This is a genomic window from Paramagnetospirillum magnetotacticum MS-1 (assembly GCF_000829825.1).
GTDB classification, from domain to species: Bacteria; Pseudomonadota; Alphaproteobacteria; order Rhodospirillales; family Magnetospirillaceae; genus Phaeospirillum; species Phaeospirillum magnetotacticum.
In genome coordinates, this window is the sequence record NZ_JXSL01000027.1 from 457,080 (window position 1) to 513,131 (window position 56,052).

Sequence of the window (56,052 nt, forward strand, 5' to 3'; positions counted from 1 at the left end):
GGCAGGCGAGCGTGGCATATATAGCCCTTCCCGCCCCCCGCTCCAATTGGAAGGCCGAACGCCTTGTCCCTCCCCGCCGCCAGCAAGACAGCCTCCCAGGAAAACTTCCCGGTGGCCTCGCTGCTGCTGCCTGCCGCCAGACGCGTCACGATCATGGCCTATTACCACTTCGCACGGCATGCCGACGATATCGGGGATTCGCCCAGCCTTTCCCCAGAGGAAAAGGTCGCCGGGCTCGACGCCCTGGATCGCGCCCTGCACGGCCAGGAAACAGGTCCTGCCCTGGTCATGGCCGAGGAATATCGCCGCGCGGTGAATGGCGACGAGACGATGATCGAGCATGCCTCCCAGTTGCTCCATGCCTTTCGCCGCGATTCCGTCCGCGATTACTGCGCCGACTGGGCCGACCTGATGGAATATTGCCGTTTTTCCGCCGCCCCCGTTGGGCGCTTCCTGCTCGATCTCAGTGGTGAGAACCACGATACCTTCGCGCCCTCCGACGCGCTATGCGCCGCTCTTCAGGTGCTGAACCACCTCCAGGATTGCGGCAAGGATTATCACGAACTGAAGCGGGTCTATCTCCCCCAGGACTGGATGGCCGCCCAAGGGCTTTCCGTGGACGTGCTGGCAGGCAGCAGCAGCCCCGCCGCACTTCGCCGGGTTATCGACCAGACCCTGGACGCCACCGACGGCCTGATCGCCCTGGCCCAGCCCCTGCCCGGTCTGGTCAAGGATTGGCGCATGCGCCTGCAATCGGCCATCACCGTACGGGTGGCGGAACAGCTTTCGGCCAAACTGCGCCGGGGCGACCCCCTGGCCGAACGGGTCAAGCTCAGTAAACTCGACTATGCCGGGGTGTTCCTGGTGGGCCTGTGGCGGGGTCTGACGGCGTGAGCAGCGCGGGCACTCTGCATGTGGTGGGAGCCGGTCTGGCTGGTCTGGCCGCCGCAGTCGCCGCCGCCAAGGCAGGCCAGCGCGTCGTCGTCCACGAGGCGGCGGGCCATGCGGGCGGACGCTGCCGCTCTTTCATGGATGAGCGCCTGGGCCGGGTCATCGACAATGGCAGCCATCTGGTGCTGGGCGCCAACCGCACGGCACTCGCCTATGCGCGGGCCACGGGCGGCATCGAGGCCATGGAGGCGGCCCAGCCCGCCTTTCCCTTCATCGATCTGGCTTCGGCCAAATCCTGGACGGTAACGCCGTCTCGTCCGCCTGCCGGAATTGGCGAGATCCTCAGGGCCCTGGGCCTGCCCTGGACCGGAAAATCCGAGACCGTGGGAAGTCGTCTGGGTCATACAGCCTCCTTCACCCGTTTCTGGTTGCCCATGTGCGAGGCGATCATGAACACCGCGCCCCACGAGGCCTCGGCCCGTATGTTCACCTGGACCATGCGCAAGGCGCTGTTGGGCGGCGCCCCGGCCCTGACTCCCTGGATCTTTCCCGGCGGTCTGTCGGCGGCCCTGGTGGCGCCCGCCTTGGCCACACTGTCGCTGTTCGGAGCCGAGATCCATTTTCGCCGCCGCCTTAAGGCGGTGAATTCCCAAGCGCTCAGCTTTGATGATACCGAGGTGGCGCTGGGTGCCGCCGACCGGGTCATCCTGGCCCTGCCCCCCTGGGTACTGGCTCCGCTGCTGCCGGGCACTATTCCCGACATGCCGACCCGGCCCATCGTCAATGCCCATTTCCGTTGCGCCCAGCCCATTGACCTGCCCCATGGCAGCCATTTCCTCGGTCTGGTCAACGCCTCGGGCCATTGGCTGTTCACCCGTGGCGACGTGCTGTCCGTGACCGTGTCAGCTGCCGGTTCTCTGGTGGATCTGGACAACGATTCCATCGCGGAACGGCTGTGGGAGGAAATCCGGAGGGCGCTGAACCTGCCGCCCATCCCGCCGCCGCCCTATCGCATCATGAAGGAAAAGCGGGCGACCCTGGCCCATGACAACCAGACGACGGCCAGCCGTCCGGGGCCGGTTACCGGAATCGAGGGGATCTTTCTCGCGGGCGACTGGATCGCCTCTCCCTGGCCCTGTACCATCGAAGCGGCCATTTCCAGCGGGCTGTCCGCGGCGCGTCTTGCGCTATCGAGGCCCGGTTTGACATTTTAACGGGGCAATATCCGACAAAGGTGCTTCACAATCGCGCCCGGAGTTCCTATCTTTGGCTCATCGTTTAGACGATTTCCAATTCAATGCAGAACCCCTTGACGAGATAGAGGTGAATTATGGCTTTTGAGCTTCCGCCGCTCCCCTTCGCCAACGACGCGCTGGAGCCCCACATTTCCGCCCGCACCTTCGAATTCCATCACGGCAAGCATCACGCGGCCTATGTGACCAACCTCAATAACCTGACCAAGGACACCGACCTGGCGTCCAAGTCCCTGGAAGAGGTGATCAAGGTGGCCGCGGCCGATCTGCCTGCCAAGCAGGGCATTTTCAACAATGCCGCCCAGGTGTGGAACCACACTTTCTTCTGGAACTGCCTGAAGAAGGGTGGCGGCGGCAAGCCTGGGCCTAAGCTGCTGGCCAAGATCGAGTCCGATCTGGGCGGTTTCGACAAGTTCAAGGAAGACTTCAAGGCCGCCGCCGTTGGCCAGTTCGGCTCGGGCTGGGCCTGGCTGGTGCTGGACGGGGGCAAGCTGAAGATCACCAAGACCGCCAATGCCGACCTGCCCCTGGCCCATGGTCAGAAGGCCCTGCTCACCGTCGATGTGTGGGAGCACGCCTATTACCTGGACTGGCAGAACCGCCGCCCCGATTTCGTCCAGTGCTTCCTGGACAATCTGGTGAACTGGGACTTCGTGGAAGCCAATCTGGGCTGACACGGCAAGGAATAAGGAAAAGCCCCCTTCCCTTCGCGGATGGGGGCTTTTTTCATGTCCAATCCATTACGGGGCTCCCGCCCCGCACCCTGGTTGGAGGAAAACCTCCAAACCTCCTTTTGCATCTGAAAATAAAATGGGGTTTGGGGCCTATGGCCCCGAGCGGGTGTGGGCGGCGGCCCACTTTCAAGACATCACACCGCGATCAGCGCCGCCGCCACGGAGCGGTCTTCCGAGACCAGCACATTGAAGGTGCGGCAGGCGCCGCCCGTATCCATCAGTTCCAGGGTGATGCCAGCAGCCCGCAAGGCGGCACGCAGGCTGGCGGGAACTGGCGCCATGCGCTTTCCGCAGCCCAACAGCAGAACCCTGGGCTTTTCAGTCAGAGCCAGCAATGGCGATAGGCTGTCCTCGGTCACGCCGCCCAGATCGGTGACGGACCAGGACTGGGTGCGATCGGGCAGGACCAGGACCGATCCCTCCCAGCGCAGCCCGGCGATGGTGAAGCCGCCATCGCCGTATCCCTTGACGATCTGCTTGCCGGTGGGGATGAGGGGCGTGATGTCCATGGATCAGGGCGTGGCGGGGCCACCCTCTGCGCTTTCCGCCGTTTCAGCCTCTTCGGCCGCCTTGCCGGTGCGCAGATTGAAGTAGATCAGCATGGGCATGGCCACGTAGATCGACGAGAAGGTGCCGATGATCAGGCCCCACAACATGGCGATGGAGAAGCCGCGCAGCACCTCGCCGCCCACAAACAGCAGGGCCAACACGGTGACGAAGACGGTGGACACGGTGAGAATGGTGCGCGCCAGGGTCTCGTTGACCGCCAGATTGAGCAGGTCATAGAGCGACATGCTCTTGAACTTGCGCAGATTCTCGCGCACCCGGTCGTACTCCACCACCGTGTCGTTCACCGAATAACCGGCGATGGTGAGAATGGCCGCCACGGTGGTCAGGTTGAATTCCAGGCCGGTGATGGAAAACAGGCCGAATGTGGTGATGACGTCGTGGAAGGTGGACACCAGGGCGCCCACGCCGAACTGCCATTCGAACCGGAACCAGACATACATGGCGATGGCGGCCAGGGCCAGAACCACCGCCCAGACGCCGTCGCGCACCAGTTCGCCGCCCACCTTGGGGCCGACGATCTCGACGCGGCGATAGGTATAGCCCTCGCCCAGCGAGGCCTTGACCTTGGTGAGCGCCGACATCTGCGCCTTTTCATCGCCGTCCTGGCGCTGGACGCGGATCATCACGTCGCGGCCCGTGGTGCCGAATTCCTGCAAGGACACCTCGCCCAGCCCCAGATGGCCGAGGGTGGCGCGCATGGCATGCAAATCAGCGGGACCGGTGGTGGATTGCGCTTCCACCAGAATGCCGCCCGCGAAATCGATGCCGAAATTGAAGCCCTTCACCGCGATAGAGGTGAAAGAGCCGAGAATCAGCACCGCAGTGACGCAAAACGCCACCCAGCGATAGCGGATGAAGTCGTAATGGGTGCCGTGGGGCAGGAAGCGGTCGATCAGCTGCATATCTCTCGCTCCTTAAGCCAGCGGCAGGGACTTGAGGCGGCGCCAGCGCACCCAGGACACCACCATGATCCGGTTGACCAGAACGGCGGTGAACAGCGAGGCCAGAAGGCCCAGCGTCAGGGTGACGGCAAAGCCGCGAATGGGACCGGAGCCGAACTGGAACAATAGCGCCGCCGCCACCAGGGTGGTGACATGGGCGTCGAAGATGGTGCCGAAGGCGCGGTCATAACCGGCCTGAATGGCCGACATGATGCTTCGCCCGTTGCGCTGTTCCTCGCGCATACGCTCGTAGATCAGCACATTGGCGTCCACCGCCATGCCCATGGTCAGCACCACGCCGGCGATACCCGGCAGGGTGAGCGTGGCGCCCAGGGCGGACAGCGAGGCCAGCAGCAGAATCAGGTTCAGCACCATGGCAAGGTCGGCCAAGGCACCCAGCGTGCCATAGACGATGATCATCAGCACCACCACCAGGGCAAGGCCCAGCAGACTGGCCACGGCACCCGCCTGAATGGAATCGGCGCCCAGATCGGGACCGACGGTGCGTTCTTCCAGGACCTGGAGCGGCGCGGGCAACGCACCGGCGCGCAGCAGGAGCGACAGATCCTGGGCCTGCTGCACCGAGAAGCTGCCCGAGATGATGCCGGACCCGCCCAGGATGGGCTCATTGATGCGCGGCGCGCTGATCACCTTGTCGTCCAGCACAATGGCCAGGAACTTGCCTGCATTCTCTCGGGTGGCGTCGCCGAACTTCTTGGCGCCCGCCGCATTGAAGCGGAAGCTGACCACCGGACGGCCTTCGTTATAGGTGGCCTTGGAATCCACCAGCATGTCGCCGCCCACCTCGATGCGCTTTCTGACCACATAGGTCTCGGGCATGCCGCGTTCCTTCTCGGCGGAGGGAAGCAGCATGGAGCCGGGCGGCACCCTGCCCTTCGCCGCTTCATCGGCCGAGGTGGAATCGTCGAGCAGGTGGAAGGTCAGCTTGGCGGTCTTGCCCAGCAGGGCCTTGATGCGGTCGGGGTCCTTGACGCCGGGAAGCTGGACCACGATGCGGTCTTCGCCCTGACGCTGGATGGAGGGTTCGCGCGTGCCCAGTTCGTCGATACGGCGGCGCACGATTTCCAGGGACTGCTCGATGGCGGCGGCCTTGCGAGCCTTGACCGCCACGTCCGAGTATTTCAGCACCATGGTGCCATCGTCCTTGGCGTCGACGGAGGCGCTGCTGTCGATCTTGCGCAGCAATTCACGGGCCTTGGCACGTTCTTCGGCCTCGATGATCCGCACGCTGACCAGATCGCCCTTGGCGCCCAGGTCAGAATATTTGACCTTTTCCTTGCGCAATACGGTGCGCACGCCTTCGACCAGCGAACTCAGCTGTTCGCGGAAGACATAGGCTGTATCCACTTCCAGCAGCAGGTAGGAGCCGCCTTGCAGGTCCAGACCCAGACTCACCGGTTGAAACCAATGAGGCATTTGGTCGGCCCGCTCACGCGACAGCATGTTCGGCGAGGCGAAGATCACGCCGAGCATGCTGATGATCGCCACCAACGCGATCTTCCATTTGGGAAAATGGTTCATGTCCCGGCCTGTGCTGGTTGGGAGGAAAGAAAGGTCTTACTTGTCGGCGGCGGGTTCGGCGTCGGACTTTTCGTCCTTGGCCTTATCGGCAGCCACCGGCTCGGTCTTCGACAGCACCTCGGTGATGGTGGCGCGAAGCACGCGCACGCGCACGCCCTCGGCGATCTCCACCGAAACTTCGGTGTCGTTGATCAGCTTGTTGACGGTGCCGATGATGCCACCGGCGGTGACCACACGGTCGCCACGGCGAAGCTGGCCCAGCATCTCCTTGTGAAGCTTCATCTTCTTCTGCTGCGGACGGATCAGCAGGAAGTAGAACACCACGAAGATCAGGATCAGAGGCAGGAACTGTTCCAGGGCGGCAAAGGAACCACCAGCACCGGCGGCGGCGGCCTGGGCGTAAGCGGGCGACACGAACATCACTGTCTCCTCGGGAAGTCGCGCATAACTGAATGCTGCGGGAATATAGCGGCCAATCGGGCCGATGCAAACGCCAAGTGGCGCTTTTTCCGAATTGCTTGCCCCATCAGGCGAAGGTGATACCATCCGCCCCCTGAAACTCGAGGGATCTCGCCATGCCCTATGCCGAAGCCGTGAAGGCCCTGACCCGTATCGCCGAGGCCCTGGAACGCCTCTCGCCGCCGCCCGCCTCGGGTCTGGATCTGTCCCTAGCCGACGCCTATGTCTGGCATGCCGATCCCGACCGCCTGGAACCGGTGCCGAACGTCAACCGGGTGGACATCGCTCTGCTTCAGGGAATCGAGCGCCAGCGCGAGCAGCTTCTCGACAATACCAGACGCTTTGCCGCCGGATATCCGGCCAATAACGCGCTTTTGTGGGGCGCGCGCGGCACCGGCAAGAGTTCGCTGGTCAAGGCGGTGCACGCCACCATCAACGGGGAAAAGCCCGGCACGCTGCTGCTGGTGGAGATCCACCGCGAGGACATCCCCTCCCTGCCCCGCTGCCTGCGCCTTCTGAAAGACAGCGGCCGCCATGCCGTGCTTTTCTGCGACGACCTGTCCTTCGACCAGCAAGACGACGCCTATAAATCCCTGAAGGCGGTCCTGGACGGCGGAATCGAGGGGCGGCCCGACAACGTCATCTTCTACGCCACCTCCAACCGCCGCCACCTGATGGCCCGCGATATGATCGACAACGAACGCTCGACCGCCATCAATCCCGGCGAGGCAGTGGAGGAGAAAGTGTCGCTCTCCGACCGCTTCGGACTATGGCTGGGCTTCCACCATGTGGGCCAGGACATCTTCTTCGCCATCGTCGAGGGCTATGTGGCCCATTACGGCCTGCCCATCTCCACCGAGGATTTGCACGCCCAGGCCAATGAATGGTCGGTGACGCGCGGCTCGCGCTCGGGCCGCGTCGCCTGGCAGTTCATCCAGGATCTGGCCGGACGGCTGGGGAAGAGTCTGTAACGAGTGTCTGTCCGGGTTTGGCTGAAGCAGACTTTCCTTTTCGTCACCCCCGGACTTGATCCACTGGTGTCCGGTTTAATTTGAGACGGCTGGCGTGGAGTCACGAGACGCGGATAACGCGGATGCGGTGCTTCGCACCTTTCACGGATAAACACGGAAATGTGCTCTTTTCCGGCTCCCCATCCGTGCTTGCCCCAGGATGACGACACGGAATTTTTCTTATCCGTGATCATCCGTGTCCATGAACAGTTGGAGCCCGCATCGGCTCTGCCATTCGGGCTCCTCGTTGAAATTTAAGCCGGACAGCAGTGGACTTGATCCGTCGGCGTATACGCCAACCATGGATGGCCGGGTCAAGCTCGGCCATGACGGTGAAGGCGATTCCACCTAAGTCTGACAAACTCTAAGGCTTGATGGCGAGGCGCACGGCGCCCCAGTGCTTGTCGCGGATAGAGATGGGGCTGTCGAACTCCTTCAACACCACGAAATTTCCGCCACCCATGTCGCGGGGATAGGTCTGGACGAAGTGAGGCTGGACATTGCGGGCCGCCACCAGCCCGGCGCGGTCGTCGAAGATGCGTCGGTTGCGGGAATTGGCGGTGTTCCACACCGTCTCGCCCGGCCGCTGGGGCTGGGAATATTTCTTGTTGTGGGTGGCGATATAGCCGTTGCGGTCAGCAACACAGCAGATGACGATGCGCTGGTCCTTCTCGAGAACCGTTTCGGTGAACTGATGCACCACGCGATCGGTGAGCATCGCATGCTTGGCCAGGAATTGCTGAGGTGAAGTGTCGGCGATGGGCTCGTAATGGGCATCGAACAGATCGGCCTCGGCAATCTCACCGGTCTTCAGCGCCTGCTCGAAAGCCCCGGTGACCCCAGCGGCGACGCCCTTAACAAGATCGATATAGCTCCGCTCCTCGGCCCGCGCCTTGGCTTGGGCGGCGGCAATCGCAGCAAGCGCGGCGGCGGCAACCTCGCGGAAACGCACATGCAGGCCAAGAACGCTGGCCCCCACCGCGTCACAGGAAAGCGGCCCGATTCCTTCAAGATCCAGTGTTCCGCCCTCGCCCACCATGCTGGGATCGTTGAGACCGGCCAGCACCACGCCCTTGGACGCCAGATCGCCGGTATGTCCCTTGACCTCCCTGGTTCCGATGCGGCCCGTGAAGGCCAGCCCCACGGCGACACGCGGAACCGCCCGGCGATCTCCCGCCGCCGACGAACGCAGAATGATGCCGAGGCGCCGCTGAAGGTCGCCGACATCGCGGCTGACCACCGTGGAAAGTTCATTGACCTTCTTGGCGGTAAGGCCCGTGCGCTCCGCCTGGCTGAGCACGGACTGCGCATGCCCGTGGACGGTCTCGGTATGCTGGGCAGCCTGACCGGCATTTCCCTTGATGTCGGCGGTGGCGGAAAGCTGCATCTCGCTGGCGTGGTTCACTTCCTGGGCGATGGTGTTGATGTCTTGAATGGACAGCGTCACCTCTTCGACCATGGCCACCGTCTCATCGGTGGCCTGACCGATGGCCTGGGCCTGGGCGTTGACGCCGCGGATGCCCTCCTCGGTCAGTTTGGCCAGACGCTTGACCTCGTCGGCGACCACGGCGAAGCCCTTGCCCATTTCGCCCGCCCTGGCCGCCTCGATGGTGGCGTTCAGCGCCAGCATGCGGGTCTGACCGGCGATGGACTGGATGAGGCGCACCACATCGCGGATTCGCCCCGTGGCGTCCTTCAGACCTTCGACCGTGGTGGCGGCGGTCTCCATCTTCTGTTGGGCGGCATCGGTAAGACGCGATGTGCCGTGAACCTTGGTGGAAATCTGCCGCGACGTCTCCTCCAGCGCCTCGCTGGCCCCGGCCACGGATTGGACATTATCGCTGGTGACCGATACCGCCTCGGCCACCGACTCGGCCATGGTCTTAAGGGTGGCCGCCACCTGGGCCAGTTCTTGGGCTCCCTCGATCAGGCGCTTCACCTGCCTTTCGATATCGCCCACGGTCGTCGCCACTTCGCGGTCCACCGTGTCCGAGAGCGCCAGCATCTCGCGCTTCATCTTGCCGGCCTCGCCATGCTCGATATAGGTCGAGATGGCCAGATCCATATCCAGGAAGGCGGCGCGCAGCACTGCACCCGCCATTTGGGGAAAGCGGGCCTTCTCGCATTTGGCGTGGAGTTCGGCCATCAGCTTTTCCAGCACGAAGCAATAGCCGCCCAGATACCAGTTCACCTCCAGGCCGATCCGCTCGTGGGCGGCGCCGATGGCAACGGCACGGGTGAAATAGTCGTCGTCGAAACGCCCCGAGAACAGACTGGCCCAATGGGCCTGCTGGGTCTCTTTCAGATGGCCGATCTTGGCGCCGCCGCCCAACAGGGCTTTGAGCGCGGGCCATTGCATCAGATGGGCATAAAATCCGTCAGCGATGCCGGGAAGACTGGATTCCACCATCTGGCGAACGGATTTGACGGTGGAAATCGCGTCGTCATCCAGGCGCAGAAATCTCAGCCGCTCACGGTTCTTCGACACGGCGTCGTCATCACTAGCCACGCGCCCCTCCTTGGAAGCCATCCCTCGCGCCGCCCTATACCGAACGGTCATTTGATTATGGAATAAAGTTGGTCCCTTCGAGGAGCGCGGTCAATACGCAATCGAGGCAAGACGACGCACGTCACCCTCGTCGGCGACCTTGTCCTGAAGATATTCCATGGGGTTGACGGCCTCGGTCCCCCGGCGGATCTCGAAATGCAGCTGCGGCGAGGCGACCGAGCCGCTGGCGCCCAGTGTGGCAATGGTCTGGCCCCGGCGGACGCGGTCGCCGCGCTTGACCATCAACTGGTCGTTATGGGCATAGGCGGTCATCCAGTTATCGGCATGCTTGATCAGCAGCAGATTGCCGAAACCCTTCAATTCATTTCCCACATAGGCCACCACGCCGTTCTCGGCGGCGCGCACCGGCGTACCTTTGGGAGCCACGATATTGATGCCGTCGTTATGCTGGCCCTTGCCGGGCAGCGGCCCGAACTCGGCCACCACCTCTCCCTTCACGGGCCACAGGAAGCCAGACCCGGCACGGGCTGGCGGAGCGGCGGGAAGCGCCGGTGGCGGCGGCGCGGAATGATTGGGCGCCTGGGCATAGACCGGCGGCGCCTCTGCCTTGGCAGCCGGAGGCCTGGCGGCCGCCCCCGATGCATTGGGAGAGGTCACCACCATGGAGCCGCCCCCCTGAGGTGAAGCCGCGACGGCCTGAGGCGCGCTCGTCTTCGGCCCCGGAATGGTCAAGCGCTCGCCCACCTGCAGAACATAGGGCGCCCGCTTGCCATTGGTGGCGGCCAGGGAATTGAAGTCCACCTTGAAGCGCCGGGCCAGCACCGACAAGGTGTCGCCCTTCTGAACCACGTAATCGGAACCGCCGCCGGGCAGGCGCAGCACGGTTCCCGGCTGCAACTGGTAGGGCGGCTGAAGATTGTTGGCTTCGATGAGATCGCGGACGGCCAGAGAATAGCGCCTTGCGATGGAATAAACCGTATCACCGGCATAGACGGTGACCGCGGCCGGACGCTGAACATGCAAAGGGCCATCCGAGCCATGCCCGACCGGCACCTTGGAGTCATAGCTAGGCGTACACGCCGAAACCACGACGGCGAGTATGAGAAGAATAACCAGATGATGTGGCGCATGCCTCATCCCTGCACTATAAGCGCGCAGGATGGACGCGGCAATCATTCCTCCGGCACCCCCTCCACCAGGGGTACGAAGCGCACGGGAAGGAAGGGTTGGATATCGATGCCGCGATCGGTCTTGGTGATCCGCACCAATTCCTGATCGACGCCACCCAAATCCCCCAGCGGCAGCACCATGATGCCGTCGGGCTTCAGCTGATCCACCAGGGCGGGCGGAATATCGGGGGCGGCCGCCGTGACCATGATGCGGTCGAAGGGCGCCTGTTCCGGCCATCCGCGCGAACCGTCACCGGCCCGGCAGGTGATGTTATGGATTCGCAGATGTTTGAAACGGGCCTCCGCCTCGGCCAGCAGCGGCTTGTGCCGCTCCACCGAATAGAGCCGGCGGCAAAGCTTGGCCAGAACCGCCGCCTGATAGCCCGACCCCGTGCCCACTTCAAGGACCTTCATGCGCTCACCCACGTCCAGGGCCTGGCTCATCAGGCCGACCACCAGGGGCTGGCTGATGGTCTGGGCGCAGCCGATGGGCAGCGCCGTATTCTCATAGGCCTGATCAAGGAAGGGCTCGGCGACGAAGAGGGCGCGGGGAATACGCTCGATGGCTGACAGGACGCGGGTGTCGACCACCCCCATCCGCCGCAATTCCATAAGCAGGCGGATGACTTTCGGCTCCGCCTTCCTCATCAAAAAACCGTCCCCAGCGCCTTCATGTCACCCGGATGGGTAAGATCGAAGCAGAGCGGCGTAATGGTGATGGCCCCACGGCAGACCGCCTCGATATCGGTGCCGGGGGTGGAGCGGTCCTCGGCCCGCTGAGCGCCGATCCAGACATAGGATTCGCCCCTGGGATCCTCGCGCTCGACGATTTCGTCGCCGATCTTGCGCTTGCCTTGGCGCGTGATCTCGATTCCGGTCACCGAGGAGGCGATCACGTCGGGAAAGTTGACGTTGATCAGAACGTTACGGCTCCAGCCCTTGGCCAGCAATTTGCGGATCACGCCCGGCGCCCAATGCTCGGCGGTGCCCCATTTCACCGGATGGGGATGATTGATGAACTGGGACAACGCGATGGAGGGAATGCCGAGGATGGTGCCTTCCATGGCCGCCGCCACCGTGCCTGAATAGGTCACGTCCTCGCCCAGATTGGAGCCCCGGTTGATGCCCGACAGCACCAGATGGGGCTTCTTGCCCTTCAGCACATGATTGACGCCCAACAGCACCGCATCGGTGGGGGTGCCGTCCACGGCGTAACGCCGGGCCGAGACCTTGCGGACCCGAAGCGGGCGGCGGATGGTCAGCGAGTGGCCTGCAGCGCTTTGTTCGGTCTCGGGCGCCACCACCCAGACATCCTTGGACAGCGTCCGGGCGATGCGCTCCAGCACCTTGATGCCCGGCGCACTGATGCCGTCATCGTTGGAGATCAGGATGCGCAAGGATGAAGGGTCGTTGATGGCCGGAAAAGTCATCTCAGCCGACGACCCCCAGCCCGCCCATATAGGGACGCAGGACCTCGGGCACCTCGATGGTGCCGTCTTCGCGCTGATAGTTCTCCATCACCGCGATCAGGGTACGGCCCACGGCAAGGCCCGACCCGTTCAGCGTATGGACGAAGCGGGTCCCCTTCTCGCCCTCGGGACGGAAGCGGGCCTTCATGCGCCGGGCCTGGAAGTCGCCGCAATTCGAGCAGGACGAGATTTCCCGGTAGCGCTGCTGGCCCGGCAGCCAGACCTCAATGTCATAGGTCTTGCGCGAGGAAAAGCCCATATCGCCGGTGCACAGCACGATGACGCGATAGGCCAGCCCCAAACGCTGCAGCACCGTCTCGGCGCATTTGGTCATGCGTTCGTGCTCTTCGTCGGACTTATCGGGATGGGCGATGGAGACCATCTCCACCTTGTGGAACTGGTGCTGGCGGATCATGCCGCGCGTATCCTTGCCCGCCGATCCCGCTTCCGAGCGGAAACAAGGGGTCAGCGCCGTCATGCGCAGCGGCAGGGACTTTTCGTCCAGGATCTCGTCGCTGACCAGATTGGTCAGCGGCACTTCGGCGGTGGGGATCAGCCAATGGCCGGTGTTGGTCTTGAACAGATCCTCACTGAACTTGGGCAACTGTCCGGTGCCGAAGGCGGCGCCGTCCTTGACCATCAAGGGCGGGTCCATCTCGGTATAGCCGTGCTCGGTGGTCTGAAGGTCGAGCATGAACTGACCGATGGCACGCTGCAGCCGGGCCAGTTGGCCCTTCAACACCACGAAGCGGGCACCCGACAGCTTGGCGGCGCCGTCGAAATCCATCAGCCCAAGCTTGGCGCCGATGGCGTCGTGATCCAGGGCGGTAAAGGCGAACTCTTTTGGCGCGCCCCATTTACGAACTTCCACATTGTGCTCTTCGTCGGGGCCATCGGGCACGTCGGCGGCGGGCAGATTGGGGATGGAGGCCAGAATATCCTCGATCTCGGCGCCCAAGAGCCGGTCCTCCTCCTCGGAAGCGGGCATGCGCTCCTTCATGCTGGCCACCTCGTCCATCAGGGCAGAGGCATCGCCGCCACTCTTCTTGAGAGCGCCGATCTGCTTGGAGGCTTCGTTGCGCCGGGCCTGCATCTCCTGAAAGGCGGTCTGGGCCGCGCGGCGCCGCGTGTCCAGATCCAGGATGGCGGCGGCCTTGGGCTCCAGGCCCCGGCGCGCCAGACCGGCATCGAATCCCTCCGGGTTGTCGCGAATGGACTTCAGGTCATGCATGGTGAAAATTCCGGCTTAAGCGTTGAAATCGGTCTCGTCATGGGCCGTGTCGTCGTCGCCGTCATCGGCCAGGGCGGCTTCGCGCTTCTTCTCCGCCCAGCGGGCCGAGAGGATGGAAATCTCGTAAAGCCCGACCATGGGAATGGCCAGCGACAACTGGCTGACCACATCGGGGGGCGTCACCACGGCGGCGAAGACGAAATTGCCGACAATGGCGAAGCGGCGCTTATCGGCCAGACCTTGGGCGGTGACCAGCCCGACGCGTGCCAGCAGGGTCAGCAGCACCGGCATCTGGAAGGCCAGCCCGAAGGCGAAGATCAGGGTCATGATCAGCGACAGGGATTCGTTGACCTTGGCCTCCATCTGGATGGGCAGCGTACTGGGGCCGCCGATCAGATTCTCGAAGCCCAGGAGATAGGTGTAGAGGTTGGGCAGCACCAGGAAATAGACCATGGCCCCGCCCATGATGAACAGAACCGGCGTGGCGAACAGGAAGGGCAAAAAGGCCTGCTTTTCGTGCTTATAAAGCCCAGGCGCCACGAAGGCCCACAACTGCCCCGCCCAGACGGGAAAGCACATGGCGGCGGCGGCGAAGGCCGAGACCTTCATGAAGGTAAAGAACGCCTCGGTGGGCGCGGTGTAGATCAGGCGGCGGTTTCCGCCCTTGGCCAGAGCCGCCTTGGAATAAGGCTCCAGCAGGAATTCGTAGATCTCGTTGGAGAAGTAATAGCAAATCCCGAAGGCGATGACGAAGCTGATCGCCGACCAGATCAGCCGCCGGCGCAGCTCGATCAGATGCTCGAGCAGCGGCATGGTCTTGTCGTCGTGGGAATCGCTCAAAATAGGTCCTCGTTCAAGGTTCCGGCGGCCGGGCGGGCGTCTCGGCGGGCTTGATCTCGTCTGGTGTGGGCTCTGGGATCGCGGCCAGGGCGGGCGGCGCAACCTCATGGGCGGCGTTCACGTCCAGGGCGGGAAGCTCCATGGCCTTGGCCATCTCGCCGGTGGGGTCGATGGCCTTGTCCACCTCCTGGCGCAGCAGATTGACGTCGGTGGCCTTGGTAACTTGCTTCTTCAGCTCGTCCAGTTCGGATTCGCGCACCATGTCGTCCATGCCGCGATGGAACTCGGACGCCATTTCGCGCGCCTTGCGGGTCCAACGCCCCATCTGGCGCAGAACCACGGGCAGATCCTTGGGTCCGATGACGATCAGGCTGACCACGGCGATCAGCGCCATCTCGTCCCAGCCGATGTCGAACATCGGGCCTTAGACCTTGGGAGCGGAATCGGGCGCGGCGGCCGGCTTGGCGGCTTGGGCTTCCGTGACCTGGGGCTGGGCGGCGGCCTGAGCGGGGGCGGCCTGCGCCTCGTCCTCATCCTTCAGGCCGTGCTTGAAGGCCTTCACGCCCTTGGCCATGTCGCCCATCAGCTTGGGGATCTTGTTGGCACCGAACAGCAGCAGCACGATGACCAGAACGATGAGCCAATGACCGATACTCATGCTACCCATGCCCAAACACTCCCTGTCCTCGCCATCCGCACCGTTTCGGGGCGGAGGCGGATCATCGCAAAAGAAAAGCGACACCGCAATGCCCAGGAGGGGCCTACTCCCCGATGCCCAACAGGGTTTCGTCGTCGAGCAGCTCCAGCTGAGGCTCGTCCTCCTCGGCCATGTCCACCAGACGGGTGTCTTCCGCCGCGCGATTGCCATAGGCGCCAGCGGCGGCCCTGGAATCCAGCAGGCCCGCAGCTTCCAATTCCTTGACGCCAGGCAAGTCGGACAGGGATTCCAGGCCGAAATGGTCGAGAAAGCCGTCGGTGGTCGCCCAGGTCAGCGGCCTGCCTGGTGTGCGGCGCCGTCCCTTGGGCCGAATCCAGCCCGCCGAGAACAAGATGTCCATGGTGCCCTTGGACAGGGCCACGCCGCGCACCTCCTCGATCTCGGCGCGGGTCACCGGCTGGTGATAGGCGATGATGGCCAGGGTCTCGACGGCGGCGCGCGACAGCTTGCGCTCCTGGGAACGCTCCACCTTGAGGGATTCGGCCAGATCGGCACTGGTGCGAAAGGCCCAGCCGTCGCCACGCCGCACCAGATTGAAGCCGCGTGCCGCGTAATGGGTTTCCAGTTCCGCCAACAGTCCGGCAATGTCCGTGCCCTCGGGCAGGCGCTCGGCCATGGCCCGTTCCGGCACCGGCTCGGCCGAGGCGAAGATCAGCGCCTCGACGATGCGCAAATGTTGCGGATCACAACTCACTCTTCCCTCCCCTCGCCCAGCCCGGCACGGATATAGATGGGCGAATAGGCGGCGCCGTCCTGGCGCAACACCAACTTGCCCTGCTTGGCCAGTTCCAGCGCGGCCACGAAAGTGGACGCCATGGCCGACTTCATCTTGAGCGAATCGCCCTCGATGGCAGGCAGATAGGCCATCAGCACCGACCAGTCGGGCAAGCCGCCGATGCCCAGCATGGCTTCCAGACGCGCCAGGGCGTTCTCCACCGACCACAGATCGGGTGCTTCCACGGTCAGGGTGCGCACAGAATTGCGCACCACATGATCGGCATAGGCCTTCAACAGGTCATAGAGATCGAGATCGAAGATGGAACGGCTGACCACCTCCATATCCTCGGGCGCGCCTCGGGCGAAGACGTCGCGGTTCAGCAGGCGACGCGCAAACAGCGCCGCACCGGATTTCTGCATGGCTTCCAGCCGCTGCAGCCGGAAGGCCAGGGCGGCGGCCATCTCGGCGGGCGATAATTCCTCGCCCGGTTCGGGTTCGGGCTCGGGCAGCAGCAACCGCGATTTGAGATAGGCCAGCCACGCGGCCATCACCAGATATTCGGCGGCGAGGTCGATCTGTTCGCGCCCGACTTTTCTAACGAAATCAAGGTATTGATCGGCTAACTTCAGAATCGAGATCTTGGCCAGATCCACCTTCTGGTCTCGCGCCAACTGTAACAGAACGTCAAGAGGGCCTTCCCAGCCATCAAGATCGAGCAGCAGGCGTTCGGCGGGGGCACGTCCGGGGCGATCCTGGTCGTCCTCGAAGGTGAAGGGCAGAGCCCCACTCACGGACCCAGCATCCTGACCAGGGCGTTGCCGATGGTGTCCACGGGACCTTGGACCAGCCAGAGGAACACGTCCAGATCCACGCCGAACTGATTGCCCAACAGCGGGAACAGGAACAGGGCGGCGATGAGGATCAGCATTCCCGCCTTTTCCATGCGGGCCAGACGCCAGGCCAGGGGCCGGGGCAGAATACCCACCGCCACCCTGCCCCCATCCAGGGGCGGCAGGGGAATCATGTTGAACACCGCCAGCAGCAGATTGAAGAATATGGCGTTTTCCAGATTGAGGAAAAACCAGCTGCGCATGGCTTCGGGCACCACCGGGACCAGATGCACCGCCAGTATGGCCAGGATGGCCAGGCCCATATTCATGGCCGGTCCGGCGGCGGCCACGATCACCATGTCGCGGCGGGGATGGCGCAGACGGCTGAAATTGACCGGAACCGGCTTAGCCCAGCCGAACATCACGCCCCCCATGGCCAAGAGCAGGCCGGGCAGGATGATGGTGCCGAACGGGTCGATATGGCGCAGGGGATTGAGCGAGATGCGGCCCAGGCGATAGGCCGTATCATCACCACAGGCATGGGCGGCATAGCCGTGGGCCGCCTCGTGCAGGGTCACGGCGAAAATCAGCGGAATCGCCCAGATGGTGATGCCGAACAGCAGACCACCCAGATCGCCCATCATGACGATGGCCCGAGCAGGGTCTTCACCCGCTCCTCGGCGGCCTTGCGGTCAAAGGGCTGCCGCGGGCGTTTTTGCGCCAGACCATGGGCCACCCGAATCTCGGCGGCGGCGCTTAACGGGCGCAGTTCCGAAGCGATGGCGGTCATCTCGGCCATGTCCCCGTTGCAGTGAAGCACCACGTCGCAGCCCGCCTCAAGACTGGCGCGGGTGCGGTCCTCGAACGTCCCGCCCAGCGCCTTCATGGACAGATCATCGGAGATCAAGAGCCCATCAAAACCGATGGCGCCCCGGATCACCCTGTCGATCACCAGTCTGGAGGTGGTGGCGGGATGCGCCGCGTCAAGGGCGGCATAGACCACATGGGCGGTCATGGCCCAGGGGGCATGGCGAAAGGCGTGGAACGGCGGGAAATCCTGGACCTCCAGCTCGGCCAGGGCGGTCTCCACCACCGGCAGGTCGAGATGGCTGTCCACCATGGCGCGGCCGTGACCGGGAATGTGCTTTATGACCGGCAGAACGCCCTCGTCCAGCAAGCCGTCGATCACCTCGCCCGCCAGGGAAATCACCGACTGGGCGGTGCGGCCAAAGGCGCGGTCGCCGATGACGTCATGGGCACCGGGAATGGGCACGTCCAGAACGGGGGCGCAATCCACGTCGATACCCAGATCGGCCAGTTCGGCCCCGATCAGCCGGTAATTGAGGCGAAGCGCCTCCTTGGCGGCCTCGAGATCGCGCTGGGCCAGGGCGGCGAAGGGCTCGCCCGCAGGCGCCTTGCGCCAATGGGGCGGCCTTAGGCGCTGCACCCTGCCCCCCTCCTGATCGATCAGGACGGGCGCATCGGCGCGGCCCACGCTCTCGCGCAACGAGGCAACCAGCGCCTTGACCTGAGCGGGGTCGTCCACATTGCGGGCGAACAGAATGAAGCCCAGCGGATTGACCCGTTGGAAGAAGTCGCGTTCCGCCTGGGTCAGGACCAGGCCGGAACAGCCGAAGATGGCGGCGTTAACGGCGGGCAACGATGCACCCCTGGGAACGGGCGGTGAGCTCGGCGCAAAGCTGGCGGGCGGCCTGCTCGGACAGGGGCGCGGCGCGCACCCGCCAGAACGTGCCCTTACCTTCCAGTTCCACACGGACGATGTCGGATTTGAGCGCGCCCAGCAGATCGGCATTGGCCTTCTGGATGCGGGCCCATTCCTTGTCGGCCTGATCGGCGGCGCGCACCGCGCCCAACTGCACCACGAATTCCCCCGAGGCCGGAGCCTTGGCCGTCACGGCAGGCGCCGGAGCGGGCGGCGGCGGAGCCACGCGGGGAGCCTGGGCCACCACGGCGGGCGCCATATGCTCGGGCTGCTGGGCCACGGGCGCCGGGGCGCGTTCCTGAACCGGCTGATAGGCCGGGGGAAGCGGAGCGGCGGCGGGCGGAATGGCGGCGGATTCCATGGGCTGGGCCGCCACCTTGGCCGTGGGCGCAATCTTCGGCATTGGCGGTTCGCCCGCCTTGGGCGGAATGGGGGCAGTGCGTTGCGCCACGGGAGCGGGCGGCGGCTCGGCCGAGAGCGGCGGTACGGAAATGGTCTTGGGCGGCGCCTTGGCTGCTTCGGGCTGCGGCATCAGGCGCTCCACCTTGGGTTCGCTGTCTCCGGCCGAATCCATGCGCTCGTAGACCAGCTTGTCCTGGTTGGGCACCTGCATGCCGCCGCGATCATCGGGGCGGGTCTTGATGGGCCGGTCGTCGGCCTTGATCACCGGCACGCCCAATCCGCCGCCTTTGCGGCCACCGACGAAATGCAGGCCTGCGGCAACGATGGCACCCACGGCGATGACGGCGCCGCCGATCAGCACCCAACTGCGCAGGCGATGCCCGGCACGGGCCTGACGGGAATCCGCATCGGCGTCGTTATAGCGCTCGGGAATAATATCCAGCAGATCACGCTCGTAATCATCGCCAGGGCTTTTGGCCATGTCGGAGACTCTCCCCTCTTAAATACCGGCAAGGCAATATATCGCCTTGCCGTAAGCCCCTCAATCGCCGGGCGCTCGCGCTTGGCTCTCGCGGCATAAGCCGCGGCGGGCGCCCGCGCCTAGGCGCGAATTAAATAACGTTGTCGGCAAAGCCGACCGGCCCTTGCCGTCGTCCGATTAAGGATCGGTCGACGGAATTACCGCATCTCTTCCACGGGAGTGACACCGAAGATGCCAAGCCCCGAGGCGATCACTCCCACCACCGCGCGCAGCAGGCCCAGACGGGCCAAGGACACTTCGCGGTCACCCTCGATCAAGAACCGCAGGCTGGTGTCGTCCTTGCCCTTGTTCCACAGCCCATGGAAGGCGGCAGCCAATTCATAAAGGTAGAACGCGACACGGTGCGGCTCGTGGGCCTCGGCCGCGCTTTCCACCTGGCGCGGCCATCCGGCCAACAGCCTGATCAAACCAAGCTCGGCCGGGTCGGTCAAGCGGGCCAGCACATCCACGCCGGGAGTATGGCCCACGGATTCGGGCCACATGCCAGCGGCATGGCGCATCACCGAGTGGCAGCGGGCATGGGCGTACTGGACATAGAACACCGGATTGTCGCGGCTTTGCTCGAGAACCTTATCAAGGTCAAAGTCCAGATGGGCGTCGTTCTTGCGGGTCAGCATGATGAAGCGGACCACGTCCTTGCCCACCGCCTCGACAAGATCGCGCAGCGTGACGAAGGTGCCCGCCCGCTTGCTCATCTTGTAGGGCTGGCCGCCCTTCAACAGATTGACCATCTGGCAGAGCTTGACGTCGAGATCGCCGCCGCCCTGGCTCACCGCCTTGACCGCGGCCTGCATGCGTTTGACATAGCCGCCGTGATCGGCGCCCCACACGTCGATCATGGAGGCGAATCCGCGCCGGTACTTGTCCTGGTGATAGGCGATGTCGGAGGCGAAATAGGTCCAGGATCCGTCCGACTTCTTCAAGGGACGGTCCACGTCATCGCCGAATCCTGTCGCCTTGAACAGGGTCTGCGGCCGCGCCTCCCAATCATCGGGCAGCTTGCCCTTGGGGGGCTCGAGGACACCTTCGTAGATCAGGCCCTGGGAATTCAGATAGTCGAGGGACTCCTGGACCTTGCCGCCTTCGACCAGACCGCGTTCGGAGACGAAGACGTCGTGACGCACTCCCAGACCGGCCAGATCGTCCTTGATCATGTCCAGCATGGCATCGACGGCAAAGCTCCGCAGTTCGGGCAGCCACTCTTCTTCGGACTTGTCCTTCAAGGCCGGGCCGTGTTTTTTCGCCAGGGCCTGGCCCGCGGGCTTGAGATATTCGCCGGGATAGAGGCCCTCGGGGATTTCGCCGATCTCCTCGCCCAAGGCTTCGCGGTAGCGCAGGAATGCCGAACGGGCCAGGACGTCCACCTGGGACCCGGCATCGTTGACGTAATACTCCCGCGTCACGTCATAGCCCGCCTTGACCAGCAGCGAGGCCAAGGCGTCGCCGAACACGGCGCCACGGGCGTGACCGATATGCATGGGACCGGTGGGATTGGCCGAGACGTATTCCACGTTGACCTTGTGGCCCTTGCCCATCTCCGACTGGCCGTAAGTCACCCCGGCGGCCAACACTTCGGCCAGACGTTCGTACCAGAAGGAATCGGCAAGACGCAGATTGATGAAGCCGGGACCGGCCACCTCCACCTCGGTCACCGCCGGATGGGCGCGAAGACGTTCGGCGATCTTCTCGGCCAGATCGCGGGGTTTCATGCCCGCCGCCTTGGTCAGCACCATGGCGGCATTGGTGGCCACATCGCCGTGGGCAGTCTCGCGCGGCGGCTCGGCCGTCACCTTGGAGGTATCGAGACCGGGAATGATCGCCTCGACCGACTTGATGATTTCTTCGCGGAAGTATTTGAACAGATTCATTTTTCTCAAGGCTTCTCTTGCAGGTCGAACAGCCGGCGATGCTCGTCGAGGGCAAAGCGATCGGTCATGCCAGCGATGTAATCGGCCACCACGCGGGCGGTCTTGGCGGTGCCCTTGCCATCGGCCAGACGCCGCCATTCGGGCGGCAGGCATTCAGGCTCGGCAAAAAGCAGGTTGAACAGGTCCTTCACCACCCGCCTGCCCTTGCTGGTCATGCGGTTGACGCTGAAGTGGCGGTACATGTTGGTAAACAGGAACTGGCGCAGAGCCGCGTCATTGGCACGCATCTCGTCAGAAAAGGCGGCCAGCGGACGGCCCAGGCCGCGCACATCGTCGGCGCTTTGCGGCTTGAACTCGGCGACACGGCGCCGCGTCTCCTCGGTCAGGTCGAGGATCATGATGCCGATCATGCGGCGCACCACCTCATGGATATGAAGCGAAGGCTCGGCATCGGGATACTGTTTGGCCACCTTGTGGAACAGCGGCCCGACCAGGGGCACGTCGGCCAGGTCCTTGATGGTGAACAGCCCGGCCCGCAATCCGTCGTCGATATCATGGTTGTTATAGGCGATATCGTCGGACAGCGCCGCAATCTGGGCTTCCATGCCAGCGAAGCTATCCAGACGCAGATCGTGAAGCTGGGCGTATTCGGCGATGGCGCCGGGCAGCACCCGGTCGGGCTTGACCGCAAGCGGCCCGGTCAGCGGGCCGTTATGCTTGACCAGCCCCTCCAGGGTCTCCCAGGTGAGGTTGAGGCCTTCGAACTCCACATAGCGGCGTTCCAGCTTGGTGACGATGCGCAAGCTTTGGGCGTTGTGGTCGAAGCCGCCATACTGGGCCAGGACCTCTTGCAACGCGTCCTCGCCCGCATGGCCGAAGGGCGTGTGGCCCAGATCGTGGGCCAGCGCCAGGGCCTCGGCCAGATCCTCGTCCAGACCCAGCACACGGGCGATGGAGCGCGCTATCTGCGACACTTCCAGCGAATGGGTCAGCCGCGTCCTGAAATTGTCGCCTTCGTGATAGACGAAGACCTGGGTCTTGTATTGCAGACGGCGGAAGGCGGCGGAATGGATGATGCGGTCGCGGTCGCGCTGGAACGGCGAGCGGGTCGGGCTGTCGGCCTCGTCATGCAAACGCCCGCGAGAGTCCTCGGGCCGACAGGCATAGGGCGCCAGGGTATGGGAACGGGATTCGGTCATGACCGGGACACTACCGCCCAAGCCCCGCGAACGCAACTATCCCCCGGCCAGTTCGCAGCGGTTGCGTCCCAAATCCTTGGCCCGGTACAAAGCGGCGTCGGCGCGCCGGATGATCTCCTCCAGGCCATCGTCTTCAGCCAGTTGGGCGATGCCGACGCTAACCGTCATGGCGAAGGGAAGGCTTGCCGCGCCCGGCACGTCCTGCCCCGCCTCCTCGGTAAAGATGGTCCGCAGGCGCTCGGCCACCACCAGGGACTGAACGGCTGTGCTGCCCGGCAGCAGGGCCAGGAATTCCTCGCCCCCGAAGCGGCAGAACAGATCCTCGGTGCGCAGCAACCGCCCAGCCAGGGCGACGAACAGACAAAGGGCGTCGTCGCCGCCACCATGGCCCAGACGGTCGTTGACCTGCTTGAAGTGGTCCAGGTCCATCATCAGCACGGACAAGGGCAAACCGCTGCGCCGCGCCCGCGCCAGTTCCTTTTCGGCCAGCCCGGAAAAAGCCCGCCGGTTCAAGGCCCCGGTCAAGGGATCGCGGCTGGCCTGATGGTTCAGCTCTTCCTGCAGGCGCTCACCCGCCATCAGCACCATGCACAACGTCACCGAGATGGTGACACACAGCCACCATAAGGTGGCCAAGGCGGTGATGCCGTAGGACAGCCGCCCCCCCATGAATTCCAGATCCAATCCCACGGACACGCCGCGCAATGCAAAGAAGGCCGCGTTCAGGAAATACACCCACCCCGCCAGTCGCATGGCCAGTTGTTTGGGCGGCGCGCGCCACAGCAATTCCCTGGCGACCCCCGCCGAAATGGCGCAAATAGCCAAGGAGTTGGCAGCAGCCCGAACATGAAGCGAGCCTTGCAAATGGGAGTAGAGGATCAGGGCCAGGGCCACACCTCCCAGGCCGACATAGACACGAGGTGCGAAGGGCTTACGCCCAAGGAAGCGGCGAAATCCATCCCAGACCAGACAGAATCCCAGAATGACCAGCCCATGGGCCACGGACAGGGAGGTGTCGCCGGACATGCCCGCGCCGGTCCCCGCCACGGCAAAGCTCAGCGCCCCGACCACGCTGGCCCAGGCCCAATGCCCCAGGCCATCCATTCCGGGATGGAGCTTGTACAAAATGATCCTGGCGATGGCGCAGCAGGTGGTCGCCACGGCGACCGCCACCAGCAGGCTTTGCACTTCAAGAACCAAAACGGGTCGCCCCCAATAAGATGGAATCATTCCACCACATTGACACTATAAGCCCTCCCTCATATGCGCAACCTACGAAGCATGACTTGAATTCGGTATCAGAATACCTAAATTGCGGGAAGGATGCTTCCCTCCAGGGTGGGCAAAGTGCTACCCTTCGAACAATTCCAATCCTTGCCGCAGAGGACAAGATGGCCGAGGTCGAACACAATTACGCCGCGCGCGTCACCGTCACCGAAAGCGCCGCCGAGCGCGTCCAGACCCTGATCAAGATGGAGGGCAAGCCCAATATGATGCTGCGCCTGGGCGTCTCGGGCGGCGGCTGTTCCGGCTTTTCCTACGGCATTTCCCTGGATGATCAGGTCAATGACGACGACCGTCTGTTCAACGAGTACGGCATCACCGTGGTGGTGGACCAGACCTCTTTGGACATGCTGGACGGCTCGGTGGTGGATTTCGTCGAAGACCTTTCCGGCTCGTCCTTCCAGGTCAAGAATCCCAACGCTACCTCCACCTGCGGCTGCGGCAGTTCGTTTTCGGTGTAGTTCACCAACTTGGACACAGGCCGTTGACGCGCCGGTAATTGCCCGGCGTGTCGATGGCCGCGTTGCGAAGCCTCAACTCGTTGGCATAGGCCTCGAAGGTGGGCTTCAGGGCCGCCGTCAGGCGGTCCTTGAATTCGCCCGTCACCACATCCGGGCTTGAAGTGGTGATGCGCGGCGGAATTTGGGCCGCGGCGTTACGCAGAACGATCTCCGCCTGGGGCGTCCAATGGCGGAAGGCATCGCGGCTGATGGCCACATGCTCGTCCTCATGGGTACGGATCACCCGGTACTGGCAGCCGCCGGGCGGATACTCCCTGGCGATATCCACCTTGATCTCGGTGATCTTCCACACGGCCTCGACACGGGCCAGCCCCATGCAGCGCCGCCCCTGCCCCAGATCGATCTGCCAGCCCTGGACCCGCAATTCCAGATTGGTCGAGGTCCGGGTCAATCCGGTGGTGAAGTCCTTGGAATCCGGCCGGGTCAATCCCGACAGGGCGGTGATGCGGGCGCGGGCCTGCTCGCTGCTATAGGTGGGCTCGGCCATCCAGGTGGAAAAGGTCACGATTCGCTGGGGAACAAAGGCCCCGGCGGGCGGGCAGGCCTGGGCGAAGGCGGATGAGGCGAAGGCCAGCAACACCGGAACCAGCAGCCAAAGCCTCGATACAGCCATCACGCAACACCTCGCCAGTCATACACGCCCAGAGTATTCCCCGCGCCTTGCCGTCGGGTTAATGCCGGGGTTTCCTTGCCGAAACCGCCCCGTCCTGTATCCTCGTGGGTCATACACCTCTTGCGGAGCGAAACAAGATATGGGCCTGCGCATCGCCACCTGGAACGTCAATTCGGTGCGGGCCCGCCTGGGCAATGTTCTCGATTGGCTGGGCAGTTTCGCGCCCGATGTGGTGTTGTTGCAGGAGATCAAGTGCCAGGACCACGATTTTCCCCGCCTCGAAATCGAGGCAGCCGGTTATCAAACCGCCGTTCACGGGCAGAAGAGCTATAACGGCGTCGCCATCTTATCGCGCCACGCCATGAGCGATATCAGCCTCCGCCTGCCCGGTGACGAGAGCGACGAGCAGGCCCGCTATATTGAGGCGACGATCGAAGGCTGGCGCCTCGCCTCCCTTTACCTGCCCAACGGCAATCCGGCGCCGGGCGACAAATATGACTACAAGCTGGCCTGGATGGCGCGCCTAAGAGCTCATGCCCAGAGCCTTCTTACCCAGGATATCCCCTTCGTCCTGGGCGGCGATTTCAATATTTGCCCCACCGACGACGATGTCTATGATCCGCCCAACTGGCAAAATGACGCGCTGTGCCGCCCCGACAGCCGCGCCGCCTTCCGCGCCATCGTCAACCTTGGGCTGACGGAGGCGTTCCGGGCACTGCATCCAGAGGAAAAGGGCCGTTATTCCTTCTGGGATTATCAGGCGGGCGCATGGCAGAGGGACGAAGGCCTGCGCATCGACCACTTCCTTCTGTCGCCCCGGGCCGCCGACCATCTGCAAGCTTGCGATATCGACAGGGCCCCCAGGGGTAAGGAAAAGGCCTCGGACCATACGCCGGTGTGGATCGAGCTGAGTTGATATCACTTCGTGATGGGGCTTCCGCCCCAACCCGATCAGGGGACCAGCCCTGAAACCCCAGTTCATCTACTCATAAAATCTAAGGGGGTCTGGGGCATGAGCCCCAGGCGGGTGTGGGCGGCAGCCCACCAAGATGTGTTGCTTAAAACGGCGTCGCGGTGCTGCAGCTATAGGCCTCGCCGCCCACCACCTGGGCGGGGTCTATGCCTTGCCGGGCCTCCAGCAGAGCCAGCTTGATGCGGACATCAGCGACCCGGTGGCGAGGCTCGAACTCAGCCAAGGCGCAGTCCTCGCCGAACACATGGCGGTAAAGACCGCTCATCATGGCGAAACGCCCGGCCATCAGCATATTGCAGGCGCCCTTGACCCGTTCGATGTCGCCCTCCCCCTCCATATGCAGTGAGGTGACCAGCATCACCGAGATGGCGTGGAGCACGTCATAGCGCACATGGGCGATGAAGACTTCGAGATGATGGGGCGTAAGGTTCAGGCCGTCGCGTTCCGAGACCTTGATCAGGCCACCCAGCAGCAGACTGAAGAATTCCGGCACACCCCATTCCATGCCAAGCCCCACCGAGGCCAGGGCCTCCAGCGGGCTGAACGCCCCGTGACCGGCGACAAGACGCTGGATCAGCACATTGTCGGCCACTTCGGCCAGCATGGGAACGTCCTGATCCTCAAACCCGATCCCCAATCCTTCGAACACCTGCCGGTACATGACGATATGGGTCTTGGCGGCCAGCAGGCGGCCCAGTTCCGGGTAATCGTCGAGGCCGTGGCTGCCCACGCCATATTCATCGGCCACCAATTGGGCCAGAGCGATCTGGGTCAGCTCGGAACGGCGCTCGCCCACGCTGCCCCGCGCGGTGGCCGCCAGTCCGTGGAAACGGCCGATGGCCAGGGCGACGCACTGGCGGGTGTTCTTGATCTGATTGAAGTATTGCAGGGCGAAGGTCTTGACCTGGGACGGCGTGATGCGGCCCTCGAACACCCTGCGGAAAAAGGGGTGCCGCCAAACCGGATGGTCCATCACATGGGTGTGAAGATCCAGGAACATCTCGCCCAGGCGCGCCGCATCGACCATGCCGCCGTCCATCTGGCGGAAGATACGGTTCAGTTCGGAACCGGGCTCGGCCACCTCAGCGATAACGCGGGTGAAATCGGTACGCTGGCTGGCGATAAACGAGTCCAGCACCTGATCGGTGGAAAGCTGGAGAAGATCGGGCAAGGGATGGACGCAATCCGGCACGGATCCGTCGGCATGAACCAGAACGCTCATGCCGCTCTCCCCGCCAGCCGCGCCACGCCCAGGAGCAGATTGCGGGCCGAGATGGGCTTTTCCATGAATTCGTCCGCCCCGGCCAGAAGGGCAAGGTCACGATTGGCCATGCGCTCGTGCCCCGACAGGACCAGCACTGGCAGGCGGGCTTGATCGGGGGGGCCGCGCCGCACCCAGCGGACCAGATCCAGCCCGCTTTCCTGGCCCACATGCCAGTCGGACAACAACATATCCAGCGGTTCGTGGGAAATCACCGCCTTGGCCGCCTCCAGATCATGGGCTGCCGAAATCTTGGTCACGCCGACGCTTTGCAGGATGGTTCGCAGGATTTCCAGGAAATTGACGTTGTCATCCACCAGCAGGATGCGCAGCCGCGCCCAATCCAGGTCCGCCCCTTTTTGCACCGCCCCGGTCATGGACACCTTCTGGGCAGCAGCCTCGGCTCCCGGATGTCCGATCATCCAGGACCGATAGTTCATGTCCGTGGTGCAGATATGATCGATCAGCCAGGAATTGAGAAAGGCCAGGCATTCCCGCGCCCGCACGCCGGTCTGGTCCTGGTCGTAGCGGGATTTGAGGCCCAGAACCTTTTCCGTGAACTGCGCATGGGTTCCGTGGTGGCGCGTTAGCAGCGGATACCGGCAGGCATCCATCATCGCTTCTTCGCGGGCGAAGTGATGGGCTGCGTACTCTTCCAGGGCCTGCAACACGCTGCCGACGGCAGCGTGTTCCTCGTCATCACCGATGGAACGTTGCAGGTGGTTGATCAGGCCGAGGAGCGTCTTGTGGTCGGAATCGAGCAGCGGCACGCCGACGCTCATCCGTTCACTCCACGTAAGCCCCATCGGCCTGTTCCTTCTCAGCGGTCCAGTTGCGAGACGTCGCGGACCGCGCCACGGGCCGCGCTGGTGGTCATGGCGGCATAGGCCTTAAGCGCCGCCGAGACCTGACGGTCGCGATCCACCGGCTTCCAGGCCTTGGCGCCCCGGCCCTGCATGGCCTGCCTGCGCTTCTCCAATTCGGCATCGGACACCCGAATTGCAATGCTGCGATTAGGAATATGAATATCGATGATATCGCCCGCCTGGATCAGGCCGATGGCCCCGCCTTCCGCCGCCTCGGGCGAGACGTGGCCGATGGACAGACCCGATGTGCCGCCCGAGAAACGCCCATCTGTGATCAGCGCACATTCCTTACCCAGGCCCATGCTCTTCAGATAGCTGGTGGGATAAAGCATCTCCTGCATGCCCGGCCCGCCGCGCGGGCCTTCATAGCGCACGATGACCACGTCGCCGGATTTGACCTGCCCGCCTAGGATCTTGGCCACCGCCTCATCCTGGCTTTCACAGATCACGGCGGGACCGGAGAAGGTCAGGTTCTTGTCGTCAACGCCCGCCGTCTTAACGATGCAGCCGTCCAAAGCCAGATTGCCGAACAGCACCGCCAGCCCGCCATCCTTGGAAAAGGCACTGTCAACCGAACGAATGACGCCCTTGGCGCGGTCCTTGTCCACTTCGGCAAAGCGCTTGGACTGGCTGAAAGCCTCGGTGGTGCGCACCCCGCCAGGGGCGGCCTTGTAGAACTCATGCACCTTGGGATCGTTGGAGCGCGCGATGTCCCACTTATCCAGACCCTCGGCCATGGTGCGGGAATGGACGGTGCCGCAATCGCGATTGATCAGCCCGCCCCGGTCCAACTGGCCCAGGATGCCCATGATGCCGCCCGCCCGGTGCACATCCTCGATATGGACGTCGGGCACGTTGGGGGCCACCTTGCACAGGCAGGGCACGCGGCGCGACAGACGGTCGATGTCGTTCATGCCGAAGGCCACCCCCGCTTCCTGTGCCGCCGCCAGAAGATGAAGCACGGTATTGGTGGAGCCGCCCATGGCGATATCGAGCGTCATGGCGTTCTCGAAGGCCTGGAAACTGGCGATGGAGCGCGGCAGAACCGAGGAATCATCGCCTTCATAGGCGCGCTTGGCCAGATCGACGATGCGCCGCCCGGCCTCCAGGAACAGCTCCTTGCGGTCGGCATGGGTGGCGACCACCGTGCCGTTGCCGGGCAGGCCCAGGCCCAGGGCCTCGATCAGACAGTTCATGGAATTGGCGGTGAACATGCCTGAACACGAGCCGCAGGTGGGGCAGCTTTCCCGTTCGAAGGCCAGGGCCTCCTCGTCGGAAACATTCTTGTCGGCGCCCTTGATCATGGCGTCGATCAGATCCACCGCATGGGTCTCGCCCTTATAGGTGACCTTGCCCGCCTCCATGGGCCCGCCCGAAATGAAGATGGTGGGGATGTTGAGGCGAAGCGACGCCATCAGCATGCCGGGCGTGATCTTGTCGCAATTGGAGATGCAGACCAGGGCGTCGGCGCAATGGGCGTTGACCATGTATTCCACGCTGTCGGCGATCAGCTCGCGCGAAGGCAGCGAGTACAGCATGCCCGAATGGCCCATGGCGATGCCGTCATCGATGGCAATGGTGTCGAATTCCTTGGCGACGCCGCCCGCCTGCTCGATCTCGCGCGCCACCATCTGGCCCAGATCCTTGAGGTGCACATGGCCGGGCACGAACTGGGTAAAGGAATTGGCGATGGCGATGATGGGCTTGCCGAAATCGGCATCGGTCATGCCAGTGGCGCGCCAAAGTCCGCGCGCGCCGGACATGTTGCGGCCGTGGGTCGAGGTACGGGAACGGTAAGCAGGCATGGCGGTCAACCTTCGTCTGACAAAATAAGGGGGGCCAGATCAGCCCCGGATCTTTTCGGGATTCTGGATGCCCAAGCGCGCGGCCTCGGTATCGAAGGCCTCGCGATAGAGAGGGAAAGCACGGGTCTTGGAGACGATCTCCCCCGTCCGCGCATGGATATAGTTTTCACGCACCAGCAGAGGATGCGCGTCCTTGTTGGGGCAGGCGTCACCCTCGGCAATCAGGGCGCGGATCTGGGCGGTCAGCCCGGCGACGTGGCAGGCATCCAGATCGGCTTCCCCCTGAAGTTCCTCGATCTCGGCCCGCAACTCTTCCAACTCGGCGCGCAGAGCCTCGTTCTCGGCCCGTAATTCTTCCATTTCGTCCAGTTCGCCCATGGCTCAGCCTCCCAGAATTGCCGGCAACTCGGCCAGACTTGCCACCGTCGCCTTTGTGCCCAGCGGCAATTTCTCCGCCGGAACCTTGTCGCGGTTGATCCACACCACCTGGAAACCGAAAGCGGAGGCACCGCTCACATCCCAGGCATTGGCCGAGACATAGCATACGCTTTCCGGCGCCAAGCCGAAATGGGTGGTAGCCAGTTGATAAACCAGGGGATCGGGCTTGAAACGCCCCACCGATTGGGCGGACAGAACCGCATCCACCGTGTTTCGAATTCCCGGCATGACCAGCGTGGATTTCAGCATGGCGAGCGACCCGTTGGATAAAATCGCCATCGGATAGCCCATCTCCCGCAAGCGGTCGAGCGCGCCTTCCGTGTCGGGATAAAGCTCGGGATTGAGCCATCCCTCCATCAGGCGCAGACGCAAGCCCCGGTCGTCCAGACCGAGCGTGTCCATGGCGAAGTCCAGTGCCTCGTCGGTCAGCCGCCAGAAATCGGCGTGAACGCCGGGCCGCAACGGCAGCCAGCTCAGTTCCATCTGTCGCTTGCGCCACAACCTCAGCAAGGTATCGGCGCGCTCGCCCAGATCATCGCGCACCAATCGGGAAAGACCGTTCAGGTCGAACAGGGTGCCGTAAGCATCGAAGACGCACACCCTGACGGGAGCCAGGGTCACGGCTGGGCCTCCGCGGTGCGCCGTGCCCAGCGCCGCAAATCCGCTTCCAGGGTCGGCCCCGCGGTCTTGCCCAGGCGGCGCCGGTAGACGGCGACGCTTTCCATCACCCTCTGGACATAATTGCGGGTCTCGCTGAAGGGAATCATTTCCACCCAGTCCACCACATCGGTGCCGTTATCGCGGGGATCGCCATATTCCCTGATCCAGCGGCGCGCCCGGCCCGGCCCGGCATTGTAGGACGCCAGGGCCAGGATGTAAGACCCCTCGAAATCGTTCACCAGATCACGCAGATAGGCCGAGCCCACCTGCACGTTGAAATTGGGGTCGTCCAGCTTGTTGACGTGGTATTTCAGGCCGAGCGCCCTGGCCACCTTGGAGGCGGTCGACGGCAGAAGCTGCATCAGTCCCTTGGCCCCGGCCGGTGATTCGATATCGGCGACGAAGCCGCTTTCCTGGCGGATCAGGGCCAGAACCAAAGCCTTTTCCGGATTGGTCTCGTCGGCATCCAGTTCCGGCACCGGCCAGCCCGCCTGCACCAGGGTGACGCCCTCGCGATCCGAACGGCGCGCCACGGTCAGCCCCAGATCATGGCGTCCGGTGCGGCTGGCGATCCCCGCCACCAGGGCACGTTCGCCCGGCGTCTGGACCGTGTCGTTGAGGCGGATCAGGAACGAACGCAGTAATTCGCCCTCTCCCACCTGCATCAGCAAGCGGGCGGCGGCCACCACATCGCGGCCCTCGAAACGGGCCACATCCTCGGGCGTCGGCTGCGGCTCGTCGGGCAGCGGCCAGTGATGGTCGCCCAGGCGCGAGGCGCCCAGCTGACCGTAATAGGTGGTGGAATAGCGCGCGGCCCGCGTGTACCAGTCCTTGGCCTTGGCGTCCCCCGAGGCCTCGAAAGCCCGGCCCGCCCAGTAAGCGGCACGGGCGCGCGAAATGGGATGGCTGGCCCATTCGTGCAACCGGGTGAAGTGATGGATGGCGGTGGTCTTGTCGTCGAGGAAGCGCAAAGCCACCCAACCGGCCAGGAATTCGGCGTCCACATATTGGGTGCCGCCCTCCAGGCCGTGATCGGCCGCCGCCTGATAGGCCTTGGACACCAAGCCCTTCTGCAGGGCGCGCCTGGCCAGGATGGCGCGTTCTTGCCACCACAGATCGGGACGGACCTTGTTGCGCGATGGATGGGACAGAAGATCCAGCGCGTCCTCGTCCAGATCCTTCTGGCGGCGCCAGCGGACGCGCTCGTAGATCAGGCCGGGATCGTCGCGCAAACTGGCGGGGATCGCGTTGATCAGCGGCTCGGGATTGGATTTTCCCGATTGAAGGGCCAGCCGGGCCTGGGCCACGGCGCGATGGCCCGCATCCACCTTCATGATCATGCGCTGGACCGAGGTTTCCTGACGGTCCCACAGCAGCCGGTCCAAACGGCGCCAATGGTCCTCGTAGCGCAGATGCTCGCCCAGCAGGTTGAGATACTGCTTTTCCTGAAGCGCCCCGAAACTCTGATTGACCCAGGTGTCGCGGATGACCTGCACCGCCTGTTCGTCCCGCCCGGCGGCGAACAAAGCGCGGGCGAAGGCCTGCCCGCCATCGGCGGTGGTGGGCGGGTGGCTGTCGAACCAGGCCAGCACCTGGGCGGTGGGCGTGGCGGCGGTGATGGATTCCTCGGCCCGCTTGGTCATCTGGCTCATCATCGGCCATTCGGGATTGGCATGGATGAAGGCCGCCAACTGGGCGAAATCGGCTCCCGAGCGTCCCGAGACATAGGCCATCCAGGTCACCAGCCGGGGCAGAACCTTGGACCCTGACTGGCGCGCCAGCCGGGCTGCTTCGTCGAAATGATCACGCTTGGCCGCCGCGACGGCTTGGCGGGTCAGGGCCATGTCCGCCTCGGCCGAGGCCGGTTGAGGCAGGCCGAGGACGATCACAGCGGCGAGGAGGATAGCGGACAGAACCTTCAACGGAGACATCCAGTGGGATCATTCAATCGGAGGCGCATTCTAGAGGCCTCGCACAAGGCCTTTCAAGCCGAACCGCTTTCACGGCAATGACGAAGAGAGGGACGACGGGAATCCTACACCCGATTTCCCTGTAATTGGCGCATGGTCGTCTTGCTCCGGCTTGCGGTTGCGGCTAATGTCCCAAGCTCTTTCGACCACCCCATTTGGGAAGACTGCCATGTTCAAGGGATCCATCACCGCTCTCATCACCCCCTTCCGCAACGGGAGCGTGGACGAGAAAGCGTTCCAGGATCTCGCCGCCTGGCAGATCGCCGAGGGCACCCATGCCCTGGTTCCCTGCGGCACCACCGGCGAGTCCCCCACTCTGTCGCATGACGAGCATCATCGCGTGGTGGAACTGTGCATCGAAGTGGCCCGCGGCAAGGTTCCGGTCATTGCCGGTACCGGTTCCAACTCCACGGACGAGGCCGTTGCGCTGACCCGTCATGCCAAGAAGGCCGGAGCCGACGCCGCCCTGGTGGTGGCGCCCTATTACAACAAGCCCTCCCAGGAAGGCCTGTTCCGCCATTTCGAGGCCATCGCCACGTCGGTGGACATCCCGATCATTGTCTACAACATCCCCGGCCGCTCGGTGATCGACATCAGCGTCGAGACCTTCGTGCGCCTGTCGGCCCTGCCCAATATCGCGGGCATCAAGGACGCCACCGCCGATCTGGCGCGGCCCTTGCGCATCCGCGCCGCCCTGGGCGAGCGGCTTTGCCAGTTGTCGGGCGAGGACGCCACCGCCATCGCCTTCAACGCCCAGGGCGGCGTGGGCTGCATCTCGGTGACCTCCAATATCGCGCCCAAGCTGTGCTCCCAGATGCAGAATGCCTGGGCGGCCCGCGACTTCGCCACCTGCGACGCGCTGAACAAGAAGCTCATGCCGCTCCATGACGCCCTGTTCTGCGAGACCAGCCCGGCTCCGGTGAAATACGCCGCCAGCCTGCTGGGCAAGTCCACCCCCGACGTGCGCCTGCCCCTTGTCCCGGCCAGCGAGAATGCCCGCCACCGGGTCGAGGCGGCCATGAAGGCCGCTGGCCTGATCTGAACACCCTGTCCCGATGAGCCTCGCTCATCGGGACAGGGTTAGGCCCAAAGGGCCGCGCGCCTAATGGCGCGGGAGGCAAGGGCGCACGGCGCCCGCCCGCCGCCTGAGGGACATAGTAGAAAGGATAAAGTCATGGTGCTCCCCGGCCACGTCGCCGCACAGAACCGCCGGGCACGCCACGAATACTTCATCGTGAGCGAGGTCGAGGCCGGCATCATGCTGGTCGGAACTGAGGTCAAGTCCCTGCGGGTCGGCAAAGGCAACATCAACGAAGCCTTTGCCGGCCCCATGCAGGGCGAGCTTTACCTGTTCAACGCCTATATTCCCGAATACCAGTCCAAGATGCCCTTCCCGCACGAAACGCGGCGGCCCAGAAAGCTGCTGCTGCACAAGCGCGAGATGGCCAAGCTGATGAGCGCCATCGCCAAGGACGGCATGACCCTGGTGCCGCTGGACATCCATTTCGCTCAAAGGGGCATCGCCAAGGTCCAGTTGGGTCTGGCCAAGGGCAAGAAGCTGCATGACAAGCGCGAAGCCATCAAGGAGCGGGATTGGAACCGCGACAAGGCCCGCCTGATGCGCGACAAGGGCTAAGCCCCCATCTCTTGGGCATGACGCCCGGAAACAGACCATGACCGATAAAGACAAGCTGACCGCCGCCAAGGAGAAATGGGCCCGCGAAGGCCGCGCCCTGACCGGCGAGAAGACCACACCCGCCGCCCGCCGCCTGCCGCCCGGCCAGAGGGAGACCGTCGATTTTCCCGTCCTCGACCTGGGCGACCAGCCCAATCTTACGACGCGGGACTGGACTTTGAGCGTCGGCGGCATGGTGGACAATCCCATCCGCTGGGATTGGCAGACCTTCATGGCCCAGCCCCAGACCGAACTGGTCACCGACATCCATTGCGTCACCACCTGGTCGCGCTACGACAACACATGGGCAGGTGTCTCGGCCAAACATCTTCTCAAGATGGTCCGGCCGCGCAAGAACGTGCGCTTCCTGCTGTTGCGCAGCTTCGACGGCTACACCACCAATATTCCCCTGGCGCGCTTCGATGATTCCGACGTGCTTCTGGCCCATTCCTGGCAGGGCCAGCCCTTGAGCCGCGATCATGGCGGGCCGGTCCGCGCGGTGATCCCCAAGCTGTATTTCTGGAAAAGCGCCAAATGGCTGCGCCACATCACCTTCTCCGACCACGACACCCCCGGATACTGGGAATTGCGCGGCTATCACGGGGAAGGCGATCCGTGGAAGGAAGAGCGCTACAGCTGATCGGGCCGGAGCCTCAGAGGACGATGCCCGCCTGACCCAGGCGCTCGACCAGTTGGATCTCGGCTTCGGGGGCCAGGGCCACCAAGGGCGGCCGTACCCGCCGCCAGCCATATTCCCCGGTGCGCCGCGCCGTCAGGGCCTTGAGCGCGGCGATGAGCGGCATGCCCTCCATGATGGCGCGGAACACCCCCAGATCAGCCTGCAAGCGCTCGGCCTCAGGCTCCTGCCAGCGTCGCCACAGATCCAGCATGGCCGGGCCGTGGATATTGGCGTTGGCGCTGATACAGCCCGCCCCTCCGGCCCGCATCACCGGCAGGATGAAGCGTTCGGTACCCGAGAACACCTTGAAGCCGGGATAGGCCCGGCACATGGTCTCCATATTGGCCAGATCGCCCGAGGAATCCTTGATTCCCACCACGGTTGCGGGATAGGCGGCCAGCAGGCGCTCGATCAGCCCATGGGTGATGGGAATCTGGCTCTGCTGCGGGAAATGGTAGAGATAGAGCCGAAGGCGGTCGTCGCCCACCCGCTCGATAACCTCGGCAAAGGCGGCAAACAGCCCGTCCTCGCTGGGATTCTTGTAATAGAAGGGCGGCAGCATCAGAACGCCGCCGCAACCCCGCTTGACCGCATGGCTGGTCAAGGCCACGGAATCGCTCAGCGCGCAGCATCCCGTTCCCGGCATGACGCGGCCCATGTCCAGACCCGCCCCGACCAAGGCATCGAGCAACTCCACCTTTTCCGCCACGCCCAGGGAATTGCCTTCGCTGGTGGTGCCGAACGGCGCCAAGCCCAGTCCCTGGCCCATCAGATGACGGGCGAGACCGACGAACAGCGGCAGATGAGGCATCAACGTATTGGTGAAGGGGGTGAGGACGGGGGCAAGGACGCCGTCCAGCGTGCCGGGATTGCTCATGGGTCGTTTCCGCTGTCTACTGGTGTGACCATTGAGCCCACAAAGAGGGACGGAGTCCAGAAGATGAGCATTCTGCGGCGCATGTTCGAAGCGGCGGTCGAGACGGCCAAGCCGTCGCTGTGCCTGCCGCCCGCCCTGCCCGCTCCGCCGCCGGGCCGCACCCTGGTGATCGGCGCGGGCAAGGCCGCCGCCGCCATGGCCCGCTCCGTGGAAGACAACTGGACCGGCCCGTTGTCCGGTCTGGTGGTCACCCGCTATGGCCATTCGGTGCCGACCCGGCGCATCGAGGTGGCCGAAGCCGCCCATCCCGTGCCCGATGCCGCTGGCGCGGCCGCCGCGGCCCGCATGATCGAGATGCTGGGGACAGTGGGACCCGACGATCTGGTCCTGTGCCTGATCTCGGGCGGCGGTTCGGCACTCCTGGCCTGCCCGGCTCCCGACATCACCCTGACGGAAAAGCAGAGCCTGACCGGAGCGCTGCTGCGATCGGGCGCGGCCATCGGCGAAATCAATTGCGTGAGAAAGCACCTCTCCGCCGTCAAGGGCGGCCGCCTCGCGGCCCTGGCCGCCCCGGCGCGTCTGGTGACACTGGCCATCTCCGACGTGCCCGGCGACGATCCTTCGGTGATCGCCTCGGGCCCCACGGTGCCCGATCCCACCACCCTGGACGAGGCGCGGGGCGTGCTGGCCAAGTACGGTATTACCCCCTCACCGGCCATTGCCGCCCGCCTCATTGATCCGGCGGCGGAAACGCCGAAGACGCTATCCCAGGCCGAATATCACCTGATCGCCACGCCCCAGCGCTCGCTGGAGGCCGCTGCCCTAGTGGCGGCGCGGGCCGGATTCATGCCGTTGCTGCTGGGCGACGCCCTGGAAGGCGAGGCCCGCGAAATGGCCAAGGTCATGGCCGGTATCGTCAGATCCATCCGCGCCCATCAGCAGCCGGTTCCCATGCCTGCGGTGATCCTTTCGGGCGGCGAGGCCACCGTCACCATCCGGGGCATAGGCAAGGGCGGTCCCAACGCGGAATTCGCCCTGGCCCTGGCCTTGGCCCTCAAGGACACCCAGGGTGTCGACGCCATCGCCTGCGATACCGACGGCATCGACGGCACCGAGGATAATGCCGGGGCCCTGATCACACCCGACACCTTGGAGCGGGCGAGATCGCGCGGACTTCATGCGGAAGATTATCTTCGCGAGAACGATTCTTACGGTTTTTTCAATGCGTTGGGCGATCTTGTTAAGATTGGACCCACGCTGACCAACGTCAACGACTTCAGAGCGATCCTGGTGCGATGATCCTACCCTTCGACACGTCCCTGGCGCTGAAACTGGTGCCGCTTTATCTGCTGATGGGGATCGGCTTTGTGCTGGGACGATTTGGCGGGGTCAAGGGCCAGGATCTCGGCCGCCTCGCCCTGTTCGTGCTGTCACCCGCCGTGGTGTTCAAGGGTTTCGTCACCGCCGATCTTAGGGGAGCGCTTCTGGCCCTGCCCTTCGTGGTCTTCGGCCTGTGCTCCGTGGTGGCGCTGCTCACCGCGCCCCTGGCGGGCCGGTTCTGGAAGGACGGGCGCGAGCGCATCGCCGCCTTCACCAGCGGTACTGGCAACACCGGCTTCTTCGGCATTCCCGCCTGCCTGGCCCTGGTGGGGCCGGACTCCCTGCCCTATGTGGTGATGGTATCGTTCGGCGCCACGGCTTACGAGAATTCAGTGGGCTTTTACACCGTGGCCCGCGCCGAGGCCTCGGTGGGCGGAGCCTTGATGCGGGTGCTGAAATATCCCGGCCTGCATGCCTGCTGGCTGGGAGCCGCGCTCAATCTGTCGGGCCTCAAGGTGCCCGTCCAGGTGATGCAGGCCGTGGACCTGTTGTCTGGCGGTTTCGTACCGGTGGGCATGATGATCGTCGGGCTGGGTCTGGCCCAGTTACGCTCGCTCCGCCTGGATTTCGGCTTCACCGCCTTTACCTTCGCGTTGAAATTCGCCCTATGGCCCGCCTTGGCCCTGGGCTTTGTCTGGCTGGACAAAGGCTGGCTGCATGTCTTCGGGCGGGTCGGGCATCAGGTTCTGCTGATCGAATCCCTGGTGCCGCTGGCCGCCGTCACGGTGGTGCACGCCAATTTGCGCAACATCCACCCCGACCGCGCCGCCATTGCCGTCGCCGCCAGCACCCTGTTCGCCCTGGTCTGGCTGCCTGTGGTGTATTCAAGGGCATTCTAGACGCGCTGGACGATCACTCCGTACCAGCCAAGGCCTTCATAGGTCTCATAGCCGGGGGTGCGGGCATAACCGATCATCACGCCGGTGGGATCAATATAGAAGCCGCGCTCGCCCTGATCGGTGCGCAAAGCGAAGGTCTCGCTCAGCACGCCGGTCCGGTCGGAGGACGCGATCACCCGATGTCGCGAATCCAGCAGCAGGCAGCGCGACCGCGCCTTGTCCTGGGGGGCGAGCCGCACGCCGTCGACGATGCCCTGGGCCTGGGCCTCCCAATCAAAGAAGATGCCCAGCGCCCCAATGGGCTTGCCGTCGGCCTCTCCGTTCTCACGGATGGCGGTAGCATAGGTGGCCACCATGGCGTTGCCGAGGCCGGGCGCCCTGGACACATCCGCTACCGCGAAGTCGCCGCCGCTTTGCGTGGCCATGGCGTCGCGAAACCAGGCTTCGCCGGAAACGTCGGTGCCCACCACGCCGGGATAGCGCCCATTCCGGCCATTGGCGACGACGCGGCCCTGGGCATCGGCCACCCACAGGTCGAGATAGACGGTGTAGGAATCGAGGATCACGCCGAGACGGCGGCATGTATGGTCGGCGACGGCCTTTTCGCCCGGCCGCCCGGCGCAGGCCACCACGGCCGCATCGGTCGCCCACCAGCGCACATCGCAGGAGCGCTCATAGAGGTTGCGGTCCATCACCTCGATGGTGTTGTGGGCCAGATCGGCCAGACGCTCGCCCCGCACCTGCCGCACCTGAGACGCCAGACTTTCGCCAAACCGCGACAATTCGCCCAACCGGCCGCGCAACTCTCCTTGCAAGGAATCGGTCAGCAGGGCGATCTCGTTGGAGATGGCCTTGACCTCATCGGCCACCACCGCGAAGCCCATCCCCGCCGAGCCGACGCGGTGGGCCTCGATGGTGGCGTTGAGCGCCAGCATCTTGGACCGACGGGTAATCCCGTTGATACGCATGATCTTGTCATCGGCCACCGAGGCCACGCCGCCCGTCAACTGAAGCAATTGCTCGATCATTACTCACTCCCGAATCACACCTTCCGGAGCAATCAACGCAACCGCCATGCCAGCCCAGGCCACTGTCTTTTCAGCATTTGCACAGGAATTTTGCACCGAACCGGCTCATTAGGCGCTCAAAACTCGGGCAAATACGTGGTTCTACCGAACCTCGATCAACATCTTTTGCCCGTGGACCGGCAGGCGGTAGACGTCCTTCACCTCCTTGACCTTCAAGGACGCCTCGAACATATGGGGCGAGCAGGAATTGTCGGCGAACATGTCCCAGTGACACGGGATGGCCTGGGCGGGTCCCACCCGACGGACCAGCTCCGCCGCTTCCCAGTGGGACAGATTGGCATAGCCGCCGTTGATGGGCAGGCAAATGGCGTCGGGACTGTGCTTGGCGCCCGCCTCGGCCAGCAGGTCGCACCAGGCGGTATCGCCGGTGATCCAGACCTTAGGGCCGCCATCGCCCTCGATGACAAAGCCCATATGGGTGAGATCACCCGCATCGGTGGGCAGGGCGAAGGTTCCGGTGACGGTCAGGTCGCCCAGCGCGATCTGATGGTTGGGCCAGGTCAGAATCCGGTCGCTTTCCGCGACACTGGCCGCGGCCAGCACCGCCTGGGTATCGCCCGGCCCGGCGAAGGCCTTGACCCTTCCGCTGCGGGCGCAGCCGCACAGGGTGTCGGGATCGGCATGGTCCTTGTGGGAATGGCTGCACAGCAGCAGATCGGCCCGCAACTCCTCGGGCGCGACCAATACCGGCACCCGCCGGTCAAGGTCGAGGCCGCGCCGCGACGGATGGCAGGAATTGGAAAGATAAGGATCGACGGCCAGGACATGTCCCGCCGGAGACTTGATCATCCAGCCGTTCTGGCCCAGGAACCACAGGGCGAGGGAGCCCTTCTCCACGCGGGTCGTGGCGATTTCGCCCATCAAGCCGGTCATGATCCATCCACGCTGGTAAAGAGTTGACCACTGCGGGCCGTCAGCCCAAGAATAGCGCACCTTAAGCCCTTCTGACCACTGGAGCCCCGCCTCAATGACCAGCCTGCCGATCATTCTGGTGGTGGACGATGAAAAGCAGTCGCAGGAGGCACTGCGCCGGGTCTTGGCCGACGAGTTCCAGGTGCTGACCGCCTCCACCGCTCAAGAAGCCGAGGGCTTGCTGGAGCAGGAAATGGTCCACGCCATCTTGTGCGATCAGCGCATGCCGGGCATCCAGGGCGTGGACTTCCTCAAGGCCGTCCGCGACCGCTGGCCCGATCCGGTGCGCATGATCATTTCCGGCTATTCCGAGGCCGAGGACATTATCGCCGGTGTCAACGAGGCCGGGATCTACCGTTACATAACCAAGCCGTGGGAACCCGATGAGCTGGTTCATACCCTGCACGGCGCCCTGAAGCTTTACGCCCTGCAACGTGAAAACGCCCAGGCCAGCCTGGACCTCAAGGTTCCTCCCGCCGCGTTGGAGCGCTCCATCGCCAAAAAGACCGGCACTTTGAAGCGCCAGCATCACTTCGACAGCATCATCCACGCTTCCGATTCCCCCCTGACCGAGGTGATCGAGATGGCGCGCAAGGTGTCGTCCTTCGACATCTCGGTGCTGATCACCGGCGAATCAGGGACCGGCAAGGAATTGCTGGCCCGCGCCATCCACTATAATTCGCCCCGCGGCAATAAGCCCTTCGTGGTGGAGAATTGCGGCGCCCTGCCCGACCAGTTGCTGGAATCCGAACTGTTCGGTTGCAAGAAGGGCGCCTTCACCGGCGCTTACGAGGACCGGATCGGTCTGTTCGAACAGGCTTCGGGCGGCACCATCTTCCTCGACGAGATCGGCGAGACTTCGCCCGCCTTCCAGGTCAAGCTGCTGCGCGTGCTGCAAGAAGGTGAAATCCGTCCCCTTGGCGCGCGCCTAACCCGCAAAGTGGATGTGCGCGTCATCGCCGCCACCAACCGCAATCTGGAAGAGGAGGTGCGCGAAAAGCACTTCCGCCGCGACCTGTTCTATCGTCTGGCCGCCTTCCCCATCCATCTGCTTCCCCTGCGCGAGCGCCCCATGGATGTGCCGCTGCTGGCCGAACGCCTGCTGGGCGACACGGCCAGGGGATTCGGCCGCCCCAATCTGCGCTTCGCCCCCGACGCCGTCGCCCAGTTGCAGACCTATGACTGGCCGGGCAATGTGCGTGAACTGCAAAACGAGATTCAGCGCATGGTCGCCCTGGCCGACGGTCCGGCTCTCGGTCCCGATTTGCTGAGCCCCCGCCTCAAATCCCGTATCTGTCCGGCAGGCCGCGCCCTGGCCGATCACGGCGCACCCCTCACCCTCAAGGATCAGGTCGAGGCGCTTGAGGCCCGGCTGCTGGCGGAATCCTTAAGCCGGCATCGCTGGAACATCACCCGTGTGGCCGAGGAAACCGGCCTGTCCCGCGTGGGCTTGCGCGCCAAGCTGCGGCGCTATGGGCTGGAGCGGGAGGATTAATGGCCACCTATACCGACCCCCGGCCCTCCTCGGCCTACGACTTCGCGGGCGGCTATGACCCGGACATGGCGAGCGCCCAGGAAACCGCCTGGATCGAGGTCATCCGCAAGATGGAGGAGGTCTATTCCGACCTCATCTCCTACGAGGTGGAACTGGAGGAAAAGAACACCGCCCTGGAGGAGGCCCAGCGCTTCATCAATTCCGTGCTGTCGGCGGTGTCGGATATCCTGATCGTCTGCGATCAAATGGGCCGCATCCAGCAGGTCAATCTCGCCTTCCTCCAACTCACCGGTCTGGCCGAGGTGGATCTATTCGAACGCCCCTTGGACGAATTGCTGGCCGAAGGCACCGGCCAGTTGCGCCTGTTCAGCTGGATCGACGCGGTGGAAAGCCAAGACCGCGAGGTCCGTTTCCGCTCCCATGACGGCGGGCTGACCGATCCGGTGGCGCTGTCTTGCGCCACCCGCCTGGACCATCGCGGTCTGCCAGCGGGAATCGTGCTGACAGGGCGCCCCGTGGGTGAGCTGCGCCGCGCCTATGAGGCCTTGAAGACGGCCCAGGCTCAGTTGATCCAGCAGGAAAAGATGGCCTCTCTGGGCCGTCTGATCGCCGGTGTGGCCCACGAGCTCAACAATCCCATCAGCTTCGTCTATGGCAATGTCCATGCCCTGTCCAAGTATTCGGCGCGCATCGCCGCCTATCTGGATGCCATCCACGCCGGTTGCGACGAGACGGAGCGCGAGTCCCTGCGGGCCAAGCTACGCATCGATTCCACCCTGGCCGACCTGCCCGCCCTGATGGAGGGAACCGCCGAGGGCGCCCAGCGGGTGGCCGATATCGTGCGCAGCCTGAAGCGACTGTCCTTCTCCGCTGGCTCCAAGCCCGAGGAATTCGATCTGGGCGAGGTGGTGGCCAAGGCGGTGCAGTGGTCGGGATCGGGCAAAAAGGGGCTGGCGTCCATGGATCTGGACCTGCCTGACAGCCTGATGGCGCGCGGCAATCCCGGCCAGTTGCATCAGGTGATCGTCAATCTGATCGAAAACGCCCAGGACGCCGTGGCGGACCGCCCCAATGGCCGCGTCGCCGTGACGGGCAGAACGGAAAACGGCCAGACCGTGTTGGAGATCGCCGATAATGGCCCCGGCATCGCTCCCGATATCGTCGGCAAGGTCTTCGACCCTTTCTTCACCACAAAACCGGTGGGCAAGGGAACGGGCTTGGGTTTATGGATCTCTTACGGCATCATCCGCGACCACAATGGGTCTTTGGAAGCCGGAAACGGGCCGGACGGCGGCGCCTGCTTCACCATCCGCCTGCCCGCGCCAATACTCGTAGGAGCCTGATTTGCCCCGTTACCGTCGCCCCTCCCGGTTGCGCAATTTGGCAGGGAACCTCCTGCTCACCCTGGTCTCCTGCCTGACCTTCCTGGTGGTGGCCGAGCTTGTCGCATGGCAATTCAATCCTCCGCCCAGCCCCGGCCTGCCCGTGGACATGTTTCAGGGCGGGCCGGGTGGCGTCTGGATCATGACCCCGGACTTCAGGGGGGTGATGGACAATCGGGTCGATTTCACCAATGTGCCCGCCGCCGCCGATTCATCCGGGGCCCGCATCGTCCCCGCGGCCCCCGCCGAGGCTCCGCGCCGCCTGCTGGTGATCGGCGACAGCCAGACCTTCGGGCACGGGCTTTCCGACGAGGATTCCTGGCCCAATCGCCTGCAGGAGAATCTCAATCGCCGCGATCAGGCGGTGAAGGTATCCAATCTGGCCATTCCGGCCATCAATATCGACCAGTACCTGGCCCGTGTCCGGGTCTTGGCGCCATCGCTGGGAGCCAACGACACGATATTGATCGGAATGAGCTGGAACGACCTCATCACGCCGCCTTCGGATCAGGAGTCCAACCGTATCGTGGCGGGCCATCTGGTCAGCGTCGGCACCGGCGACAGCGAGACCGCCATCCAAGCACGGGTGCGCATCTACGACTTTACCGGCATCAGGGTACCGCGCTTCCAGAACCTGAAGACCTTCCTGGACACGCTGAGCCAGGAATCCGCCCTGGTCTCCACCTTGTATCCGCGGGCCAAGGCCATCTATTACCGCCTTCGCGACCATTCGCCCGTGGCGGATCTGGTCAAGGCCGGGGTGCCCGAGGCCAATTTCCTGATGATGCGCCAGATCGCCGAACTGATCGCGCCCACCGGCGCGCGGCTGGTGGTTGTCCTCTTGCCTGAGCGGATGTTCTTCGAGGACGGGCCCTTCGCCGTCTATTCGGTGAATGGCCGGGACTTCCCCACCCCGGATTATCAGGCGGCCCTGGCCCTGCCCCTGTGCAAGGACGCCGCGATCACCTGCCTCAACGCATTCCCCCTCCTGCACGACCATCACCGCGAAGGGCTGGTCTTCCCCGTGGACGGGCATTTCAATGCCAAGGGCGCCGTCCTGATCGGTGACTGGCTGGCGTCCGAGTTGTATTGATGCCGAAGATAAAATCCGCCATCACCCTTTGCGCCGATGATTATGGACTGACCCCAGGCCTGGGTGTCGCCATTCGTGCCCTGATCGGGCAAGGCCGTCTTCAGGCCACAGGCTGCATGACCGGCTCGGCCTTCTGGCCCGATGAGGCGAAGCTGCTGCAGTCCCTGGAGGGCCGTGCCCAGTTCGGGGTGCACCTGACGCTGACCGATCAGCGGCCGCTGGGTCCCATGCCCAACCTGGCGCCCGAGGGGCGACTGCCGCCCATCGGCGGCATGGTCAGGCGCTCTCTCCTGCGCCGCCTGGACAAATCCGAGATCGCCGCCGAGTTGGAGCGTCAGGTCGATTCCTTCGAAACCCATATGGGGCGCGCGCCCGACTTCCTCGACGGCCATCACCATGTCCATCAGCTCCCCATCATCCGCGATGTGGTGGTGGATCTGTGGCGCCGCCGGTTGAAGCCCCAAGGCGGATGGGTTCGCTCCTGCTGGGAAAACCCCTTTGCCATTGCCCGACGCGGCATCGATCCCATCCGGGCCACCATCATCGCGCTGCTGGGGATCGGACTTCGCCACCGCATGCGGGCCGAGGGCATTCCCCACAATCTCAGCTTCCGGGGCGTCTATGACTTTTCCGGCAAGGTCCCTTACCGTGAACTGTTCCGGCGCTTCACCGATTCCCCTGGTCCCAAGACTCTGATCATGTGCCATCCCGGCCAGGTTGACGACGCGCTTCGCGCCTGCGAACGGCTGACCGACCAGCGCGAAGTGGAATGGCGCTTCCTGGAATCCGATGCCTGCCCCCTGTCCCTGGCTGACCGCGGCATCACCCTGACCGGGCCATGAGCCCACAATCCGCCGCCCTGCGGCTGGGAACCTACTACGCCGCCCTGTTCGTGGCGGTAGGTATTCACATCCCGTTCTGGCCGCTGTGGCTGCAAAGCCGGGGGCTCTCGGCTTCGGAAATCGGGCTGGTGGCCGCCGCTGGCTATCTGACCCGCATCCTGGCCAGCCCGGTGATCGGCCATCTGGCCGATCATGGCGGCCAGCGCCGCCTGCTGATGATCCGCCTTGCCCTGGCCGCCGGGGTGATCTGGCTGCTCTTTCCGCTGATGGGGGGATTCCTGCCCATTCTGGTGTTGAGCGTGGTGGCCATCTTCCCCTTCACCGGTCTGGTGCCTTTAGGCGACACCCTGGCCATGATGGTGGTCGGCCGCCATGGACTGGATTACGGACGGGCCCGGCTTTGGGGATCGCTGTCCTTCATCGCCGCCGCCACCTTGCTGGGCAAGACACTGGAATCCTGGCCGGTGACGGCGTTGCCCTGGCTGATGAGCGGAGCTCTGCTGCTGACCGCCGCCGCCTGTTTCGGCCTGCCCGACATCAAGGTTCCCCGGCACGAGGACAAGCCGCCCTCGTTGCGGCCAGTCCTGCTCAATCCGCTGTTCCTGCTCTTTTTGGGAACAACGGCGCTCAACCAGATGGCCCACACGGTTTATTACGCCTTCGCCACCATCCATTGGAAGGCGGCGGGGCTGTCGGACATGGTCATCGGCCTGTTATGGTCCGAAGGCGTGGTGGCCGAAGTCATCCTGTTCGCGGTCAGCAACCGGGTGGTGGGCCGCTTCGGTCCCGCCGCCCTGCTGCTGGCCGCCGCCTTGGGCGGGACGGTGCGCTGGCTGATATTGGGAACCACAGCCGCCCTGCCCCTGGTGGTCCTGGCCCAATTGCTGCACGCGGCGACGTTCGGCTGCGCCCATCTGGGAGCCATTCACTTCATCGCCCGCGCCGTCCCGCCGGGCCTGTCGGCCCGCACCCAGGGCATCTTCGCCGCCATGGCGATCGGACTGGCGCCCGGCCTGATAACGCCATTCAGCGGCAGGCTCTACGAAAGTCTGGGCGGCGGTTCCTATCTGGCCATGGCGGGCCTGTCCGCCCTGTCGGCGCTGCTGGCTTGGGCGTTGATGCGACACTGGACTTCAGGCGGCCGGATCACCAAGTGAAACTCTTTCCTCCCTTGCATGGGGGGAGTAGGATCGAGGCGGGGAAATACAGTGGCAGGCTATCGGGGATGAGCGATAAAGATAAGACCGTCGCGCAGATGTCGCGGTCGGAATTGATGGATTTGCTAAAGCGTTTCGCCGGCCTGCCGCCGCCTTCGGGCTATGATCAGGACGACTGGGACGACTGGCTAGTGGCCTCCGTCCTGCAGCGCTGCCGCCGTGATGCCGGCAATGATGACCTCGGCGCCGCCAATGCCATCAAGATGCTGGCCCCGCTCAAATTCTTTCCTCAGCTCCTGCCCCATCTGGAAAGCCAGTTGGGACGCGGCCTGACCGCCGAGGAACTGGCCCCGGCCGCCGCCCTACGGAAAAAGAAATAGCTTCCACACGATCCCCGACAGCCCTGCCGCCGCCAGGGTGGGAATCATGCCCAGATGCAGACGCAGCATGGCGATGGCGGCCGCCACCGCCAGGGCCAGGGCGGCCGGATCGAGACTGGCCGGATCGGGGATGAACAGGCGCAGCGGTCCGGCCCGCGTCTCATCGACCTTGCCGAACAGCACATGCAGGGCGAACCACAGGCCGAGATTGAAGATAACGCCCACCACCGCCGCGGTAATGGCCGCCAGGGCGCCGGACAGCGCCTTGTAGCCGCGCAACACTTCCACATAGGGCGCTCCGGCCAGAATCCACAGGAAACAAGGCACAAAGGTTACCCACACGGTAAGACTGGCCCCAACAACGCCCCCCATCCAGGGCCCGAGGGAGCCAGGATTGCGAAAGCCCGCCAGAAAGCCCACGAACTGATTGACCAGGATCAGCGGCCCCGGCGTGGTCTCGGCCAGCCCCAGACCGTCCAGCATCTCGGGCGGGGCCAGCCAGTGATGCACCTCTACCGCCTGCTGCGCCACATAGGCCAACACCGCATAGGCTCCGCCAAAGGTCACCACAGCCATCTTGGAGAAGAACAGGCCAACGGCCCCGAAAGCACCTTGCCCCCAAAACAAGGCCAGGGCGACCGGCGCAAGCCACAAAATCAGGCAAATGAAGGCCGTCCGAACACTTCGTCCACGGTTGGGACGGGTATGCTCCGCCCCTTCATCGACGGCGCGGTCGGCGGCTCCCTTGGTTCCCTCCCCGGCCTCGGCAGGCAGAAAAGCCGCCCGCCCCGCCCTGGCCGCCAGGAAGCCCCAAACTCCCGCCGCCAGCACGATCAGGGGAAAGGGCAGATCCAGGAGGAAGATGAAGAGAAAGGCGGCAATGGCGATGCCCACTTTCTCCGCTGATTTCAATGCCCGGCGGCCGATGCGCAAGATGGCCTCGATCACCACGGCCAGAACCGCTGGTTTGATGCCCCAGAACAATCCGTCCACCAGGGGAACCTGATGGAAACCGGCATAGAGGGCGGCCAGCCCCATCATGACCAGGAAGCCTGGCAGGACGAACAGGGTTCCAGCCACGATGCCGCCCCGCGTCCGGTGCAAGAGCCAGCCGATATAAGTGGCCAGCTGCTGGGCCTCGGGCCCAGGCAGCAACATGCAGAAATTCAACGCATGGAGAAAGCGGGCCTCGCCCACCCATTTGCGTTCATCCACCAGGATGCGGTGCATGGTGGCGATCTGGGCGGCAGGGCCACCAAAACTGAGCAGGCCGATGCGCACCCAGACCCGGACGGCCTCGCCGAAAGAGGGATGAGCCTCAGATGGGAGTTGTGACATTGTCGGCGGAGGCTCCGTCAAGGAAGACGCCAGCCATATCCGCTGGCATGGGTTTGGCAATCAGATAGCCTTGAATCTCGTCGCATTCCAGGGAGACCAGAATACCCAATTGATCCGTATCCTCGATGCCCTCGGCCACAACCTTCAGCCCCAGGCTGTGGGCGATGCCGATGATGGAGGAGACCAGCATCATGTCGCGCGAATCCCGCGCGATGTCGCGCACGAAAGAACGGTCGATTTTCAAGGTGTTGACCGGCAGACGCTTCAGATAGCTGAGCGAAGAATAGCCTGTGCCGAAATCGTCGATGGACAGTCTCACACCCAGGGCGCGCAGCCTCTGCAAGACTTCCCTCTTATCCACGGCCAGGTCGATCACGAAACTTTCGGTGATTTCCAGTTCCAGATATTCAGCCGGAAAACCCGTTTCCTCCAGAACCTTGGCCACCTGCCCCGGAAGATCGTCAGCGGAAAAGTTAACCCCAGAGAGGTTAACAGCAATGGTGATGTCGTGTCCCTCCTCCCGCCAGATGCGCCCCTTGCGGCAAGCCTGGCGCATGACGAACAGGTCGATGCGGTCCACCAGATGCATCTCCTCGGCCAGGGGAATGAAATCCATGGGCGGGATCAGTCCCAGGCGAGGATGCTGCCAGCGCACAAGGGCCTCAAAACCGCACACCCGGTTGGCCGAAGTGGATTTCTTAGGCTGGTAGTAGACCAGGAACTGCCCCTCTTCCACCGCCTGGCGTAGGGCTATTTCAAGGTCGAGGCGATGCTCCTGGCGCTTGGTCATTTCGGCGGAGTAGAAATTGAAGCACCCCTTGCCGGCCGCCTTGGCCTGATACATGGCGGTATCTGCGTGCTTCAGCAAAACGTCGCCGGTGGTCCCATTCTCGGGGAACAGGCTGATGCCGATGCTGGTGCCGATGAAAACCTCGCGCCCGTCGATGGTAATGGGGGCTTGTAGCGACGCCAGGATCTTGTCGGCCACCACCGCGGCATCTCCGGCAGACGAAATCTCGTCCAGGATGACCGTGAATTCATCGCCGCCCAGACGGGCAATGGTGTCGGTCATACGCACGCAGGTGCGCAGACGGTTGGCAACCTCCTTAAGAAGATCGTCGCCCGCCCGATGACCCATCGTGTCGTTGACCTTCTTGAAGCCGTCCAGATCAAGAAACAGCAAAGCCGCCAGCCGGTCGTGGCGCAGCGCATGAACCACCGCCCGCTCCAGCCGGTCCTGAAACAAGACGCGATTGGGCAGGTCGGTCAGCACGTCGTAATGAGCCAGCCGCAGGATATGGCGCTGAGCCTCCACCTGCTCTGTAATGTCGCGGAAGATGCCGATGAAATAGCGGATGGCCCCGGCGTCATCATGGACCGCGACGATGCTTTCCCAGGCGACGAACACCTGTCCGTCCTTGCGGCGGTTCCATATCTCGCCCTGCCAACGTCCGTCCCGATAGATGGACTGCCAGATCTCCGCGTAAAACTCCGCGTCGTGATGGTTCGACCGGATGACACGGGGATTACGGCCCAGGACCTCGTCCTCGCCATAGCCCGTCAACTCGGTGAACATGGGGTTGACCCGCAGGATGCGCCCCTTGGGATCGGTGATGATTGTGGCTTCCAGCGCATTGCTGAACACATGGGCGGCCAGCCGGTTCTCTTCGTCGGCCACGGCTTGTTCGGTAAGGCGCCTGACGCTGCGCCGCCCGATCAGCGCAATTCCCAGCAGGCCCACCAGCCAAAAAGCCCCATGGGAAATGGCCTGGACACGAATGGACTGGTTTTGCACCGCCAGGAACGGTTCCATGGGAACCGACACCCCGACGGCGCCACGCACCGAGCCGTTGGGAAAGCCCAGGTGGCCGTGACACTTCTGGCAGCTTTCTTCCATCATGAACGGCCTGATCAGCCGCAGATACGGCTTGCCGCCCAAATCGGCAAGTTCCAGTTTTTCGGAAATGGCGCCCGCGGAAAACTGGCGGATGGCCTCGGCCTCCCAGGAATCCGCCTCGTTATTGGGGTTAAGGGTGACGATGCCGACGATGCGGCCCTTGATGCCGTAATCATCGCCATAATCAGCCATCATCTCGCGCAGCATATAGGCCGGATTCATCAAGGTCAGCATCCGCCCGTCATTGGTCATGACGTCGCGGTCCGGCAGATGGGACATCCAGGGGCTGGGCGGTGTTTTTTCACTGGGCTCCACATAAACGCCGCCATGGCCGGAGGCCCAGCGGCGATAGGCGAGATCTTTGGTAAAGGCGGATATGGCGGTATTGCGGGCAAGGTCGAAGGTGTTGGCCTTCTGCTGGGCGATATTCCACCACAGCGACAGCCCCAGCAAACCCGACCATACAATCACAGCCGCTGCTGCATAACGGATGACCAAGTCGGAGATCCGCCGCTGCTCGATTCCGGAAACGACCACCATGCCGTCATCGGCGGCCCTGTCTGCGGCACCGGTCTGCATTCAGCCGCGCCTCGCCTTTTCAGCAATTATCCTGGGCATCGCGACCATGGACACGAGCCTCTCCTTCCCGCACGGAAGATTCATTGTTCAACGCCAACCCTACGACCACAAGCGATAATGACTGCCTGGGAAAGTTTTGTTGCTTTGGACCTATCCCGCAAGCCAGATGTCGAAACTCCACAACTTCATGATACACTTGATAATAGAAGCGTGTGGAAAGACAGGAGTTCCATGTCCGAGGACGAGGTTGTTCCACTGTTGAAGATCGGTGCCATCGTGCGGCCGCCGGAATCTGGCGTGCCTGACTCCTTGGAAGGTTTTGCCCGCATTCTGCAGGGCCAAGGCTATTTCGTGCGCGGTCTGGTCCAGCGCAATTCAGCGGCGAACGGCGGCTGCACCTGCACCAGGACCTTGGTGGACCTGGACAACGGCCAGCATTTCCGCATCAGCCAGGATTTGGGAATCGGCTCGAATTGCTGCCGCGTCGATACCCAGGCGGTGGCCGAGGCCAGTTCCGTACTGCGCCGCGCCATGGAAACCGAGACCGACCTGATCATCGTCAACAAATTCGGTAAACTCGAATCCCAAGGACGCGGCCTGATGGACGAGATCATGGCCGCCGTCAGCCAGGGCATCCCTCTGCTGACCTCGGTGGAAATCCCGCTGTTGGAGCGCTGGCGCGAGGTCACGTGCGGAATCGCCCAGGAACTGAGTCCCGGCTGCGGCGCCCTGATGCGCTGGTGGGATGGGGTAAGGCCACGCGGTGTGCCGCGTTCCTCGCGCCTGTTACGCCCCAACCAGAACGATCAGCCGTTCCAGAGGATGGAACCGATCCCCGAGACATCGTAGCCGCCCAGTAACTCTACCCTGCGTGCGAATTCCGCGGTGCGGGTAAAGGCCAGCAAGGCCTGAACCGGTGGCTCGAAATAGGCGCAGCGATCGATGGCCAGGTCGAAGCGCTCACGATGCAAAGGCACGAAATCCAGCCGCAGGCTCTTGGCCACCGAGGCAATCGCCAGTCCGGCATCGGCGGTCCCGTCCAGAATGGCCAGACCGACATCGGTTTCGCTGCGCACCGGCACCTGCGCCGTGGTCAGGGATTCGGCGGACAAGCCCGCGTCGGTCAACAGACGATCCAAGAGAAGACGGCTCCCCGCGCCTTCCTGACGCAGTACGACCCGAGCCTTGGCCGTCACCAGATCAGCAACCGAGGCAAGTCCCAGCGGATTACCCGGCGCCACCACCAGCCCCTGACGGCGCCAGGCCCATTCGATCAGCACCACATTGCGGTCGGCCAGGACATCTTGAACCTGAGTCAGATTGTAGGTCCCGCTTTCGGCGTCGAGAAGATGGACGCCCGCCATGGCCGCCTCGCCCAAGGCCAATTGCCGCAATCCCTCCATGGACGACCCCGGCAACATGGCCAATCCGCCGCCGACCTCACGCAGACACCATTCCAGCAAAGGGTCATGACTGCCCGCCACCACCATGGGAACAGCCCCCTGGCGCGGCGCATCGGAGGGTGACGCGCTGTTGCGCTTCAGCCAGGCGTCGATCTCGGTTTTGGGAAATAGCCATTTTCCGGTGACACGGGTACAGGGGATTCGCCGTTCCTTCAATAACTCGTAGACCTTGCGTTCCTTGACGCGCAGGTAACGGGCCACCTGGTGGGTGTCCATCATCTCGGGAAAGTCTAGGGCTTCGTCCATTGGGATGCGGCTTGCGGTTCGGGTGGTGGAAACGCGGTTCCTGGCCCGAGAATGGCGCGGGGCGCGGCCATTGACAAGGACCCACTCCATTCAGACCGAAATGAAAACGGCCGGAGCAAGGCCCCGGCCGCTAATCTCGCGTGTAAAAGCGGAACTACTCGGTCCCGGCCACGGCGGCCAGGGCCTTGGCCAGTTCGTAGACACGCTTTCTGACCTGGGGATCGGTGATGTTGTAATAGGCGCGCACCAGTTCCAGCGTCTCGCGCTTGGTCATGGGATCGGCCTCGAAGGTCGCCGGCTCCTCGGACAGGCCGACAGAACCCTTGATGATGTTCACCGGGCTTTGGGCCTGAACGCCATCGGCCATATCGTCGAAGAAGTAGGACACAGGCACGTCGAGAACCCGCGACAGGTCGAACAGCCGCGACGCGCCGATGCGATTGGCTCCGCGCTCGTATTTCTGCACCTGCTGGAACGTCAGACCGATGGCTTCGCCCAGCTTCTCCTGGCTCATGCCCAACAGAGTCCGGCGAAGCCGCATGCGGCCACCAACATGGACGTCAACAGGATTGGGGGCACCACTCTCAAGCCGCCCACGGGTCGATACATTCCGCTTAACCAAAACGACACCCCTGATTGCGTGAATTACATTTCGTCATATTAACCGAGACGACATCAAACGCAACCTTTTTTAGTATGCAGATGAATACCGGAGTATGCAGAAAGGCCGGGGCGGCGAACCGATCCTATTTGTCACGGTACCATGACGAAGCGGTGAACATCCCGGCCAGCAAATCATACAATTCCCGAACCGACGGCTCGCGCAGCGTATCCTCGTGGGAGACCAGCCAGAGGGAAACCGCCATGGAGGGGGCATCCACGTCGACGACCTCCAGCCTCTGTTCGTAGAGGGTTGAATAATCCGGAAGAATCGACACCCCCTCCCCCCCCCAGCAAGGGGCGCTGGAGCTTGGGCGTATTGGGAGCCACGCTCACCCCATCACCGTCTTTGGCGGCCACAAGGCCATTCCAGGCGTCCAAGCCCCGGATGGCGCGGTAGATCCCGATATCCAGCAGCGGCAGATCGGCCAGGTCATCGAACGTGGAAACGCCCCGCAACTCATGCAGGAAATCACGGCTGGCCACGGGAACGAAATTCATGGTGCCGACCCGGCGCACATGGACGGCGCCGCTTACCCGAGGAAGATCGCCCGGAGAGGTCGCCATGATGGAAATATCTGCCTTGGCCGGGGCCGTGGAAAAGGCCAGCTTGGGCAATTGGGACCTGACCATACTGCGGTCGAGCGGCAACTCATGTTTGTCCTGGCCCATCAGGGCGGGAATCAGGGTATAGGTCAGCAGCCCCTCGCTGGCCGCCAAGGTCACCTTGGGCGTCTCGAACGATTTGAGCCCGTGCATGGCGCCTTCGAAGTCGTCGGCCAGGGCCGCCATGGCCCTCGCCCGCTCCAGGAGAGCTTCGCCCGCCGGTGTCGGCGTGGCGCCGGATCTGCGGCGGGTGAACAGCGGCCGGCCGATGGCCGCCTCCAAATTGCTGATCCGGCGGCTGACCGTGGTCTGATCGATGCCCATGGCGACAGCCGCCGCGGCAAAGCTGCGGTACTCGGCACAGGCGATGATCAACCTGACATCATTCCAGTCATGCAGACGAAACTGACCCATGACCCCCTTCGCACCATTCCCGCGGTATTAACATTACACGGCATACCGTAACACCGCACATCGCGGCAAGATAGCCGCCATCAAGTTTCTTGTATGGAGATTTACCGATGACGACGCAGGTTCGTAACGGTAGCAAGGTGTCCGGAGCGTCGGTTACCGTGAAGATTGCTCGCACCCCCGATGAATTCGCCATGGCCATGGCCATTCGCGCAGCGGTCTTTCTCGCCGAAGAGGATAACATAACCTATTTCGACGAGTTCAACGGAAACGACTATGTCGCCACCCACCTAATCGCTTTCGTGGATGGCGATCCGGCCGGTGTCATCCGGGTTCGCTGGTTCGCCGATTTTGCCCTCCTCGAGCGGGTCGGAATCCGCAGACGCTACCGTTCCTATCAGGTTCTGGCCTCCCTGGCCCGCGCCGCCCTGGATCTGGCCCGCCAGAAGGGGTTCCGCATCGCCGCCGGGCGCGCCCGGCTGGAGACGGTCAATTTCTGGAAGCGCTTCGGAGGCCGCCAGTCGGGCGAGGCCGTCGATATGTATCGCGGCACCCTTGTGCCCATCGTTCACGACATTCCGCGCCGCCCCGACCTGGGCTCCATTCAGGCCGGTCCGTTCGGGGACCCTGATTTCGAAGCCCTGATTGTGCAGCAGGAAGGCAATTGGGACTTCGCCAAGTTGAAGGCTCCCGTTCACCTCGCGGCCGCGGAGTAGCGCTCCATGAATTGGCAAGACCGTCAAGGCATGATCGCCGACCTCAACACCCGCATCGAGCTCAAGCGTCTGGCCGACAAGGCGTTCGAACGTGATGACGGGCCCCTGATGGCGATCCTCGAGGTCGCCATCAACACCTTGGACGAGCGGCTCGCCGATCCGCAGACCTATACCCGTGAGGAAGCACCGCGCAAACGACCGGTGACGCTCATCTGCCGCAATATCCGGGTCAAGGGCAAGCGAACCAGCGTCAAACTGGAGAACGAATTTTGGAGCGCCCTGGAAGTGATGGCCGACGAAGCCCATTGCGCTGTCGATGATCTGTGCGAGACCGCCCGGCGGCGCTACGAGGCCAGCAGCCTGACCTCGGCCATCCGGGTCTTCGTCCTCAACAGCAATATGAACAACCAGCCGCAACAACCGGTTACGGCGTAAGACGCAAGACAAGAAGGGATCACGCCATGCTCACCACGGCACAACGCCCGTCGGGTCTGCCCAGTGCGGCGGCGGCGGCGCAGATCGCCCGGCTTCTGGAGGACCTTGCTCAGGAAGCCCGGCAGATGGGGTTCGGCGGATTGGCGGAATCCATCGCCTCGGTCGGCATCGAGGCCAGCGAGGAAGCCCGCCACGCCAGCCGGCTCAGGATCTGACGCCGCACGGCTATTGAAGTGACTCACCTTGTCATCCCGAGCTAAGTCGAGGGATCGCCGCTTGAGCCACGGTACCGGTTGTAAATGCGCCGTACCTGGAAGGGATCCCTTCCTCCCGATGGTCGGGGGGGCATGACACCCCGCCGTTTGCATCCGTGATTGGGGACGGTTATCCTCGGTTCCCCCGGCCGGACCGGGAATTGGAGGATGGGGTGGATGAGAAGAGCCGTTTTCGCCTTGCTGCTGCTGTCGCTCGGTGCCTGCGCCGAAGTGACGACCTACCGCCGTCCCGATGGCTCCGTCTATCACCACGTCAATTGCGGCGATACCTTGAAGCTGGAATCGTGCCGTCACGCCGCAGAACGGACCTGTCCTAGCGGCTTTACCCGCGCGCCCATCGCGGTCAGGAGTGAAAACACCCCCGCCCAGCAATGCGCGCGCGCAAACGAGGATCGGCGCCTCAACGGCGAACCGGAAACGGCCTGTCCGCAGGAAAAGCAGACGGACAGCTTCTTCGTCTGCAAATAGGGTTTCAGATCACCCGAACGTTCTTGAACTGCCAGGGATCGGAGGTATCCAGATCCTCGGCGAACAAAGCCCCGCGTCCGTCCAGCGGCGTCCAGTCGGTGTAGACCCCCACCACCGGCCCCAAATAGGGCCGGGCGACCTCCAGGATACG

Annotated in this window: 58 protein-coding genes (1 of these 58 cut by a window edge); 22 read left to right on the forward strand and 36 right to left on the reverse strand. The window is 63.8% G+C overall.

Features of this window, described 5'->3' with window-relative positions:
- Nucleotides 1-63 precede the first annotated feature (63 nt).
- From hpnC to CCC_RS10835, 3 genes are all read left to right on the forward strand, one after another.
- A complete protein-coding gene (hpnC, locus tag CCC_RS10825) occupies nt 64-894 on the forward strand; it encodes a squalene synthase HpnC (protein WP_082036587.1) in 831 nt (276 codons plus the stop codon).
- Nucleotides 891-2,105: a hydroxysqualene dehydroxylase gene (locus CCC_RS10830; protein WP_041041244.1), complete on the forward strand. Its 1,215-nt coding sequence runs from the start codon at nt 891-893 to the stop codon at nt 2,103-2,105. Before hpnC ends, CCC_RS10830 begins: the two co-directional genes overlap by 4 nt.
- A 116-nt stretch (nt 2,106-2,221) precedes the next feature.
- A complete protein-coding gene (locus CCC_RS10835; RefSeq protein ID WP_009868713.1) occupies nt 2,222-2,818 on the forward strand; it encodes a superoxide dismutase in 597 nt (198 codons plus the stop codon).
- 194 nt (nt 2,819-3,012) lie between these two features.
- Here CCC_RS10835 and CCC_RS10840 read toward each other — a convergent pair whose 3' ends face one another.
- From CCC_RS10840 to yajC, 4 genes are read right to left on the reverse strand one after another with little or no spacing between them, the layout of a single operon-like run.
- Nucleotides 3,013-3,387, reverse strand: a complete 375-nt coding sequence (locus CCC_RS10840) for an Mth938-like domain-containing protein (RefSeq protein WP_009868714.1) — start codon at nt 3,385-3,387, stop codon at nt 3,013-3,015.
- 3 nt (nt 3,388-3,390) lie between these two features.
- On the reverse strand, nt 3,391-4,350 hold the full coding sequence (gene secF / locus CCC_RS10845; protein WP_041041246.1) for a protein translocase subunit SecF: 960 nt from the start codon (nt 4,348-4,350) through the stop codon (nt 3,391-3,393).
- 12 nt (nt 4,351-4,362) lie between these two features.
- Nucleotides 4,363-5,931 (reverse strand): protein translocase subunit SecD, encoded by a 1,569-nt coding sequence (gene secD / locus CCC_RS10850; protein ID WP_009868716.1) that lies wholly within the window; start codon nt 5,929-5,931, stop codon nt 4,363-4,365.
- 36 nt (nt 5,932-5,967) lie between these two features.
- On the reverse strand, nt 5,968-6,351 hold the full coding sequence (gene yajC, locus CCC_RS10855; RefSeq protein ID WP_041041248.1) for a preprotein translocase subunit YajC: 384 nt from the start codon (nt 6,349-6,351) through the stop codon (nt 5,968-5,970).
- A 155-nt stretch (nt 6,352-6,506) separates the two neighbouring features.
- Between yajC and CCC_RS10860 the strand changes: the two genes are divergently transcribed.
- Complete coding sequence (locus tag CCC_RS10860; protein ID WP_009868718.1) at nt 6,507-7,361, forward strand: ATP-binding protein; 855 nt, start codon at nt 6,507-6,509, stop codon at nt 7,359-7,361.
- Nucleotides 7,362-7,764: 403 nt separating this feature from the next.
- Here CCC_RS10860 and CCC_RS10865 read toward each other — a convergent pair whose 3' ends face one another.
- The 16 genes from CCC_RS10865 to CCC_RS21195 all read right to left on the reverse strand — a co-directional run bounded on the left by CCC_RS10865 (nt 7,765) and on the right by CCC_RS21195 (nt 23,817).
- The gene (locus CCC_RS10865; protein ID WP_041041464.1) at nt 7,765-9,909 is read right to left on the reverse strand and encodes a globin-coupled sensor protein; all 2,145 of its coding nucleotides are present in this window, start codon (nt 9,907-9,909) and stop codon (nt 7,765-7,767) included.
- Nucleotides 9,910-9,999: 90 nt separating this feature from the next.
- On the reverse strand, nt 10,000-10,932 hold the full coding sequence (locus CCC_RS10870) for a M23 family metallopeptidase (RefSeq protein WP_236686360.1): 933 nt from the start codon (nt 10,930-10,932) through the stop codon (nt 10,000-10,002).
- Between the two features lie 149 nt (nt 10,933-11,081).
- Nucleotides 11,082-11,726, reverse strand: a complete 645-nt coding sequence (locus tag CCC_RS10875; protein ID WP_041041252.1) for a protein-L-isoaspartate(D-aspartate) O-methyltransferase — start codon at nt 11,724-11,726, stop codon at nt 11,082-11,084.
- Nucleotides 11,726-12,508, reverse strand: coding sequence for a 5'/3'-nucleotidase SurE (gene surE, locus CCC_RS10880; protein ID WP_041041254.1), 783 nt, complete (start codon nt 12,506-12,508; stop codon nt 11,726-11,728). The genes CCC_RS10875 and surE overlap by 1 nt, the downstream gene beginning before the upstream one ends.
- Before the next feature lies 1 nt (nt 12,509).
- On the reverse strand, nt 12,510-13,778 hold the full coding sequence (gene serS / locus CCC_RS10885; protein ID WP_009868723.1) for a serine--tRNA ligase: 1,269 nt from the start codon (nt 13,776-13,778) through the stop codon (nt 12,510-12,512).
- A gap of 15 nt (nt 13,779-13,793) precedes the next feature.
- Nucleotides 13,794-14,618, reverse strand: a complete 825-nt coding sequence (gene tatC / locus CCC_RS10890) for a twin-arginine translocase subunit TatC (protein ID WP_009868724.1) — start codon at nt 14,616-14,618, stop codon at nt 13,794-13,796.
- 13 nt (nt 14,619-14,631) lie between these two features.
- Complete coding sequence (tatB, locus tag CCC_RS10895) at nt 14,632-15,036, reverse strand: Sec-independent protein translocase protein TatB (protein WP_009868725.1); 405 nt, start codon at nt 15,034-15,036, stop codon at nt 14,632-14,634.
- A 6-nt stretch (nt 15,037-15,042) separates the two neighbouring features.
- Nucleotides 15,043-15,285, reverse strand: a complete 243-nt coding sequence (locus CCC_RS10900; RefSeq protein ID WP_041041257.1) for a twin-arginine translocase TatA/TatE family subunit — start codon at nt 15,283-15,285, stop codon at nt 15,043-15,045.
- Nucleotides 15,286-15,379: 94 nt separating this feature from the next.
- Nucleotides 15,380-16,030 carry an SMC-Scp complex subunit ScpB gene (gene scpB / locus CCC_RS10905; RefSeq protein ID WP_041041259.1) on the reverse strand — a complete coding sequence of 217 codons (651 nt, stop codon included), beginning with the start codon at nt 16,028-16,030 and terminating at the stop codon, nt 15,380-15,382.
- Complete coding sequence (locus CCC_RS10910; protein ID WP_009868783.1) at nt 16,027-16,845, reverse strand: segregation and condensation protein A; 819 nt, start codon at nt 16,843-16,845, stop codon at nt 16,027-16,029. The genes scpB and CCC_RS10910 overlap by 4 nt, the downstream gene beginning before the upstream one ends.
- Nucleotides 16,842-17,528 carry a site-2 protease family protein gene (locus CCC_RS10915; protein WP_041041261.1) on the reverse strand — a complete coding sequence of 229 codons (687 nt, stop codon included), beginning with the start codon at nt 17,526-17,528 and terminating at the stop codon, nt 16,842-16,844. Before CCC_RS10915 ends, CCC_RS10910 begins: the two co-directional genes overlap by 4 nt.
- Nucleotides 17,525-18,544, reverse strand: a complete 1,020-nt coding sequence (gene nagZ, locus CCC_RS10920) for a beta-N-acetylhexosaminidase (RefSeq protein ID WP_041041263.1) — start codon at nt 18,542-18,544, stop codon at nt 17,525-17,527. The genes CCC_RS10915 and nagZ overlap by 4 nt, the downstream gene beginning before the upstream one ends.
- Complete coding sequence (locus CCC_RS22800) at nt 18,531-19,490, reverse strand: SPOR domain-containing protein (RefSeq protein WP_009868787.1); 960 nt, start codon at nt 19,488-19,490, stop codon at nt 18,531-18,533. Before CCC_RS22800 ends, nagZ begins: the two co-directional genes overlap by 14 nt.
- Before the next feature lie 197 nt (nt 19,491-19,687).
- The gene (argS, locus tag CCC_RS10930) at nt 19,688-21,418 is read right to left on the reverse strand and encodes an arginine--tRNA ligase (RefSeq protein WP_009868788.1); all 1,731 of its coding nucleotides are present in this window, start codon (nt 21,416-21,418) and stop codon (nt 19,688-19,690) included.
- A 5-nt stretch (nt 21,419-21,423) separates the two neighbouring features.
- The gene (locus tag CCC_RS10935; RefSeq protein ID WP_009868789.1) at nt 21,424-22,617 is read right to left on the reverse strand and encodes a deoxyguanosinetriphosphate triphosphohydrolase; all 1,194 of its coding nucleotides are present in this window, start codon (nt 22,615-22,617) and stop codon (nt 21,424-21,426) included.
- A 36-nt stretch (nt 22,618-22,653) separates the two neighbouring features.
- Complete coding sequence (locus CCC_RS21195; protein WP_052473105.1) at nt 22,654-23,817, reverse strand: GGDEF domain-containing protein; 1,164 nt, start codon at nt 23,815-23,817, stop codon at nt 22,654-22,656.
- Between the two features lie 191 nt (nt 23,818-24,008).
- Here CCC_RS21195 and erpA point away from each other — a divergent pair, with 191 nt between their 5' ends.
- Nucleotides 24,009-24,362 (forward strand): iron-sulfur cluster insertion protein ErpA, encoded by a 354-nt coding sequence (gene erpA / locus CCC_RS10945; protein WP_009868791.1) that lies wholly within the window; start codon nt 24,009-24,011, stop codon nt 24,360-24,362.
- Nucleotide 24,363: 1 nt separating this feature from the next.
- On the opposite strand, the gene CCC_RS10950 is transcribed toward erpA, so the two are convergent.
- Nucleotides 24,364-25,035, reverse strand: a complete 672-nt coding sequence (locus tag CCC_RS10950) for a hypothetical protein (protein ID WP_152619758.1) — start codon at nt 25,033-25,035, stop codon at nt 24,364-24,366.
- A gap of 139 nt (nt 25,036-25,174) precedes the next feature.
- On the opposite strand from CCC_RS10950, the gene xth reads away from it, so the two are divergent.
- Nucleotides 25,175-25,951, forward strand: a complete 777-nt coding sequence (xth, locus tag CCC_RS10955; RefSeq protein ID WP_009868793.1) for an exodeoxyribonuclease III — start codon at nt 25,175-25,177, stop codon at nt 25,949-25,951.
- A 142-nt stretch (nt 25,952-26,093) separates the two neighbouring features.
- Here xth and CCC_RS10960 read toward each other — a convergent pair whose 3' ends face one another.
- Genes CCC_RS10960 through CCC_RS10985 form a run of 6 tightly spaced genes read right to left on the reverse strand, consistent with a single transcriptional unit; the run spans nt 26,094 to nt 32,960 of the window.
- Nucleotides 26,094-27,230, reverse strand: coding sequence for a heme oxygenase-like domain-containing protein (locus CCC_RS10960; RefSeq protein WP_009868794.1), 1,137 nt, complete (start codon nt 27,228-27,230; stop codon nt 26,094-26,096).
- Nucleotides 27,227-28,075 (reverse strand): bacteriohemerythrin, encoded by an 849-nt coding sequence (locus CCC_RS10965; protein WP_082036590.1) that lies wholly within the window; start codon nt 28,073-28,075, stop codon nt 27,227-27,229. Before CCC_RS10965 ends, CCC_RS10960 begins: the two co-directional genes overlap by 4 nt.
- 14 nt (nt 28,076-28,089) lie before the next feature.
- Complete coding sequence (gene ilvD, locus CCC_RS10970; RefSeq protein ID WP_041041267.1) at nt 28,090-29,940, reverse strand: dihydroxy-acid dehydratase; 1,851 nt, start codon at nt 29,938-29,940, stop codon at nt 28,090-28,092.
- Nucleotides 29,941-29,979: 39 nt separating this feature from the next.
- Nucleotides 29,980-30,318 carry a hypothetical protein gene (locus CCC_RS10975; protein WP_009868797.1) on the reverse strand — a complete coding sequence of 113 codons (339 nt, stop codon included), beginning with the start codon at nt 30,316-30,318 and terminating at the stop codon, nt 29,980-29,982.
- Nucleotides 30,319-30,321: 3 nt separating this feature from the next.
- Nucleotides 30,322-30,999, reverse strand: a complete 678-nt coding sequence (locus CCC_RS10980) for a haloacid dehalogenase type II (protein ID WP_009868798.1) — start codon at nt 30,997-30,999, stop codon at nt 30,322-30,324.
- Nucleotides 30,996-32,960 (reverse strand): lytic transglycosylase domain-containing protein, encoded by a 1,965-nt coding sequence (locus tag CCC_RS10985; RefSeq protein WP_009868799.1) that lies wholly within the window; start codon nt 32,958-32,960, stop codon nt 30,996-30,998. The genes CCC_RS10980 and CCC_RS10985 overlap by 4 nt, the downstream gene beginning before the upstream one ends.
- A 217-nt stretch (nt 32,961-33,177) precedes the next feature.
- Here CCC_RS10985 and dapA point away from each other — a divergent pair, with 217 nt between their 5' ends.
- The 3 genes from dapA (at nt 33,178) to CCC_RS11000 (ending at nt 35,323) form a co-directional block, all read left to right on the forward strand.
- Nucleotides 33,178-34,050 (forward strand): 4-hydroxy-tetrahydrodipicolinate synthase, encoded by an 873-nt coding sequence (gene dapA, locus CCC_RS10990; RefSeq protein WP_009868800.1) that lies wholly within the window; start codon nt 33,178-33,180, stop codon nt 34,048-34,050.
- 132 nt (nt 34,051-34,182) lie between these two features.
- Nucleotides 34,183-34,644: an SsrA-binding protein SmpB gene (gene smpB, locus CCC_RS10995; RefSeq protein WP_009868801.1), complete on the forward strand. Its 462-nt coding sequence runs from the start codon at nt 34,183-34,185 to the stop codon at nt 34,642-34,644.
- Nucleotides 34,645-34,681: 37 nt separating this feature from the next.
- On the forward strand, nt 34,682-35,323 hold the full coding sequence (locus CCC_RS11000) for a sulfite oxidase-like oxidoreductase (RefSeq protein WP_009868802.1): 642 nt from the start codon (nt 34,682-34,684) through the stop codon (nt 35,321-35,323).
- Nucleotides 35,324-35,336: 13 nt separating this feature from the next.
- Here CCC_RS11000 and CCC_RS11005 read toward each other — a convergent pair whose 3' ends face one another.
- A complete protein-coding gene (locus CCC_RS11005) occupies nt 35,337-36,239 on the reverse strand; it encodes a dihydrodipicolinate synthase family protein (protein ID WP_009868803.1) in 903 nt (300 codons plus the stop codon).
- A gap of 63 nt (nt 36,240-36,302) precedes the next feature.
- Between CCC_RS11005 and CCC_RS11010 the strand changes: the two genes are divergently transcribed.
- On the forward strand, nt 36,303-37,538 hold the full coding sequence (locus tag CCC_RS11010) for a glycerate kinase type-2 family protein (RefSeq protein WP_009868804.1): 1,236 nt from the start codon (nt 36,303-36,305) through the stop codon (nt 37,536-37,538).
- Nucleotides 37,535-38,458: an AEC family transporter gene (locus CCC_RS11015; RefSeq protein ID WP_041041272.1), complete on the forward strand. Its 924-nt coding sequence runs from the start codon at nt 37,535-37,537 to the stop codon at nt 38,456-38,458. The genes CCC_RS11010 and CCC_RS11015 overlap by 4 nt, the downstream gene beginning before the upstream one ends.
- Here the strand turns inward: CCC_RS11015 and CCC_RS11020 are convergent.
- Both CCC_RS11020 and CCC_RS11025 read right to left on the reverse strand, forming a co-directional pair.
- Nucleotides 38,455-39,486: a methyl-accepting chemotaxis protein gene (locus CCC_RS11020; protein WP_009867295.1), complete on the reverse strand. Its 1,032-nt coding sequence runs from the start codon at nt 39,484-39,486 to the stop codon at nt 38,455-38,457. The genes CCC_RS11015 and CCC_RS11020 overlap by 4 nt on opposite strands.
- 141 nt (nt 39,487-39,627) lie before the next feature.
- Nucleotides 39,628-40,419, reverse strand: a complete 792-nt coding sequence (locus CCC_RS11025; RefSeq protein ID WP_009867294.1) for an MBL fold metallo-hydrolase — start codon at nt 40,417-40,419, stop codon at nt 39,628-39,630.
- 94 nt (nt 40,420-40,513) lie between these two features.
- Between CCC_RS11025 and CCC_RS11030 the strand changes: the two genes are divergently transcribed.
- From CCC_RS11030 to CCC_RS11055, 6 genes are all read left to right on the forward strand, one after another.
- Nucleotides 40,514-41,953 carry a sigma-54-dependent transcriptional regulator gene (locus tag CCC_RS11030; RefSeq protein ID WP_009867293.1) on the forward strand — a complete coding sequence of 480 codons (1,440 nt, stop codon included), beginning with the start codon at nt 40,514-40,516 and terminating at the stop codon, nt 41,951-41,953.
- Nucleotides 41,953-43,296 carry a sensor histidine kinase gene (locus CCC_RS11035; protein ID WP_041041274.1) on the forward strand — a complete coding sequence of 448 codons (1,344 nt, stop codon included), beginning with the start codon at nt 41,953-41,955 and terminating at the stop codon, nt 43,294-43,296. The genes CCC_RS11030 and CCC_RS11035 overlap by 1 nt, the downstream gene beginning before the upstream one ends.
- Nucleotides 43,297-43,333: 37 nt before the next feature.
- Complete coding sequence (locus tag CCC_RS11040; RefSeq protein WP_152619759.1) at nt 43,334-44,428, forward strand: SGNH/GDSL hydrolase family protein; 1,095 nt, start codon at nt 43,334-43,336, stop codon at nt 44,426-44,428.
- The gene (locus CCC_RS11045; RefSeq protein WP_009867217.1) at nt 44,428-45,270 is read left to right on the forward strand and encodes a ChbG/HpnK family deacetylase; all 843 of its coding nucleotides are present in this window, start codon (nt 44,428-44,430) and stop codon (nt 45,268-45,270) included. The genes CCC_RS11040 and CCC_RS11045 overlap by 1 nt, the downstream gene beginning before the upstream one ends.
- Entirely contained in the window at nt 45,267-46,427 is a 1,161-nt protein-coding gene (locus CCC_RS11050; protein ID WP_009867216.1) for an MFS transporter, read from the forward strand. The genes CCC_RS11045 and CCC_RS11050 overlap by 4 nt, the downstream gene beginning before the upstream one ends.
- 68 nt (nt 46,428-46,495) lie before the next feature.
- On the forward strand, nt 46,496-46,807 hold the full coding sequence (locus CCC_RS11055) for a hypothetical protein (RefSeq protein WP_009867215.1): 312 nt from the start codon (nt 46,496-46,498) through the stop codon (nt 46,805-46,807).
- Here the strand turns inward: CCC_RS11055 and chrA are convergent.
- Both chrA and CCC_RS11065 read right to left on the reverse strand, forming a co-directional pair.
- The gene (chrA, locus tag CCC_RS11060; RefSeq protein WP_041041275.1) at nt 46,790-48,145 is read right to left on the reverse strand and encodes a chromate efflux transporter; all 1,356 of its coding nucleotides are present in this window, start codon (nt 48,143-48,145) and stop codon (nt 46,790-46,792) included. The two genes, CCC_RS11055 and chrA, sit on opposite strands and share 18 nt — an antisense overlap.
- On the reverse strand, nt 48,126-50,621 hold the full coding sequence (locus CCC_RS11065) for an EAL domain-containing protein (RefSeq protein ID WP_041041276.1): 2,496 nt from the start codon (nt 50,619-50,621) through the stop codon (nt 48,126-48,128). The genes chrA and CCC_RS11065 overlap by 20 nt, the downstream gene beginning before the upstream one ends.
- A gap of 231 nt (nt 50,622-50,852) precedes the next feature.
- Here CCC_RS11065 and CCC_RS11070 point away from each other — a divergent pair, with 231 nt between their 5' ends.
- Nucleotides 50,853-51,470, forward strand: coding sequence for a DUF2478 domain-containing protein (locus CCC_RS11070; protein ID WP_052473106.1), 618 nt, complete (start codon nt 50,853-50,855; stop codon nt 51,468-51,470).
- On the opposite strand, the gene CCC_RS11075 is transcribed toward CCC_RS11070, so the two are convergent.
- From CCC_RS11075 to CCC_RS11085, 3 genes are all read right to left on the reverse strand, one after another.
- On the reverse strand, nt 51,428-52,330 hold the full coding sequence (locus CCC_RS11075) for a helix-turn-helix transcriptional regulator (RefSeq protein ID WP_041041278.1): 903 nt from the start codon (nt 52,328-52,330) through the stop codon (nt 51,428-51,430). The genes CCC_RS11070 and CCC_RS11075 overlap by 43 nt on opposite strands.
- Nucleotides 52,331-52,484: 154 nt before the next feature.
- Nucleotides 52,485-52,952, reverse strand: coding sequence for a helix-turn-helix domain-containing protein (locus tag CCC_RS11080; protein WP_041041280.1), 468 nt, complete (start codon nt 52,950-52,952; stop codon nt 52,485-52,487).
- Nucleotides 52,953-53,125: 173 nt separating this feature from the next.
- Nucleotides 53,126-54,010, reverse strand: coding sequence for a LysR family transcriptional regulator (locus CCC_RS11085; RefSeq protein WP_236686361.1), 885 nt, complete (start codon nt 54,008-54,010; stop codon nt 53,126-53,128).
- Nucleotides 54,011-54,117: 107 nt separating this feature from the next.
- Between CCC_RS11085 and CCC_RS11090 the strand changes: the two genes are divergently transcribed.
- From CCC_RS11090 to CCC_RS11105, 4 genes are all read left to right on the forward strand, one after another.
- Nucleotides 54,118-54,723, forward strand: coding sequence for a GNAT family N-acetyltransferase (locus CCC_RS11090; protein ID WP_041041282.1), 606 nt, complete (start codon nt 54,118-54,120; stop codon nt 54,721-54,723).
- Nucleotides 54,724-54,729: 6 nt separating this feature from the next.
- The gene (locus tag CCC_RS11095; RefSeq protein ID WP_041041284.1) at nt 54,730-55,158 is read left to right on the forward strand and encodes a ribbon-helix-helix domain-containing protein; all 429 of its coding nucleotides are present in this window, start codon (nt 54,730-54,732) and stop codon (nt 55,156-55,158) included.
- A gap of 26 nt (nt 55,159-55,184) precedes the next feature.
- On the forward strand, nt 55,185-55,373 hold the full coding sequence (locus CCC_RS11100; protein WP_009863048.1) for a hypothetical protein: 189 nt from the start codon (nt 55,185-55,187) through the stop codon (nt 55,371-55,373).
- A gap of 216 nt (nt 55,374-55,589) precedes the next feature.
- Complete coding sequence (locus CCC_RS11105; protein WP_041041291.1) at nt 55,590-55,901, forward strand: hypothetical protein; 312 nt, start codon at nt 55,590-55,592, stop codon at nt 55,899-55,901.
- A 4-nt stretch (nt 55,902-55,905) separates the two neighbouring features.
- On the opposite strand, the gene CCC_RS11110 is transcribed toward CCC_RS11105, so the two are convergent.
- A protein-coding gene (locus CCC_RS11110; RefSeq protein ID WP_041041293.1) for a homospermidine synthase crosses the window boundary here: on the reverse strand, nt 55,906-56,052 show its final stretch. The gene runs 1,257 nt beyond the window's last position; the window shows 147 of its 1,404 coding nt (coding positions 1,258-1,404); its start codon lies beyond the right edge, outside the window — the gene reads right to left on this strand; it ends in the stop codon at nt 55,906-55,908.

Excerpts from the sequence above, each read along its gene's own strand:
- CCC_RS10835 (WP_009868713.1), top strand. The coding sequence starts at position 2,222 with ATGGCTTTTGAGCTTCCGCCGCTCCCCTTCGCCAACGACGCGCTGGAG.
- CCC_RS10840 (WP_009868714.1), bottom strand. The coding sequence starts at position 3,387 with ATGGACATCACGCCCCTCATCCCCACCGGCAAGCAGATCGTCAAGGGA.
- secF (WP_041041246.1), bottom strand. The coding sequence starts at position 4,350 with ATGCAGCTGATCGACCGCTTCCTGCCCCACGGCACCCATTACGACTTC.
- secD (WP_009868716.1), bottom strand. The coding sequence starts at position 5,931 with ATGAACCATTTTCCCAAATGGAAGATCGCGTTGGTGGCGATCATCAGC.
- yajC (WP_041041248.1), bottom strand. The coding sequence starts at position 6,351 with ATGTTCGTGTCGCCCGCTTACGCCCAGGCCGCCGCCGCCGGTGCTGGT.
- CCC_RS10860 (WP_009868718.1), top strand. The coding sequence starts at position 6,507 with ATGCCCTATGCCGAAGCCGTGAAGGCCCTGACCCGTATCGCCGAGGCC.
- CCC_RS10875 (WP_041041252.1), bottom strand. The coding sequence starts at position 11,726 with ATGAGGAAGGCGGAGCCGAAAGTCATCCGCCTGCTTATGGAATTGCGG.
- surE (WP_041041254.1), bottom strand. The coding sequence starts at position 12,508 with ATGACTTTTCCGGCCATCAACGACCCTTCATCCTTGCGCATCCTGATC.
- serS (WP_009868723.1), bottom strand. The coding sequence starts at position 13,778 with ATGCATGACCTGAAGTCCATTCGCGACAACCCGGAGGGATTCGATGCC.
- tatB (WP_009868725.1), bottom strand. The coding sequence starts at position 15,036 with ATGTTCGACATCGGCTGGGACGAGATGGCGCTGATCGCCGTGGTCAGC.
- CCC_RS10900 (WP_041041257.1), bottom strand. The coding sequence starts at position 15,285 with ATGGGTAGCATGAGTATCGGTCATTGGCTCATCGTTCTGGTCATCGTG.
- CCC_RS10915 (WP_041041261.1), bottom strand. The coding sequence starts at position 17,528 with ATGATGGGCGATCTGGGTGGTCTGCTGTTCGGCATCACCATCTGGGCG.
- CCC_RS22800 (WP_009868787.1), bottom strand. The coding sequence starts at position 19,490 with ATGGCCAAAAGCCCTGGCGATGATTACGAGCGTGATCTGCTGGATATT.
- argS (WP_009868788.1), bottom strand. The coding sequence starts at position 21,418 with ATGAATCTGTTCAAATACTTCCGCGAAGAAATCATCAAGTCGGTCGAG.
- CCC_RS10935 (WP_009868789.1), bottom strand. The coding sequence starts at position 22,617 with ATGACCGAATCCCGTTCCCATACCCTGGCGCCCTATGCCTGTCGGCCC.
- erpA (WP_009868791.1), top strand. The coding sequence starts at position 24,009 with ATGGCCGAGGTCGAACACAATTACGCCGCGCGCGTCACCGTCACCGAA.
- CCC_RS10950 (WP_152619758.1), bottom strand. The coding sequence starts at position 25,035 with ATGGCTGTATCGAGGCTTTGGCTGCTGGTTCCGGTGTTGCTGGCCTTC.
- xth (WP_009868793.1), top strand. The coding sequence starts at position 25,175 with ATGGGCCTGCGCATCGCCACCTGGAACGTCAATTCGGTGCGGGCCCGC.
- CCC_RS10960 (WP_009868794.1), bottom strand. The coding sequence starts at position 27,230 with ATGAGCGTTCTGGTTCATGCCGACGGATCCGTGCCGGATTGCGTCCAT.
- CCC_RS10965 (WP_082036590.1), bottom strand. The coding sequence starts at position 28,075 with ATGGGGCTTACGTGGAGTGAACGGATGAGCGTCGGCGTGCCGCTGCTC.
- ilvD (WP_041041267.1), bottom strand. The coding sequence starts at position 29,940 with ATGCCTGCTTACCGTTCCCGTACCTCGACCCACGGCCGCAACATGTCC.
- CCC_RS10975 (WP_009868797.1), bottom strand. The coding sequence starts at position 30,318 with ATGGGCGAACTGGACGAAATGGAAGAATTACGGGCCGAGAACGAGGCT.
- dapA (WP_009868800.1), top strand. The coding sequence starts at position 33,178 with ATGTTCAAGGGATCCATCACCGCTCTCATCACCCCCTTCCGCAACGGG.
- smpB (WP_009868801.1), top strand. The coding sequence starts at position 34,183 with ATGGTGCTCCCCGGCCACGTCGCCGCACAGAACCGCCGGGCACGCCAC.
- CCC_RS11000 (WP_009868802.1), top strand. The coding sequence starts at position 34,682 with ATGACCGATAAAGACAAGCTGACCGCCGCCAAGGAGAAATGGGCCCGC.
- CCC_RS11005 (WP_009868803.1), bottom strand. The coding sequence starts at position 36,239 with ATGAGCAATCCCGGCACGCTGGACGGCGTCCTTGCCCCCGTCCTCACC.
- CCC_RS11010 (WP_009868804.1), top strand. The coding sequence starts at position 36,303 with ATGAGCATTCTGCGGCGCATGTTCGAAGCGGCGGTCGAGACGGCCAAG.
- CCC_RS11015 (WP_041041272.1), top strand. The coding sequence starts at position 37,535 with ATGATCCTACCCTTCGACACGTCCCTGGCGCTGAAACTGGTGCCGCTT.
- CCC_RS11020 (WP_009867295.1), bottom strand. The coding sequence starts at position 39,486 with ATGATCGAGCAATTGCTTCAGTTGACGGGCGGCGTGGCCTCGGTGGCC.
- CCC_RS11025 (WP_009867294.1), bottom strand. The coding sequence starts at position 40,419 with ATGACCGGCTTGATGGGCGAAATCGCCACGACCCGCGTGGAGAAGGGC.
- CCC_RS11030 (WP_009867293.1), top strand. The coding sequence starts at position 40,514 with ATGACCAGCCTGCCGATCATTCTGGTGGTGGACGATGAAAAGCAGTCG.
- CCC_RS11035 (WP_041041274.1), top strand. The coding sequence starts at position 41,953 with ATGGCCACCTATACCGACCCCCGGCCCTCCTCGGCCTACGACTTCGCG.
- CCC_RS11045 (WP_009867217.1), top strand. The coding sequence starts at position 44,428 with ATGCCGAAGATAAAATCCGCCATCACCCTTTGCGCCGATGATTATGGA.
- CCC_RS11050 (WP_009867216.1), top strand. The coding sequence starts at position 45,267 with ATGAGCCCACAATCCGCCGCCCTGCGGCTGGGAACCTACTACGCCGCC.
- CCC_RS11055 (WP_009867215.1), top strand. The coding sequence starts at position 46,496 with ATGAGCGATAAAGATAAGACCGTCGCGCAGATGTCGCGGTCGGAATTG.
- chrA (WP_041041275.1), bottom strand. The coding sequence starts at position 48,145 with ATGTCACAACTCCCATCTGAGGCTCATCCCTCTTTCGGCGAGGCCGTC.
- CCC_RS11065 (WP_041041276.1), bottom strand. The coding sequence starts at position 50,621 with ATGCAGACCGGTGCCGCAGACAGGGCCGCCGATGACGGCATGGTGGTC.
- CCC_RS11070 (WP_052473106.1), top strand. The coding sequence starts at position 50,853 with ATGTCCGAGGACGAGGTTGTTCCACTGTTGAAGATCGGTGCCATCGTG.
- CCC_RS11075 (WP_041041278.1), bottom strand. The coding sequence starts at position 52,330 with ATGGACGAAGCCCTAGACTTTCCCGAGATGATGGACACCCACCAGGTG.
- CCC_RS11085 (WP_236686361.1), bottom strand. The coding sequence starts at position 54,010 with ATGGGTCAGTTTCGTCTGCATGACTGGAATGATGTCAGGTTGATCATC.
- CCC_RS11090 (WP_041041282.1), top strand. The coding sequence starts at position 54,118 with ATGACGACGCAGGTTCGTAACGGTAGCAAGGTGTCCGGAGCGTCGGTT.
- CCC_RS11095 (WP_041041284.1), top strand. The coding sequence starts at position 54,730 with ATGAATTGGCAAGACCGTCAAGGCATGATCGCCGACCTCAACACCCGC.
- CCC_RS11100 (WP_009863048.1), top strand. The coding sequence starts at position 55,185 with ATGCTCACCACGGCACAACGCCCGTCGGGTCTGCCCAGTGCGGCGGCG.
- CCC_RS11105 (WP_041041291.1), top strand. The coding sequence starts at position 55,590 with ATGAGAAGAGCCGTTTTCGCCTTGCTGCTGCTGTCGCTCGGTGCCTGC.